The sequence below is a fragment of the Inhella proteolytica genome, assembly GCF_016093275.1.
Classification (GTDB): Bacteria; Pseudomonadota; Gammaproteobacteria; order Burkholderiales; family Burkholderiaceae_C; genus Inhella; species Inhella proteolytica.
Genome location: NZ_JAEDAK010000010.1, coordinates 1 through 57,671, shown reverse-complemented (window position 1 = coordinate 57,671; position 57,671 = coordinate 1). Strand labels below are relative to the sequence as shown.

General features: G+C 66.6%; 40 protein-coding genes (1 of these 40 running past the window's edge). 30 read left to right on the top strand and 10 right to left on the bottom strand.

From position 1 onward, the window contains the following. The 5 genes from I7X39_RS23700 to I7X39_RS14645 form a co-directional block, all read right to left on the bottom strand. Positions 1-8,416, bottom strand: the 5' portion of a protein-coding gene (locus I7X39_RS23700; protein ID WP_310739930.1) for a calcium-binding protein. Its footprint begins 1,904 nt before the window's first position; 8,416 of the gene's 10,320 nt are visible here — the first part of the coding sequence; its start codon is at positions 8,414-8,416; the stop codon falls past the left edge of the window. A 2-nt stretch (positions 8,417-8,418) separates the two neighbouring features. Further along, positions 8,419-9,384, bottom strand: coding sequence for a hypothetical protein (locus I7X39_RS14660; RefSeq protein ID WP_198111918.1), 966 nt, complete (start codon positions 9,382-9,384; stop codon positions 8,419-8,421). A gap of 220 nt (positions 9,385-9,604) precedes the next feature. Next, positions 9,605-10,891: a glycosyltransferase family 4 protein gene (locus I7X39_RS14655; protein WP_198111917.1), complete on the bottom strand. Its 1,287-nt coding sequence runs from the start codon at positions 10,889-10,891 to the stop codon at positions 9,605-9,607. Between the two features lie 2 nt (positions 10,892-10,893). Then, positions 10,894-12,303, bottom strand: a complete 1,410-nt coding sequence (locus tag I7X39_RS14650; protein WP_198111916.1) for an HlyD family type I secretion periplasmic adaptor subunit — start codon at positions 12,301-12,303, stop codon at positions 10,894-10,896. After that, on the bottom strand, positions 12,300-14,516 hold the full coding sequence (locus I7X39_RS14645) for a type I secretion system permease/ATPase (protein WP_198111915.1): 2,217 nt from the start codon (positions 14,514-14,516) through the stop codon (positions 12,300-12,302). Before I7X39_RS14645 ends, I7X39_RS14650 begins: the two co-directional genes overlap by 4 nt. A 906-nt stretch (positions 14,517-15,422) precedes the next feature. Between I7X39_RS14645 and I7X39_RS14640 the strand changes: the two genes are divergently transcribed. The 3 genes from I7X39_RS14640 to I7X39_RS14630 all read left to right on the top strand — a co-directional run bounded on the left by I7X39_RS14640 (position 15,423) and on the right by I7X39_RS14630 (position 20,832). Next, positions 15,423-17,480, top strand: a complete 2,058-nt coding sequence (locus I7X39_RS14640; RefSeq protein ID WP_198111914.1) for a hypothetical protein — start codon at positions 15,423-15,425, stop codon at positions 17,478-17,480. 80 nt (positions 17,481-17,560) lie between these two features. Further along, positions 17,561-20,056 carry a hypothetical protein gene (locus I7X39_RS14635; protein ID WP_198111913.1) on the top strand — a complete coding sequence of 832 codons (2,496 nt, stop codon included), beginning with the start codon at positions 17,561-17,563 and terminating at the stop codon, positions 20,054-20,056. Then, complete coding sequence (locus I7X39_RS14630; RefSeq protein WP_198111912.1) at positions 20,053-20,832, top strand: hypothetical protein; 780 nt, start codon at positions 20,053-20,055, stop codon at positions 20,830-20,832. The genes I7X39_RS14635 and I7X39_RS14630 overlap by 4 nt, the downstream gene beginning before the upstream one ends. Before the next feature lie 380 nt (positions 20,833-21,212). Here I7X39_RS14630 and truD read toward each other — a convergent pair whose 3' ends face one another. Together truD and I7X39_RS14620 are read right to left on the bottom strand one after the other, a co-directional pair. Continuing rightward, positions 21,213-22,226 carry a tRNA pseudouridine(13) synthase TruD gene (gene truD, locus I7X39_RS14625; protein WP_198111911.1) on the bottom strand — a complete coding sequence of 338 codons (1,014 nt, stop codon included), beginning with the start codon at positions 22,224-22,226 and terminating at the stop codon, positions 21,213-21,215. Between the two features lie 290 nt (positions 22,227-22,516). Then, positions 22,517-22,717: a hypothetical protein gene (locus I7X39_RS14620; RefSeq protein WP_198111910.1), complete on the bottom strand. Its 201-nt coding sequence runs from the start codon at positions 22,715-22,717 to the stop codon at positions 22,517-22,519. 224 nt (positions 22,718-22,941) lie between these two features. Between I7X39_RS14620 and soxC the strand changes: the two genes are divergently transcribed. From soxC to I7X39_RS14550, 14 genes are all read left to right on the top strand, one after another. Further along, entirely contained in the window at positions 22,942-24,330 is a 1,389-nt protein-coding gene (gene soxC / locus I7X39_RS14615; protein ID WP_310739929.1) for a sulfite dehydrogenase, read from the top strand. Further along, the gene (locus I7X39_RS14610; protein ID WP_198111909.1) at positions 24,311-25,369 is read left to right on the top strand and encodes a c-type cytochrome; all 1,059 of its coding nucleotides are present in this window, start codon (positions 24,311-24,313) and stop codon (positions 25,367-25,369) included. Before soxC ends, I7X39_RS14610 begins: the two co-directional genes overlap by 20 nt. Before the next feature lie 76 nt (positions 25,370-25,445). Then, positions 25,446-25,904 carry a thiosulfate oxidation carrier protein SoxY gene (soxY, locus tag I7X39_RS14605; RefSeq protein WP_198111908.1) on the top strand — a complete coding sequence of 153 codons (459 nt, stop codon included), beginning with the start codon at positions 25,446-25,448 and terminating at the stop codon, positions 25,902-25,904. Between the two features lie 60 nt (positions 25,905-25,964). Then, complete coding sequence (soxZ, locus tag I7X39_RS14600) at positions 25,965-26,276, top strand: thiosulfate oxidation carrier complex protein SoxZ (protein ID WP_198111907.1); 312 nt, start codon at positions 25,965-25,967, stop codon at positions 26,274-26,276. A 39-nt stretch (positions 26,277-26,315) separates the two neighbouring features. After that, positions 26,316-27,125: a sulfur oxidation c-type cytochrome SoxA gene (soxA, locus tag I7X39_RS14595; protein WP_198111906.1), complete on the top strand. Its 810-nt coding sequence runs from the start codon at positions 26,316-26,318 to the stop codon at positions 27,123-27,125. Positions 27,126-27,135: 10 nt separating this feature from the next. Then, positions 27,136-27,774: a sulfur oxidation c-type cytochrome SoxX gene (gene soxX, locus I7X39_RS14590; RefSeq protein WP_198111905.1), complete on the top strand. Its 639-nt coding sequence runs from the start codon at positions 27,136-27,138 to the stop codon at positions 27,772-27,774. Positions 27,775-27,834: 60 nt separating this feature from the next. Beyond that, on the top strand, positions 27,835-29,571 hold the full coding sequence (soxB, locus tag I7X39_RS14585; protein ID WP_198111904.1) for a thiosulfohydrolase SoxB: 1,737 nt from the start codon (positions 27,835-27,837) through the stop codon (positions 29,569-29,571). Then, positions 29,568-30,077, top strand: coding sequence for a GlcG/HbpS family heme-binding protein (locus tag I7X39_RS14580; protein ID WP_198111903.1), 510 nt, complete (start codon positions 29,568-29,570; stop codon positions 30,075-30,077). Before soxB ends, I7X39_RS14580 begins: the two co-directional genes overlap by 4 nt. Continuing rightward, positions 30,078-31,169 carry a YeeE/YedE family protein gene (locus tag I7X39_RS14575; protein WP_198111902.1) on the top strand — a complete coding sequence of 364 codons (1,092 nt, stop codon included), beginning with the start codon at positions 30,078-30,080 and terminating at the stop codon, positions 31,167-31,169. Then, positions 31,166-31,756, top strand: a complete 591-nt coding sequence (locus I7X39_RS14570) for a c-type cytochrome (protein ID WP_198111901.1) — start codon at positions 31,166-31,168, stop codon at positions 31,754-31,756. The genes I7X39_RS14575 and I7X39_RS14570 overlap by 4 nt, the downstream gene beginning before the upstream one ends. A 46-nt stretch (positions 31,757-31,802) precedes the next feature. After that, positions 31,803-32,123 carry a c-type cytochrome gene (locus I7X39_RS14565; protein WP_198111900.1) on the top strand — a complete coding sequence of 107 codons (321 nt, stop codon included), beginning with the start codon at positions 31,803-31,805 and terminating at the stop codon, positions 32,121-32,123. A gap of 82 nt (positions 32,124-32,205) precedes the next feature. Then, complete coding sequence (locus I7X39_RS14560; RefSeq protein WP_198111899.1) at positions 32,206-32,577, top strand: ArsR/SmtB family transcription factor; 372 nt, start codon at positions 32,206-32,208, stop codon at positions 32,575-32,577. Between the two features lie 125 nt (positions 32,578-32,702). Further along, positions 32,703-33,638 carry an MBL fold metallo-hydrolase gene (locus tag I7X39_RS14555; RefSeq protein ID WP_232351975.1) on the top strand — a complete coding sequence of 312 codons (936 nt, stop codon included), beginning with the start codon at positions 32,703-32,705 and terminating at the stop codon, positions 33,636-33,638. Positions 33,639-33,664: 26 nt separating this feature from the next. Then, positions 33,665-33,856 carry a YgaP family membrane protein gene (locus I7X39_RS14550; protein WP_232351974.1) on the top strand — a complete coding sequence of 64 codons (192 nt, stop codon included), beginning with the start codon at positions 33,665-33,667 and terminating at the stop codon, positions 33,854-33,856. A 348-nt stretch (positions 33,857-34,204) separates the two neighbouring features. Here the strand turns inward: I7X39_RS14550 and I7X39_RS14545 are convergent, their stop codons facing one another. Then, a complete protein-coding gene (locus I7X39_RS14545) occupies positions 34,205-34,924 on the bottom strand; it encodes a substrate-binding periplasmic protein (protein WP_198111897.1) in 720 nt (239 codons plus the stop codon). A 334-nt stretch (positions 34,925-35,258) separates the two neighbouring features. Between I7X39_RS14545 and I7X39_RS14540 the strand changes: the two genes are divergently transcribed. After that, positions 35,259-36,725, top strand: a complete 1,467-nt coding sequence (locus I7X39_RS14540; RefSeq protein WP_198111896.1) for a S8 family serine peptidase — start codon at positions 35,259-35,261, stop codon at positions 36,723-36,725. 165 nt (positions 36,726-36,890) lie between these two features. Here I7X39_RS14540 and I7X39_RS14535 read toward each other — a convergent pair whose 3' ends face one another. Beyond that, positions 36,891-38,474, bottom strand: a complete 1,584-nt coding sequence (locus I7X39_RS14535) for a sigma 54-interacting transcriptional regulator (RefSeq protein WP_198111895.1) — start codon at positions 38,472-38,474, stop codon at positions 36,891-36,893. 195 nt (positions 38,475-38,669) lie between these two features. Here I7X39_RS14535 and I7X39_RS14530 point away from each other — a divergent pair, with 195 nt between their 5' ends. From I7X39_RS14530 to I7X39_RS14500, 7 genes are all read left to right on the top strand, one after another. Then, positions 38,670-39,806, top strand: coding sequence for a branched-chain amino acid ABC transporter substrate-binding protein (locus I7X39_RS14530; protein ID WP_198111894.1), 1,137 nt, complete (start codon positions 38,670-38,672; stop codon positions 39,804-39,806). Between the two features lie 197 nt (positions 39,807-40,003). Next, complete coding sequence (locus I7X39_RS14525; RefSeq protein ID WP_198111893.1) at positions 40,004-42,634, top strand: TonB-dependent receptor plug domain-containing protein; 2,631 nt, start codon at positions 40,004-40,006, stop codon at positions 42,632-42,634. Between the two features lie 127 nt (positions 42,635-42,761). Then, complete coding sequence (locus I7X39_RS14520; RefSeq protein WP_198111892.1) at positions 42,762-45,686, top strand: ABC transporter substrate-binding protein; 2,925 nt, start codon at positions 42,762-42,764, stop codon at positions 45,684-45,686. 16 nt (positions 45,687-45,702) lie between these two features. Beyond that, positions 45,703-45,930: a hypothetical protein gene (locus I7X39_RS14515; RefSeq protein WP_198111891.1), complete on the top strand. Its 228-nt coding sequence runs from the start codon at positions 45,703-45,705 to the stop codon at positions 45,928-45,930. 212 nt (positions 45,931-46,142) lie between these two features. Next, a complete protein-coding gene (locus I7X39_RS14510) occupies positions 46,143-47,984 on the top strand; it encodes a DEAD/DEAH box helicase family protein (protein ID WP_198111890.1) in 1,842 nt (613 codons plus the stop codon). Between the two features lie 554 nt (positions 47,985-48,538). Then, a complete protein-coding gene (locus I7X39_RS14505) occupies positions 48,539-49,855 on the top strand; it encodes a trans-sulfuration enzyme family protein (protein ID WP_198111889.1) in 1,317 nt (438 codons plus the stop codon). Positions 49,856-49,871: 16 nt separating this feature from the next. After that, positions 49,872-50,405 (top strand): OsmC family protein, encoded by a 534-nt coding sequence (locus I7X39_RS14500; protein WP_198111888.1) that lies wholly within the window; start codon positions 49,872-49,874, stop codon positions 50,403-50,405. A gap of 411 nt (positions 50,406-50,816) precedes the next feature. Here the strand turns inward: I7X39_RS14500 and I7X39_RS14495 are convergent, their stop codons facing one another. Then, positions 50,817-51,278 carry an Lrp/AsnC family transcriptional regulator gene (locus I7X39_RS14495; RefSeq protein WP_198111887.1) on the bottom strand — a complete coding sequence of 154 codons (462 nt, stop codon included), beginning with the start codon at positions 51,276-51,278 and terminating at the stop codon, positions 50,817-50,819. A 140-nt stretch (positions 51,279-51,418) separates the two neighbouring features. Here I7X39_RS14495 and I7X39_RS14490 point away from each other — a divergent pair, with 140 nt between their 5' ends. The 5 genes from I7X39_RS14490 to I7X39_RS14470 all read left to right on the top strand — a co-directional run. After that, on the top strand, positions 51,419-52,633 hold the full coding sequence (locus I7X39_RS14490) for a methionine gamma-lyase (RefSeq protein ID WP_198111886.1): 1,215 nt from the start codon (positions 51,419-51,421) through the stop codon (positions 52,631-52,633). Between the two features lie 8 nt (positions 52,634-52,641). After that, positions 52,642-55,335: an alpha-ketoglutarate dehydrogenase gene (mdeB, locus tag I7X39_RS14485; protein WP_198111885.1), complete on the top strand. Its 2,694-nt coding sequence runs from the start codon at positions 52,642-52,644 to the stop codon at positions 55,333-55,335. Beyond that, positions 55,336-56,604: a dihydrolipoyllysine-residue acetyltransferase gene (gene aceF / locus I7X39_RS14480; protein ID WP_198111884.1), complete on the top strand. Its 1,269-nt coding sequence runs from the start codon at positions 55,336-55,338 to the stop codon at positions 56,602-56,604. After that, the gene (locus I7X39_RS14475) at positions 56,604-56,933 is read left to right on the top strand and encodes a DHCW motif cupin fold protein (RefSeq protein WP_198111883.1); all 330 of its coding nucleotides are present in this window, start codon (positions 56,604-56,606) and stop codon (positions 56,931-56,933) included. Before aceF ends, I7X39_RS14475 begins: the two co-directional genes overlap by 1 nt. Before the next feature lie 44 nt (positions 56,934-56,977). Then, on the top strand, positions 56,978-57,671 hold a 694-nt coding region (locus I7X39_RS14470; protein WP_198111882.1), incomplete at its 3' end, for a biotin/lipoyl-containing protein.

Genomic DNA, 57,671 nt, shown 5'->3' with positions numbered 1-57,671 from the left:
TGTACACATCGTTGCCGGCGCCACCACGCAGCGTGTCAACACCCTGGCCGCCGTCCAGGGTGTCATCACCCGCCGCGCCGTCCAGCAGGTTGTTGCCGGCGTTCCCGACCAACAGGTTGGCCACCGCATTGCCCATGCCCTTCAGATTCGCCGTGCCGGTCAGCAGCAGGTTCTCCAGGTTGGCCGGTAGCGTGTAGTCAAAGCCAACCTCCACGCTGTCCGTCCCGGCTCCGCTGGCTTCGACGATCTGGTCGCCTGCGTCATCCAGTACATAGGTGTCATTGCCAGCCCCACCCTTGAGCGTATCGGTGCCGCCACCGCCAACCAGGCGATTGGCGCCAGCATTGCCGGTCAGGACATTGGGGCCCGCATTGCCAATTCCGCTGATAGGCGCGGAGCCGCTCAGCACCAGGTCTTCCACGTGAGCTGGCAATGAATAGCTGGCAGAGGAGGTCACAAAGTCATAGCCCCCATCCGACAGTTCGACGATCACATCGTCTACGTTGTCCACCAGATACTCGTCGGCCCCTGCTCCGCCACTCATCGTGTCAGCGCCGGCTCCGCCATCCAGGCGGCTTCCACCTTCGAGCAAGTTGTTCAACGCATTGCCGATCAACTGACCGTCGAATGCGTTGGGCAGCACGCCGCGCTCGACGTTGGCTGGCAGCGTCAAGTCGATGGTGCTGACCACCGTGTCGAATCCGCCGCTGGGAGCCTCCACCACCAGATCAAGCGTGTCGTCCACATGGAACTGGTCGTCACCCGCACCGCCGGTCAGCGTATCGGCGCCGCTACCACCGTCCAGTACATCACTTCCCGCTTGGCCGTCGAGCTGGTCATTGCCACCCAAGCCGTTGATGGTGTCATTGCCGGAGGTGCCAACCCAAACATCGGCAGCATTTGTGAGGCCGGGCATCATTTGACTGCCATCGCCGCCAGGGACCCAGCGAGTGCCATCTGCAAAAGCGATCTGGTTGACCAGCGGCTGATTGACGTTGAAGCCCTTCAGCCGAACGCTGCCTTGGCCGTCCTTGAGCTCAAGTACCAGGTCGGACCCGTCAATCCGCGCGAGCACATCTGCCGGCGTAATGCCGGGCTTGAAGTGCAGCTCGTTCTGTACGCCGTCCAGATAGGTGTTCTCAACCTCGTCGTCGCCGTCACCGCGTCCAAACAGGATTCGATTGTTTCCACGACCCATGTTGATGACGTCGTTTCCGATGCCACCGTCAAGGACGTCATTGCCATCAGACCCACTCAAGTAGTCGGCACCAACGCCGCCCTGCAGCGTGTCATCCTCCGAACCGCCCAGCAGCGTGTCATCGCCCGCGTCGCCCATCAGCAGGTCCGCGCCGTAGTCCCCCGACAGCCTGTCCGCACCATCGCCACCCGCTAGGGTGTCTCCGTATGCAGTGCCCACAAGGTTGTCCGCTTCAGGGCTCGAACTCAAGTAGCGCGCCGTGAGCTGAGCGCCCGTCCAGATCGTGCCGTCAGCGAAACGAGCGAATGGCGCCTCTGGGTTCGCAAAGGGGCCCATGTTTGGCCCCCCCCAGTTTAGAAAGAGCTGGTTGAGGCGCAACTCATCAACACCTCCCGGAAGCACAAGGGACAGGTATCCGCCCTGATTGCGGACCTGCACGTCAGCGGGCGCAACCCCGGGCTTGAACTCAATCACCCCTTGCCAGGCGCCAAGGGCGTAGAACCCAGACACATCGTCTCGCCCATCGCCACGACCGAATCGGAGTGCATCGCCACCTTCGCTGAGATTCAGCACATCGATTCCTGCGCCTCCGTCCAAGGTATCGCGCCCTGCGCCGCCGTTGAGCGCGTCGTTACCGCTCCCGCCTAGCAACTCATCGTCGCCTGAGCCCCCTGCCAAGTTGTCATCGCCGCCTGCACCATGAATCCAGTCATTCCCACCGGCCCCGTCGAGGGTGTCGCTGTTGGATGTGCCAAACCAGGTTTCCGCCGACTCTGTACCCGTCATCGCCGCGCCTCCCCAAGGGGTGGTGATGCTGATGACCAAGTCGCCGATCCGCGCTGAGTCCCAACTGCTTCCGTCGGCAAACTCGAATCGCTGAATTGGATTGCCACTGGAGTACAGGGTAGGAAAGTGCCCTTGGACCCGCAACTGATCGCCGCCGCTACCCACCATCAGAACAAGGTCCCCGGTCTCCTCCGTTCGGCGACCCCGTAGGTCTGCAGGGTTGATCCCCGCGCCGAAGCGGATGGTGCTTCGACCGGACAAGTCAGAGATCACGTCGCTGCCATCTCCGAGACTGAATAGATAGAGGTCGTCGCCCGCGCCGCCCTCCATGCTGTCGTTGCCCGTGCCCCCTCTGAAAGTGTCGTTTCCTGCGCCCCCCTTCAAGGTGTCATTGCCAGCTTGGCCTTCAAGCTGCTCCGCCGCTTTGGTTCCTTGCACCCAGTCGTCGCCGGCTGAACCCAGAAGCATCTGGCGCAGCAGGTCGTCCAGGTTCCAACTCGTGCCATTGGAGAAGCGCACTTGCCGAAGTCCAGCGTAGGGATTCACATCCCCGGCGGGCTCAAAGAAGGCGTTCAGGGTGATCGACGCAGCACTCCCGGCAATGCTCAAGCGCAGGTTCTGCGCTGCCGCGTAATCAGAACCAGCGCGGTGGACTCGAACATCGGAGGGCAGCACATCAGCGGCAAACTCGATGGCGGTCGTCACGTTTGCATCGCCGTGCACCGTGTCGTGGCCATCGCCCCGCCCGAAGCGGATGACGTGCGCATCACCCTGCACATACAGCACATCGTCGCCTGCCCCGCCGTACAGCGTGTCAGAGCCCGAATAGGCGGCGATCAGTGTGTCGTTACCGGCCTGACCTTCCAGCAGATCACTACCAGTCAGTCCTGAGAGGAGGTCATTGCCATCCCCTCCAAACAGACTGTCGTTGCCTGATCCGCCATCCAGTTCGTCGTTGCCCAAGCCCCCTAGCAAGGAATCCGCACCGTCCATGCCTCGAATAGTGTCATTGCCACCCAACCCGTCTATCGTGTCGGCGGCTGCGGTGCCGATCAGTTCGTCCGCAGCTTCCGATTCGCCCATGCCGGGAAGCGCGCGCGCGAGCAACTCGGCGGCGGTCCAGACCGTACCGTCCTCGAAGTGCAGAGCCTCAACGCCGGTGCCCGCAAAGTGGCCAGTCACCCGCAGTCGATCCGGCCGGCTAGGTACGCTGATCAGCAGGTCATTGCCCATGCGATTGAGCTGCACCTCCTGCGGGCGAAGTCCATCTTGCATCAAGATGACATCGTCCTCGCCCACCACGTTGGCGGCCTCTTGAATGACGTCCTTGCCGTCACCGAGACCCCAGGAATAGGCGTCCGCGCCCAGCCCCCCCAACATCGTGTCGTCGCCCGCTCCGCCATCGAAGCGATCGACCAAGTTCGTACCCGACAAGTAGTTGGCGGCCTGTGTGCCCACGAGGTCGAAGCCCCGCGCCACCAACTGGGCATGCGTAAGCACTGCCCCGTTGCTGAATACGAATTCGCTCACGCCGCCATGCTTCTGTGCGGCACTTGCGGTGAAGTTGTTGAGGGTGACTCGGCCAGCCTGCAATGGGTTGAAGATGTCAATATCCAGCGAGCTGCCACTCGGGCTCAACACCAAGTCTGTGGGCAGGATGCCCTCTCCGAATACCAGGCGGCTCTTCGGTGCGTCATCCGCATAGTTCCGCCAGTTCGCGACGATGATGTCGTCCCCGTCACCCAGACCGTAGTGGTATGTCGCCCCGCTGTAGTTGCTTTGCATCACGTCGCTTCCGCGCCCACCGCTGAGCACGGCATCGGCACCTCCTGCGAACAAGGTGTCATTGCCGTAGCCGCCCAGCCAAACTTCTTGCGAACTCGTTGTCGAGAGGGGCGCGCTGCTGCTGGCAACTAGAGGCGCGCCTGCTTCGCTTGCAAGCGCAACGGACTGAGAGAGAACTGCTTGAGGCGCGGCACTTACCTCAAAGTGCACAGGTTGTGGTGCCGTTCGGCCGACCAACTCGGCCAGGCTCAGCGTCTCACCACCAGCGTGAATGCTTGCAATGTGGCTCAGGCTGGGGCCAGAAATGAGCAAGCGCTCGCTGCCCGCCATATTCAGCAGCAAACTGCCGTCAGGCAGTTGCTGCGATTGCATGCCGGCTGCCTCTGCGGCCAACACCAGACGGTTTGTGCCCTCGGTGTCTTCAACAAAATCGGCCTGATTTTGCGCATCAACCAAGCTGTCTCCGGTACCGAACAGGTAGGTGTCATTCCCGGCACCACCTTGCAGCACGTCTGCGCCCGCTCCACCCCACAAGGTGTCGCTTCCTGCGCCGCCCGTCAAGACATCGGTCGCGCCGCCGCCGTCAATGACATCTTCGCCCGCTTCGCCCTCCAAATAGTCAGAGTCCGCGCCGCCCTTGATGGTGTCATTACCACCGCCTGCTCGAACCGAGTCCGACCCTGCACCGCCCTCGATCCAGTCGGCCCCATCGCTCAGGTCGGATCCCTCACCGGTACGGAAGTCTCCAAAGAATGCGTCATCGCCGTCGCCGCCCAACAGGGTGTCCGATCCCCCCATACCCACCAGAGTGTCGGAGCCCAGACCGCCATCCAATGAATCATTGCCGTGCAGTGACAGGACCAATTCCTCAACTGGAGAGTCGCCGATCAGCACATCATTGCCTGCGCCGCCTAAGAGGGTGTCCTCGAGGCCACGGCCTTGGAGATAGTCGTCTCCTGCCCCGCCATCCAGGTAGTCGCGGCCCTGCAGTTCAGCGCGCGCGTCCTCGCCGTCACCCCAGAGGCTGTCCTGCCCATCACCGCCATACAAGGTATCGCTATCGGCATCACCCACCAAACGGTCATTGCCAGCTCCGCCGTCAAGTAGGTCTTCGCCGCGCAGCAGAAGCGGATCCAGGTTGGCGAATACCCCCTCGGTGTCCAAGGGGTCGGAGTCTTCCGCGTTCTTGAAGTCTCCCCGCAGATCATCGTCACCGTCGCCGCCAATCAGTGTGTCGCTGCCACCATGTCCGCGCAGCGTGTCATTGCCATTGCCGCCGTCCAGCAGGTCGTCGCCGTGCAACGCGTAGTTGGATCCATGGGCATCCAGCCAAAGATCGCCCCAAATGTTGTCATTGCCCTCGCCCCCCAGGATCAAGTCGTCATCCCACTGGCCGTTGATGCCGTCACCGCCGTCACCACCTAGCACGGTGTCTTGACCGCCTCCGCTCCAGATCAGGTCGCCACCGGCGCCACCATCGATGAAATTACCGAGTCCAAGGGCGTTCAGAACCGGATCCGAATTGGCCTCGTTGGTGGCCTCGTCCGCCAAAGCAACATTCCGGAAGCCAACCCAACCACTTTGGGGGCCTGGATAGTCAGCGGTTACGTAGCGAATCCAGCCGAATCCTTGGTACTGCAGCACGTAGCCATTCGGTACTTGGGGAGTCGTGTTGTCACTCGGTGTCGACAGCACCACTGATCTGGAGCCGTCGATGACATCGTCTCCGTCGGCGCCAATCAGCGTATCAGCCCCCTTGCCACCAAAAATCAGGTCGCTGCCTTCCCCCCCATTGATGTAGTCACCTCCTCCGTGGCCAGCCAACGCGTCATTGCCGCCCCCCCCGACGATGGAGTCAGCTGTACCGCTGAAACCATTGAGCACGTCGGCTGCGCCTGGCTGCGGGTTACCCAACTGGTAGCCCGCGCCGTCACCCGGCACGTAGGCGCTGTCCAGGCCACGGGTTTCGTCGAGCAAGTAGTTGCCCAAGGCTCCCACCAACTTGGCGCGGTCGCCCTCAAAGACGCGATCGATCGCCACCGGGGAACTGGAGGTCTCGAATACCAAACCTAGGTTTCTGTCCTCTCTCCACCCCTGCACCACGATGCTGCCGCGCACACCTGCCTCACTCTTGAAACTGATGTAGACATTGCGCAGGCCATCGGCCCCTCGTGAGCCCAGGGTGTACTGCACCTTTCTATCGGCGCTCAAGAAACTGTCTGCACCGACCTCAGTGCGTCTGCCGCCGGTGAGTTGGCCGAGTCCCCCGACAGTAAGGGTGCCGAGGCCATCGCTATCGATGACAACGTCGTTGCCGATATCGGTCCCTGCAAAAACATAAGCGTCGTTCCCGACACCGCCGATCAGGCGGTCACTCCCCGAACCTCCGTCCAGTCTGTCGTCCCCGGAACCACCCAACAGGGTGTCCTTGCCGTTCCCTTCACCACCCAACAACGTGTCGTTTCCGGCGCCGCCCTCCAGCCAATCTGCACCCGCCGCTCCGTCAAGTCCGTCGGCACCGGCCCCACCGAAGAGCGAGTCGGACAATCCCTGGCCGGTCAGCGAGCGGCCCAGTGCGTCCGCAAACACCACATGGCGCATCTCACCGTGCTGATCAGCCAAGCCCTCATCGAAGGTCCGGCCGCTTGCGTAGTCGTGGAAGTGAATGGCGCCACCCGCGGAAGGGGCTGCAGCATTCGGTTGGTTGTCGCGCTGGTTGTCCTGGTTTCGCTGGACGACAGCGGAGAGCATCTGGCCGCGCGCTTTGCTCCAGGTGCTTGTGAAGTTGAAAAGTTCAGCCGGTGTGGAGGCGGCGCGTTGATAGTCCTCCTCCCAAGCGGCGCGGAGCGAGCCCCAACTCGTACTCAGAAGCCCGTCCAGTGCGGTAGCCCCGTTGTCCGAGGGACTGAAGACAACCGGGCTCAGTGCATAGAGACTGACCATGGCGCTGAAGTCGATGCTGGCCTTCATGTCCTGGCCACTCAACTTGACAGTCACCAGGCCCGCCAACCCGGAGACCATCTGTTCCAGGCCCCGGATGTTGTTCTCGAAAGATTGGCGCAGATCCATCCGGTGCCAGGTGTTGCCGTCCAGAGTGGAGGCCGTCGGCGTGGCCAGTGACGCTGGCCCCTGAAAGACCAGTCGCGTGGCGTCGAGCAATCGTTCCAAGCTATCGCCTTCAGCCGTGCCTTGTTCACCGGCTACCCCGTTGGCCTTGCTGTTGGATCCTGCTTCGAGGAAGGAATTCAGATTGCTCTGCGAGGTGGCAGGAGCGAGCTTGGTGAACAGGGACTGGAGACGCAGCGAATCCGCCATCAGCACGATGCTGTGCGTGTCGCCAAAGTCGTTGAGGTCGTACTGCGTCACCAGCAACCGGACCTCCCCCTCGCGCCACGACACCTTGAGCACATCCCCGACCACCGTGCCGCGCCACAGCGGCTGGTCCTCGATGAACACCGGCGTGGCGCTGCCGTAGTGCCGCTGCGAGTTCGCCACGGCGGAGGGGAAAGGCGCCCCGTACACGTCATGAAAATTCGCCAGGCCCGTGGCGCCTTCGCGGCGGGTGTTGAGCAGCACATCGATGCCCCCAATCGCCCCCTTGAGGCCGGCAAACTCCGTCTTGTCCATGGCGGTCAGCACCGCCAGCTGGTAGTCCAGTTGGATGCCGGCCACATTGGCGCTGCCATTGATGTTGGCGGGCACCAGCCCCTTGCTGTCGGCCAGGGTCGCCACTCGCACCGTCTCGCGCAGCACCGAACTCATGCGCTCCAGCGCAAGGTCCAGGCGCTCCAGTTCGCGGATGTCCTGCCCATAGGGCTGACCCAGGCTGGAAGTGCTCAGCTTCAGCTGGTTGAGCTGGGTCGCCAAGGCGGCGCGGTCGGCTTGGATGGCAGCGTCGGTGTAGCTCTGACCGGCGCGGTACTTCTGGGTCAGTTCGGCGTAGCGGGCCTGCGCGGGCGCCGTCGTGAAACTCGAGGCGTTTTGACCGGGCTCGCGCTGGGTACCGAATACCTGAATGACCTGGCCCAGGTTGTAGCCATCCTTCACCTTGCCCACGCCGGCGCCGTTGAAGGTGTAGACCTGCCCGATCTGCGGCTTGTTCAGCTCGTAGAAGGCGGTGGCCAGATGGCCGCCCAGGCTGTAGCCGGTCACGTCCACCTTGCTGGCACCAATCTGCGGCTGCACGCTGGCCCACCAGGCCTGCATGTCCGCGATCTGCCCGTAGGCCCATCCGCCTTTGGAAATCTCCAGCTGGTTGGTGGCCAGGTTGTCGCGCGCGGCGTCTTCGATGAATTCGGTGGAGCGGAAGGAGACGACGTACTTGCTGCTGGTCAAGCGCTTGCTGGGATCGCTGCCGATGTACTCGAACAGGGTGGCGCTGAAGCCTGTGGCCGTGTTGGGCTGGTGGGAGACGACCTTCCAATCGTTGGCGAATTCTTGGGCTTGCTGGTCCGTCATGCGGGATGAGTGGAGATTGCCTTCGGTGAGCCAAGATTCGTTCCCGATCAACGACCGGGGGACGGCGCCAGCTCCTGGCGCGGCAGCGGTAGCTTCAGGATCAATGCCAAGAAATGCCTCTGCTGCAATCTGCAGCAGCGTATAGGTCTGCAGAACTTGAGGCGAAGTCGGGTCGGTGTTGGTCGTCATGGTCAGTCCCCCTGCTTTGGAATGAGTACTTGGTCAACGAAATAGCGGCTGTCGTGATGGAGGAATTGGTTGGCGTCACTTGGACAAACGGTGCTAGCTCTAGCGTTCGCATGCTGCCAAGGCCAGCGTCCGGTAGTGCTAGCGCCAAAGCCCGGGTCCCACACGAACCGGGTGAGTTGTGCGATCACTTCGCCGGTGTGCTTGTCGATTACTTTCAGCTTTGTCCCAGCAACCCAGAACTCGCGGTCTGAGGCATCGGCAAGATCCTCGAAGTCCAGCGCATACCGGGGCGCAGACTGATGCGAACGCTCACAGAGCATGAAGCGGTCGAAAGACCTTGGATCCGGATCGAGGCTCGCCCTGCACCGCATACGTCCCTGCGAAATTGCGTCCTGGTACTCAACGAACTGATAGCCGCGAGTGGGCGGCAGTTCGAGATAGCTCAAGGACTTTTTTGGATGTGCAAAGCCACCTCGTCGTTCAGGTGCGTTAACAAGTCGAAACTCGCTTGCAAGGAACTGCCACACGTACCGATCACCGGACACCTCACCAGCCATCGCAGCGCCCGGGTACATCGGATCAAAGTACTCCTTCCCGCCCCAAGGAACCGGCTGCCGGATCTTGGTCAGCTCAATGCCCTCCACATCCTTGACCGTGCGGTGAATCACCACCCCGGCGGTCTTGCAGCGCTCCTCGAACAAGGCCTTGGCCTTGGCGTACTTCTGCTGAAAGGCCAACTGCTCGGCATCGGGCGTGGCGGCGCAGGCCCCCAGCAGCAGCAGGCTCCCGAGTGCGGCAGCACAGCGGGTTGCAGCCGCGCGCGAGCGCAACCCTGCAGCGGCCGCAGTCCCGGCGTTCGACCGGGTCCAGCCGCGCTGGGTGCCCGTTGGGCTGCCCGCTCGAAGCCCTGCGCAGCTGGCCTGTTGAGGTGCAGCCAGCAAGCATTGCGGAGTCTTTGCAGAATTCATCTCACGTCCCATTCGGTTTTCTTGAGGATCCATTGGCTGCTGGGTGCCGCCACAGTCGTGTGGCACCACCAGGCAGCGTTCACGGGTCTGAGGGGTGGCTCACGGAGGGCTCACCGCCCCAGCGGTTCTCGCCAGGTCTGAGCCGGGCCAGGGCGCCATGGACTCAGCCTGCATGCGCGGCTCTTGTCATGGCGCGGGTATGAAGGAGCAGCCACCGGGTTCATGACGAACGGCTGCTCGGTTGGGCGAACAGCTCCTCGACGGCCCAGCGTCCGCGCGCGCGTGGCCAGCGCTCATGGACCTGTTGGGTTGCAGCACGCTTCAACAACTGCAGTTGGGCAGTCGGCCTGGCCAAAGCCTCGCCAGCGCGTTTCGCCAGGGCCGTGCAATCCAAGGGTCTGACTGTCAATCCGTTCTCTTCATTGCGCAGTGCCTCCCGCACCGGTGAGGTGTCGCTCCCAAGTACCAGGCACCCCGTCGCCATCGATTCCAACATTGACCAGCTCAATACGAAGGGGTAGCTCAGGTAGGTATGCAAACTCGATACCCGAAGTACCTGCTTGTAGTGCTCGTAAGGCAGCTTGCCCAAGAAGTGCGTTCGCGCTGGATCCAATTGGCCGCCTACCTCAGCCAGCATCTTTTCCTTCCAGTTCTTCGCCTCCTTGGGCCGTGAGCCATAGCTCACGTCGTTCCCGCCGACGATCAAGGTGTGCAGGTTCTTGTGCTCCCGCTGGATCGCCGGCAGCGCCCTCATGAAGGTATGGAAGCCCCGGTAGGGCTCCAGATTGCGCGCCACATAGGTCAGCACCGGCTGCTTGCTGGCGTTCGCCCGGAGCACGACCCCGCTGGGCGTCTTGAACTGCGCCTCGGGGTCCGGCCCCAGGTTCTCGGTATCAATGCCCTCATGCGCCACGGTGATCTTGCCGCGGTACTCGGCCGGGTGCTGGGCCTTCTGCCACTGCGTGGGGCTGATGCCGGCGTCGCAGTTGTGCAGGTTCAGCAGATGCAGCGCGTTCCAGGAACGGATGCGCGCGTAGTCGTCGAAGCTGGCCGGGAACTCGGGGTCGAAGCCGATGTCGGCGTAAGGCCAGTCGGCGCGGTCGATGTGGCTGAGGTCGCGGTTGGGCGGCGCGTTGTAGAACCACTCGCAGTAGTGCACCAGCCGCGTGTCAGGGAAGACGTCCTTGGCGTACAGGGTCTCGCCCCAGCCCGGGTGGGCCAGGATGGCATCAGGCCGCCAGCCCTTCTTCTTGAGGTTCAGCAGGATGCGCGCCACCGCCTGGCCGTGCAGCACGGCGTCTTCCATGCGGCGCAGATAGTGGTGCTGGTCCTTGCGGATGGGGCGGTGCGGCTTGTAGCGCAGCAGCTTGAGTTCTGGGCAGGCCGGCAGGCCGGGCGCGGTGTCGCGGCCGATGGCGATGACTTCCCAGCCCGGGCGTTTGGCCCATTCGGCCGCCATGTGCTTGAACTGGCCGGGGAAGTTCTGGTGGATCAGCAGGAGCCGCATGCTCAGCGCTCTTTCCCGGCTTCGTCCATGTGCTGCTGCACGGGGCTGAGCAGGTAGTCAATGACCCGCCGCTTGCCAGTCTTCACCTCGGCACTCAGGTTCATGCCCGGGCTCAGGGCAATGCGCTGACCCTCGATGCGCAGGCTGTCCCGATTCAGCTTCAGTGTGGCCATGAAGAGCGCGCCGCGCTTCTCGTCTTGCACCGCATCGGCGCTGATGCGCGTGACGGTGGCCGGCACGGTGCCGTAGCGGGTGAAGGGGAAGGTCTCGAGCTTGATCTCGGCCTGCTGGCCCACGCGCACGAAGCCGATGTCCTTGTTCTCCAGCGCCACCTCGGCGGTCACTTCGGAGTCGTGGGGCACGATGACCAGCAGGGGCTGGGCCGGGGTGACCACCCCGCCGGCCGTGTGCACGGCCAGTTGCTGCACGGTGCCCGCCACCGGGGCCTTCAGCTGGGTCAGGGTCTGGCGCTGGCCGGCCTTGGTGCTTTCTTCGCTGAGCTGGGCGCGCTTGAGGCTTGCATTGGCCTGGCGTTCGTGCAGGGTCTTGAGCAGTTCGGCCCGATAGGCGCTGGTGTTGCGCTGGGCTTCGAGCAGGCCGGCCTGGGTTTCGGCTTCACGGGCCTGGGCGGTGGCCAGGTCGCGCTCCAGCTCGATGCGCTCACGCGTGCGGTCTTGCGTGGCATGGCCGCCGATGAAGCCCTGGCCGGCCAGGGCCTGGTAGTCGCGTTCGCGTGCCTGGGCCAGGGGCAAGGTGCTGCGCAGCTTGGCCACCACCTGTTCGGCGGTGGCCAGCTCGGCTTGCTTGCGCTGGCTTTCAGCGGCCAGCTTGGCCTGCTTGGCCTGGATGTCGGCCCATTCGGATTGCAGCTGGGCCCGGTCGGCTGGGCTCAGGCCAGCCGTCTTGAGGGCTTGGCCATTGAGTGCCGCCAGCAGGGCCTGGGCGCGCAGGGCTTCGGCTTCGGCCGCCTGCAGTTCCTGGGCGATGCGGTTGGCATCGGCCCCCTGCATCGTGGCGTCCAGCTCCACCAGCAGCTGGCCGGCCTGCACGCGGTCGCCGTCCTTCACATGAATGGCCTTGACCACGCTGGTTTCCAGCGGCTGCAGGGTCTTGGTGCGTTCGCTCACCACCACCCGGCCCTGGGCCACGGCCACGATGTCCAGCTGGCCGAAGACGGCCCAGAGCAGGGCCAGGGTGAAGAGGGCGCAGATGGCGAGCATGAAGCGCCGCGGCGCCGGGTGCGGCGGGGTTTCCTGCAGGGCCAGGGCGGCGGGCAGGAAGGCCTGTTCGTCGGCCAGGCGCTTCGGGCCCACGAGTTCGTCGCGCTGGGCCCAGGCGGCAGATAGAACCGCGGCGTAACGGGCCAGCAGTTCGCGCACCGGGTGGCGCTGGACTTCGGTATTCGCGCTCATGCCGCGCTCCCTTCATCCAGGCCTTGGCTTTGCACGCGCCAGAGGTGTGCATACACCCCGCCGGGCTTCTTCAGCAGTTCCTCATGCGAGCCCATCTCGACGATGCGGCCCTTGTCCATCGCAATGATGCGGTGGGCCTGGCGCACGGCACTCAGACGGTGGGCAATGATGAAGACGGTGCGGCCCTGGCAGATGCTGCGCATATTGCGCTGCACGATGGCTTCACTCTCGTAGTCCAGCGCGCTGGTGGCCTCGTCAAAGATCAGCACGCGCGGGTTGGCGAACAGGGCGCGGGCAATGGCGATGCGCTGGCGCTGGCCGCCGGAGAGCGAACTGCCTTGCTCGCCCACCACGGTGTCGTAGCCCTCGGCCAGCTCGCCGATGAACTCGTGCGCGCCGGCCAGCTTGGCGGCCAGGATGACGGCTTCCAGGGGCGCGGCCGGGTCGGCGATGGCGATGTTCTCGCGCACGCTGCGGTTGAACAGCATGTTCTCCTGCAGCACCACGCCGATCTGGCGGCGCAGTTGGGCGGCGTCGATCAATGCGATGTCCTGGCCATCGACGCGCAGGTGCCCGGCTTCGGGTACATAGAGGCGCTGGATCAGCTTGGTCAGCGTGCTCTTGCCCGAGCCCGAGCGGCCGACGATGCCGATGATTTCGCCGGGCTGCACGTCCAGGCTGACGCCCTGCAGCACGGGGGCGGTGTCGGGGCGGTAGCGGAACTCCACGTCTTCCAGCGTGACGCGGCCCTGCACGCGCGGCAGCGGGCTCGCACTCTTGGCCGGCAGCTCGGTGCGGGTGTTGAGGATGTCGCCCAGGCGCGCCATCGAAATGCCGGTCTGCTGGAAGTCCGTCCACATCTGCGCCATGCGCATGATGGGTTGCGCCACGCGGCCGGCGAACATATTGAAGGCGACGAACTGGCCGACCGAGAGCTGGCCTTCCATCACCAGGTGGGCGCCGAACCACAGGGTGGCGGCGTTGACGACCTTGCCGATCAGGTTGATGCCCTCGTGGCCGTATGAGGCCAGGGTGTGGGTCTTGAAGCCGGCCGAGACATAGGCGGCGAGCTGTTCGTCCCAGCGCCGGGCCATTTGCGGCTCCAGGGCGCTGGCCTTGACGGTCTGGATACCGGTGACGGTCTCCACCAGCAGGGCCTGGTTCTCGGCGCCGCGGGCGAATTTTTCATCGAGGCGGGCGCGCAGGATGGGGACCAGGCTCAGGCTCAGGAGCGCGTAGAGCGGCAGCGCAGCCAGCACGATCAGGGTCAGCGTGACGCTGTAGCTGAACATCACGGCGATGAAGACGACCGAGAACACCAGGTCCAGCACGAGGGTGAGTGCATTGCCGGTGAGGAACTGGCGGATGTTCTCCAGCTCGCGCACGCGGGCCACCGAGTCGCCCACGCGGCGGGCTTGGAAGTAGGCCAGGGGCAGGGCCAGCAGATGGCGGAAGAGCTTGGCGCCGAGCTCGACGTCGATGCGGCTGGTGGTGTGGCTGAAGGTGTAGGTGCGCAGGATCGAGAGAGCGGACTCGAACAGCAGCACCACGACCAAGCCAATGACGAGCACGTCCAGGGTGGACAGGCCGCGGTGCACCAGCACCTTGTCCATCACGACCTGGAAGAACAGCGGGCTGATGAGAGCGAAGAGCTGCAGGAAGAAGGAGACCAGCAGCACTTCACCCAGCAGGCGCCGGTGCTTGACCAGGGCGGGGATGAACCAGCTGAAGTCGAACTTGCGCAGCTCGCCGGCCAGGGTGGCGCGGCTGGTGACCAGGATGAGCTCGCCGCTCCCGGAGTTTTCCCATTGGCCGGCGAAGACTTCGAGCGGCTCGATGGTCGGGCGGGCGGCTTCTGCGCCGGGGTCCAAGAAGAGCACGCGCTGGCCATCGCACTGGGCCAGCACGACCCAGCGTCCGTCGTTCAGGCGGGCCAGCGCGGGCAGAGGGACGAGGTTCAGGCGCTCGGTCGTGCTCTTGCTGCGCTTGGCCTTCAGGCCCAGGTGCTGGGCGGCGCGCAGCAGGTCTTGCTCGCGGACTTCAGTGGAAGGCGTCAGGCCCAGGGCATGGGCCAAGGCTTCCGGCTCGGCGGCCACCTGGTGCAGGCGGGCCAGGGTGCACAGGGCTTGGATGGCGGCGTGAGGCGCGTGCGCCGCGCGCGTGGATTCGTCCGGCGCGCGCGCAGGCGTGCCCGGAGCCGTGAGGCTGTGCATGAAGGGGAAACCAGGTGTGACGGGGTGAAGCGAAAAGATGCGGCGCCGCGTCTGGTGCACGGTTCACCGGGCCTTGATAAAGGCCTCAGGGCAGCGGGGACGAATTGTTTCTGGTGTGTTTCTGCGCCTCAAGCCCAGAAAGCGGGATTTGTGTAAGAGGGTGTTTCGAAACCCGCGAGTGAGGGGCCGCGAAGCGCGGAGCATGCGAATCATTGCGGCCGATCAACGATGGTTTGTTTTCGCTGTCAGTCATCAAGCCGCAGCACCGCGATGCCTCGCCTTCAAGCCCGCCAGCCCGTGCAGGAACTTGCACATCAGACTCTCGATCAAGCGCGCCGTTGCTCTGACAACTATGCGCGGTCACCCACTGAATGTCGCGATCGGAGAACCATCCGGCTGGCATCAAATCTCGAAGCTCGGCCAACTTGCCTCAAACCCCCAGGTGCCGGCTCAATTCGCTGGCACGAACTGCGACCTGAGCTACTCCGTGGTGGTTACGCACGCTGACGCTCTCGGAGATCAGCTTTGGCGACGCGTGGAGCGGTTCGAGTGTTGGACTCATTTGGACAAGGGCCAGTCACACCACGACAACTCCCCGGACTGTGATCCAAACAGCATGAGGCCACCCCCCCCAGTACATCAGCCTTAAAGCCACCTAGGGGCAGTTGCCGCCGAGCATGAGCACCTCCACCTCAAAGAGACTCACGGTGCGAGCGATGGAGACCCCTATCGATTGACCCAAAGGCTGATAGACATAGAAGGCGCGAGCTCGACGACGGCTCGCGGTATCACAGTCTTGGCCACGGAATCTGATCGGCAAAGTGTGTTGCCTTCAGCAGTCTTGCATGTGCATTCAAGGCTTGTCAGGTTGGAGCATTTCTGGATCGCCACTTCGATCCCCGGCAAATGCCCGTCACGCTCCACACAGTCGGCCTGAAACACACACCGCTCGCGGGCCTCCCTGCCCACCTTCAGCTCACTGGTTTCCAGCTTGTTGAACCCCTGGGGGCGCGCCCCTGGAATGCTGACTTCCACAGTGCATTCTTCAACCTCGCGGTGTGCCTTGAAGCCCTGGCCGAGCGAGTCCCGCCAAAGGGCAGGAAGCTCCTAATTGGAGAGGCCAGCAAGGCGCGCACGATCACAGAGCATCTACCTGCCCAGGCTCCATGTGAAGGCATTGCTCTGGCCGACCAGCCCAGTCTCTGGCCCATCGTGGCCAGCTTGAAGGTCGACGCTGCTGGCTCCGGCCTACTCGCCCTGATAGGTGCGGCCTACCTCCAAGTCGCCCAGGGAGGCGCAGCACTTGGTGAGCCCTTCCTGCAAGCGCTGCTTCAAGCAAGCGCAGAGAGTCAAAGGGGTTGTCCTGACACGCTGCAGGCAGCAGTCGGCGTGGCTTACCTAGCCTCTGGGCGCCTACTGCAAAGGGTCCACGATGAGCTGAGCCAAGGGAAGTACAGCCATAGATCCGCAAAGTCCACCATGGCAGAGGCCAAGGTGGAGAAGCGCTGGTGCGGGCAGTATCGAATTGACGTGGCCGGCAGCCTGGCGGGCATCTCAGGGCCGCGTGCGCTAACCCTTGATGACGTCAAACTGATGGCCGAGCGGATTTACCAAAAGGCCACTGATGGCCATGCAGGGAGCGTCACCACTGCCCTCGCGCATTGGGTTGGCATCGATGCCTGCGATTTGGTCCAGATCCCAATCTTTGCTCAGGGGCCTGGGCTCATTCGTCTAGACCGCTCGGGCGGCCAGCTCCTGATTGACCTGTCTGGCGTGCTCGTTGAGCTGGCCAAAACCGCACATGAGGCTGCACAACCTACTAGCGATGTGCTGAGGCTCCCACTGCTGAAGTGGATGGCGGAACAACTCAGGTACCTGCGCGCAGCCAATCCTGCAGCACTGTGCCTGAGTGACCTGCCTGGCCTCAGGCTGCCACGTGAAGGGCTACAAAAGTTGCATACCGACCTCGGGCTCGCGGATCGCTTTACTGCACCCAAGTTCGTGAAGGCCCGAGCCTTGCCATTGCTGAGTGAAGGTACCGACCCCCTGGTTACTGCACTGGCATGCTTGGACTTCAGCCGCGCACCCAAGGTGGCGTTTGCCTATCCCTGCATCTCCGCGGTTGAGGTACTCCAGGCGCAGGCACGGCGCGCTGAGCTACTGTCCTGGGGACCTCTGGCGCCATCATCGGTATCCAGTCAGGGCTACCTTTCAAAGGTCTCAGCTCCCCTATCAAGCATCGCTCGACAAGTCGAGGTGCTGCGACAGGAGGTAGAGGCGTCGCGTCCGGGGCCCAACTCAGGCCTCGACAAGCTGATCTCACATCACCAGGCGATGGTGACCTACTGCGCCTACTGCTTCGGCTTGGCCCTGTGCCTGCGAGCCCAGAAGACCACACTTCTACCCGCACAACTGCTTGATAAGTCGTTCTTGCGTGGCTGGACCGACAAAGCCACAAGCGACTCTCGGTCGACGCGAAGGGTGCTGCCGGTCGGCGCAACTTTGACCATGCAGCTGCACCTTCTTCGCGAGCATTACCAGTCGCTCCGAGGCCGCTTGGTGCGCCTGCAAGGCAAGGCGGATTTGGGAGACGCCCTAGGAAAGCTAGACCGCGTTCTGGCAGGCGACCCAGAAAGCGAGCTGTTGGTCGGGTTCAAGGGCCACAAGCTCGAGGCGTACACACCGCTGACTCTGGTCGAGCGATTGGGCGGGGATTGGGTAGGCAACAGGGACGCTCTGCGTCACGCAGTGCCGGAGCTGCTGATGAACGAGGGCGCTTCACTGGTCGAGCGCGAGGCGTTCATGCGCCACGCCATGGGAGAGCATGAAGTCCTATGTGGCGGCTCCTCATGGTCTGTAGAGGCTTGGCGCAATCACGCTGGGCGCCTCCAAGACATCCTGCTGCGCCATGTTGGCGTGCAGGCGATCGGGGGGTTGATCTGTAGCCTGGGGCGCACACTGTGAGCGCGCGCAAGTCCAGCGCGGGGTCTGCAAAGGGGGCCGGGGGATCCGCGGCAAAGAAGGCGGCTGTGACCAGCTCACGGATGAACGAGGACTACCAGTACTTTTCATCCGTCATCAATCGCTTGCTGCTTCAAGGCCCGAGGCAAGACCTTGCACCCGCCCAAGCGGCTCTGTGTGGCTTCCTGGAAGGCATCTGCCTGTTGGATGAGGCTCTCAGTTTTGCTGCTGCGCTGCCCGCCGCGGTGAGCACGGACGAAGACGTCTACGTGATCTTTGAGGGCCAGGGCAAGCGACCTCGATGCATCCAACTGGGGCCTGTTTCCCGACACATTCATGCCTGCCTGAATGGCCGCCAACTGAGCCTTGACGATGCGCGGTGCGTACTGCGTGAGTGGCTTGTGGAGCACGACATGCATGACGCCCGTCCAAGCGGAGATTCACGATCTCCGCTTGATCGGCTGCCGGACGCCGCAACAGCATTTTGGGAGCGGCACCTTCCCACAATGCTCTTGAACGACGCAATCTGCAGCCTGTCGATCACCCCGATCCGGCCACAGGCTCTGGCACGACTCGCCAGCGGCCAACCGCTACTTCAGGCGGACGGCCTGCCCACGGGTTTGGGGCTGGGCTTGGCTTGCTCGCTCTTGACGCAAGCCGAGCTCAGCTCAGGAGCCAGTCGTGTCGCCCGTCAGATCGAGACCATCATGAATCCGAGAGACGGGTCGATGGCCAAGGCCCGCGCCCAGCAGTTGAATCAGCTACAGGGGCTTCTGGACGACGCTCTCGATGACCCAATCGGCTCGCTCCTCCTTGTTCTCGCTGAGGGCATGTGCACAAGGGGAACCCTGAAGGAACCCAACCCGTCCCACTCAATCACTTCAAGGTACACGCGAGAAATCGCTCGCATGGCCCGCGCGGCGCCCGAGGTGGTTGCACAGGTCTTTCATCTTGAGCCCAAAGCTCGTAGTGCGGCATACGAGGAACTGCTCCAACATTGCGGCGACCTGAGTGACGCTCGGGCGGCCATCTCGACGCTCGACATGCACCTCTGCAATGCAACGGGGGGCGAGCCAGCTACTCGGTTGCGCGGTGAAGCGGTTCCGCACACACCTTCGGCATCCAAGATGCTCTGGCCACACGAGTGGGCAAGTCTCATTGAGCTCTGCCCACGACTCGGGGCCACCCCCGCAAGTCAGTTGGTGATCAAAGCACTGGTCTGCGCTGCAGATGAGCGGCCGTTTCGCCCGGGGGATGTGATCAGCGCTCGGATGGAAGACCTGGAAATCTATGAAGACCGCGTCGTGCTGAATCTGCGTCGCCGAGCGAATGAGAAAGATGCAAAAACCGACGCCGCTCTAGGTCCGACCGAGTTCATCGCCTCTTCGGCCGTCGCGGCCTGGAAGGCCTTGTTTAAGTTCCGAGAAGTACGCGGCGCGACTCCCTCTCAGCCACTGTGGGATCGAGACAAATTTGAGGCCAAGCGGACTTTTACCCGCGCCTGCCGCGCAATTGATCGCGCAATCAAGTCAATTACGGGCGACGGGTATGAGTCCTTCTACTCCCTGCGCCACTCTTGGTTCAGTCATCAGACCGTCCAGGCTCTCTCCCTCGATCCCGCAGCGGCCAATCGTGCCTTGAAGCGGATTTCTGCGAAGGGAAAGCACAGCAACTTGAGCACAACCATCAGGCACTACTTTCATTTGCCGATGGGACCGAACCACCGGGCAACTTGGCAAGCATTGCAGGGTTTCATCACCACAGAGGCTGTCGTCACTTGGTCCAACTTGTCTCACGCATGCGTCTACCAGCGTGTTCATCGGGGGCGGCTGGACGAGAAGGACGGTCTAGCCGGACTCTTTATGCAGAGCGCACCGCGGGCCTCCACTGTCAGGAAGCTCACTGATTGCCATCGGTGCACCCCTGACATCGCTGCGCCCCAGCCCGATCGGCTGAGCCTGCAGGACGTGGTGGCATGTTTGCTTTCGATTCAGTCGCTCGACGATGCCGCGCCAGAGAGTGGGCATGCGGCCATTCCGAATCGTCTGCTGAGCAAATTTGAGAGCCGCGTGGCCGAGTTGCGGGCCAAGTACTCAGATCAATGGAGCGGTCCGCTGCGAGAAGCCCCGGTTCAGCAGCCAAAGCTTGATTCGATCGTCAAAACGCTAGGCCGACCAATGGCGGCCTCGATCCGGAGCGGTGCCGCGACGCTTTGGCGAGACACAGCCCAAGGCGGATTCCTGAACTGCACAGCACCCGCACACCTGCAGGGATGGCTTCGCTTTTTTGCGAACTGCGAGGTTCCCGCCAGCAGGTTGCTGCTAAGGATCGACCCGTCTCAGCGCGATCGAGTTGAATTTCTGATCGCGACCTTTGAATCTGTCTATTGCTGCCGCCCGACGATTGACCTCGTGCCAGCCGGAAAAGGTCGGCCACCTGTCTACCTGCTGCTTTCGAGCCAGGCACCGCGCCATGACAGGTGCATCCCCTCAGCAGCGCTGAACATGGTCGGCTTTCACACAGTGCTGTTGGCCACTTGCATCTTCTGTGACCTTTCGGCGCCAGAGGAGGTTGCATGAATGCGGCCCTGCTGTTCAAGGTGCTGGCAGGGCTTGCCGGTGAAGAACTGCCCATCGACGAGATGGTTGCCGATGCGAACCGAATTCGCGCGTCGGTCACGGAGCTACTGGCTGCTGTGCATTACCGGGGACCAGTCAGCGTGCGGCTCGTTGCGGAGCAGGCAGAGCGCATCTTTTGCATCTACGTCGACGCGCGGTTCCTCGGCCAGATCGACTTCTTCCCATGCCGTCCACGGGCCTCATCGGAAACCGAGCTGGCGGCCCAGGTCATCGAAGTGACGATGATCAACATCGGTCGCCTGCGCGCGGAGTTCGGCGCCATCACGGCCATGCAGCTCGACGAAATCCTGAAACAGACACGCACTGCGAGCTCAGCGGTGATTCGAGCGCTCTGCAATCAGCTTGGCAATGGGATCCGCGTGAGAACCACCGACGGAGACTTCGAACTAAGGATGCAGACAGAGAGGGGACGCACGATTGAAATCAACCCTCGACCGCATCACGGCGTCATCACTGCTGTCGGACCGCGCGAGATGACGCTGCTCCCATTTAGGAAGCGATCCATGAAAAGGACGTGCCTGCATCCGATGCGCGTCTTGGTGCCGAGTTCGCTGGCTGGGGTCTTTGACGCCAAGACCGTGCTTGAGACATACGTGATGCAAGAGGCGCACGTCACACTTCAGTTGCAGGAGGAGGTCGTAGTGAGGATGCGCAAGCATCGGACACTGGTCCTCGCGGCCTGGCCTCCAGCATTGCCTGTCTCGTTGGCCAGGTGAGGCCTCCGGCAGTTTGGGAACACCCATCTGACAAACAGGACTCGTGAGGCATGCCTTGCGTGGCAAACTCGGTCCGAGGTCATTTAGCGCAATCTCCTATGAGACTGGCCTGCTTACGACGTGTGGAGCTCAATTGAGATTGCTGGAGATCCAGCATTTTTTTCAGCTTCGTAATGCGGGGGTTCGACTCCTCTCACCGGCACCACAAAACTCCAGTTGCAACAAGGGCTTGGCTTCGGTCAGGCCCTTTTTGTTTCTGGGCCGTGGGCTACGCGCAGCCCTGCAGTGGCCCATCGGCAGCCTATTGCTCACTCATTTGCCGCCCGCGCCTCAGCACGCGGCATCTTTGCAAGTGTCCCCAGAAGCGCCGTGGCGGGCGGTCAATCGAGCGCCGCAGGCTCGCTCTCCGTGTGCCGGTCCGGCTCTGTGGTGCGAAGGAGTTCGTTCAGCACGGAAGTGGCGTAGTTCCCGGCGGGTAGGGAAAAAGTGAGCACCAGCTGGTCGGGCTGCAGCCACTCCCAGGCCAGGTCCACCGGGCTGGCCACCAGGGCGCGGCGCTCCTGGTCCAGACCGGCATGCTCCAGCCCGTTGCACAAGATGGCATGCCGTTCGGCCACGCCGTTTTCCAGGGCCTGGGCTTCATCGGTGGAGCTCACGCGGCCGCGACCCCAGAGGGGTCCGGTGGGGCGGCCGGCCTCGTCCATCACGTCGCCGGGCAGGGTCTTGCCCCAGAGCCCCTGCTGGATGCGCAGCGCCAGCACCTCGTTGAAGACGAAGGAACGCACCGCCGAGAGGTAGATGCCCTTTTTCTTCGGGTTGCGCACGCGGATTTCGCGCGCCAGCATGGCCCGGCCTTGCTCGACGTTGCCTCCCTCGAAGCCGAAGCGCTGGGCGCCGAAGTAATTGGGCACGCCCTGCGACGCCACCGCCTTCAGGTTGGTCTCGATGCCGCCACGGTCGCCGCTGACCTCGCGCAGCACGATGCGGAAGCGGTTGCCCTGCAGATCGCCGGGGCGCAGCTTCTTCACGTGGCGGCTTTGGCTCAGCACCTTGAATTCCGGGTGCTGAAGCAGCGTCAGGTCGCGCGTCTCGCCCTTTGGCAGGTAGAGGCTGAACCACTGCCGGGTGATGGCGTAGCGGTCCTTGAGGCCGGCATAGCCCACGTCCCACTCGTTCACGCCGGCGGCTTCAGCCAGCTGTTGGGCCACGAAGGCGGTGTTGGCACCGTTCTTCTCGACCTCCACCCAGATGTGTTCGCCCGCGCCGGAAGGCAGCTGCAGCGGCAGTTCGGTCACGAGGAAGTCCTCGTTGAGGAGCTTCAGGGTGGCGCTGGCGCCGCTGGCGGGGTAGGCAGTGGGCCACTGCGGCAAGCTTGTGTAGTGAGCGTCGGTCATGAGCGGTCGGACGGCGCCAGCTGTCGGTCGTCGGGGTTGCCCAGCCGACCAGGTGCCATCCAGAAGGGATGGCGGGCACTGTAGCGAGCAACCGATGAAACGGCGCCCATGCCGCCGGAGCGGGGCCTCAGGGACCGAACGAGGTCCTGGGTCCGCGGCGCCACCGGGCGGCCGACCGACTTGGCCTCACGCCGGCGCGGGCGCTCAGAGCCAGGCCCAGAGCCGGCGCAACCATTGGGGCCGGAGGTCGCGGCTGGGGCGGTAGTGTTGACGCAGCAGTTCTTGGGTGCTCATGGGGCTTCCTGGGGAACGGTGGGACGCAGCAGGGGTTCGATGCGCTGCCCGTTGACATGGGGCTGGCCATGGATGACCTCGATGCGCATGGCACCGAAGCGGCTGTGCCAGACCATCGACAAGCCCTCCGCCGGCGCCAGCCCGGCTTGCGGGGACGGTTCCGGCGGCAGGGTTTGAGGGCTTGATGGGCTGTTCATAACTTCAGTACTGTGTATGCATACAGTATGTCGAAGGCCGGTCGGTTCGGCAAGGGCTCGGCCCCCCCCAGGACAAGCGAGCCCGCGTGACAAGTGCCCCGCTGAGCGCGGGTTTTCCCTTGACTGACAGGCGCCGTCTGTACCCGTATATTTGTATGCACTGATATACAGATTCAAGCAGTCCCAGCCCAAAGCGCGGTCGGGTCTGCACAGCAGGAGCACCCGTGAGCCCCGAACGAAGCCCCCAGGGCCGGCTGATCAAAGCCCCCGAGAACTTCATCGACGCCGATGGCGTGCGCCAGGTCTTTGCCGAGGCCAAGGAGGGCCGGCGCGACTTCCTGCGCAAGGCCTTCGTGGCCGCCGGCGCGGCCGGCGCCAGTGCAGCAGCCCCGCGCGCCCTGGCCACCGCCAACCCGGTGGACCCGCAGGGCGGCGACCCCAACATCCTGGAGCTGCCGGAGCACAGCCGGGGCCTGGGCCAGCCGGTGGCCACGGACGGCTACGGCAAGCCCTCGAAGTACGAAGCCAATGTGCAGCGCCGCCAGAGCCCGGGGCTGACGCAGACCACGCAGGCCTCGGTGTCCTTCGCGCCACTGCAATCGCTGTTCGGCATCGTCACGCCCTCGGGGCTGCACTTCGAGCGCCACCACCAGGGCTGGTGGGACATCGACCCCTCCAAGCACCGGCTGATGATCAATGGCTCGGACGAGCGCCTGCTCAAGAAGCCGATGGTCTTCACGCTGGACGAGCTGATGCGCCTGCCCTCAGTGAGCCGCTTCCACTTCATCGAATGCGGCGCCAACACCGGCATGGAATGGGGCAATGTGGCGGTGCCCACCTGCCAGTACTCGCACGGCATGCTCAGCTGCAGCGAGTTCACCGGCGTGCCGCTGAAGCTGCTGTTCGACATGGCCGGCGTGGACTACAAAAAGGCCCGCTACGTGCTGGGCGAGGGCGCCGACGGCTCCAGCATGACGCGCACGCTGCCGATGGAGCTGGTCGAATCCGGCGAGGTGCTGGTGGCCTACGGCCAGAACGGCGAAATGCTGCGCCCCGAGAACGGCTACCCGCTGCGCCTGGTGGTGCCGGGCGTGCAGGGCGTGAGCTGGGTGAAGTACCTGCGCCGCATCGAGGTGGGCGACCAGCCCTACGGCGCCAAGGACGAGGTGCTGCACTACATCGACCTGATGCCCGACGGCCGCCACCGCCAGTACACCAGCATCCAGGAATGCAAATCGGTGGTGACCACGCCCTCGGGCGGCCAGGTGCTGCTGGACAAAGGCTTCTACAACATCACCGGCCTGGCCTGGAGCGGGCGCGGCAAGATCAAACGGGTGGATGTGTCGGTGGACGGTGGCCGCAACTGGCGCAGCGCGCGCCTGGAAACCCCGGTGCTCAGCAAGTGCCTGACGCGCTTCAACCTCGACTGGGTGTGGGACGGCAAGCCCGCGCTGATCCAGAGCCGTGCCATGGACGAGACCGGCTATGTGCAGCCCAGCTACCGCCAGCTGCGCGCCGTGCGCGGCACGCGCTCGATCTATCACAACAACGCCATCCAGACCTGGCTGGTGCAGGAGAGCGGGGAGGTCAAGAATGTCCAGCTCGCTGGCTAAGCTCTTCATCGCGCTGGCCGTCGGCAGCGCCGCCGCCCAGCCCTACCCCAATGTCGGCCGCCCGGCCACGGCCAAGGAAATCAAGGCCTGGGACATCGACGTGCGGCCCGACTTCAAGGGCCTGCCGCCCGGCTCCGGCTCGGTGGCCAAGGGCACCGAGGTGTGGGAGGCCAAGTGCGCGTCCTGCCACGGCGTGTTCGGCGAAAGCAACGAGGTCTTCGCCCCCCTGGTGGGCGGCACCACCAAAGAAGACATCGCCAGCGGCCGCGTGGCACGCCTGACCGACCCCAGCTTCCCCGGCCGCACCACGCTGATGAAGCTCTCCACGCTCTCCACGCTGTGGGACTACATCCACCGCGCCATGCCGTGGACGCAACCGAAGTCGCTGACGCCGGACGAGGTCTACTCGGTCACCGCCTACCTGCTCAATCTGGGCGGCGTGGTGCCGGACGACTTCGTGCTCAGCCAGCAGAACATGGCCGAAGTGCAAAAGCGCCTGCCCAACCGCAACGGCATGCGCACCGACCACGGCCTGTGGCCCGGCAAGAGCCCGGGCAATGGCGGCAAGCCCGACGTGCAGGCCACGGCCTGCATGAAGGATTGCGGCCCCGAACCGCAGCTGGCCAGCTTCCTGCCCGAGCACGCCCGCAATGCCCACGGCAACCTGGCCGAGCAGAACCGCGCAGTGGGCGCCCAGCACGGCGCGGACACCACGCGCCCCGCCGGCGCCCCGCCCAGTTTGCCGGCGCCGGCCAAGCCGGCCGCTGCCGCGCCTTCCCCCAACGCCGCCGCCCTGGCCAAGGCCACGCAGCACAGCTGCACCGCATGCCACGGGGTGGACAAGCCCATCGTCGGCCCGGCCTTCAATGCCATCGCCAAGAAGCACGCCAGCCGCGGCGATCTGGAGGCCTATCTGCAGCAAAAGATCCGCAGCGGCGGCCAGGGCGTCTGGGGCGCGGTGCCGATGCCGCCGCAGACCCTGCCCGACGCCGACGCCGCCCTGCTGGCCGCCTGGATTGCCGCGGGCGCCAAGCGCTGAACCCACAGCCCGAGATAACCCCGGCTTGTGATGATCTGAATCAATTCATTAGCATGCGCTGAACAAGGAGAACCCCATGCACACCCGACGCAAGCTGCTGGCCGACTCGGCCAAGGTCATGGCCCTGCTGGCCGGCGCCGGCCTGCTGCCCCAGGCCGCCCAGGCGGCCTGGACGCAGGCCGCCTTTGAGGCCAAGACCGTGGCCGACGCCATCAAGGCCCTGGGCGGCGGCGCCCCGGCGGAGAGCAAGGACGTCACCATCACCGGGCCGGACATCGCCGAGAACGGTGCCGTGGTGCCGGTGGGCGTGGCCACGGCGCTGCCTGGCGTCAAACGCCTGGCGGTGCTGGTGGAGAAGAACCCCAGCACCCTGGCCGCCGTGTTTGAGGTGAGCGACGCGGTGGAGGCCAGCTTCAACACCCGCGTGAAGATGGGCCAGTCCTCCAACGTGCTGGCCGTGGCCCTGATGGCGGATGGCAAGGTGCTGTTTGCGCAGAAGGAGATCAAGGTGACGCTGGGGGGCTGCGGGGGCTAAGCCCCGCTGGCCGCACCACCCACCCGATCCAGTCCAACGCCCAATTTCAAGGAGCACTCCATGCCCGATCCGATGCGCATCCGCGCCCAAGTCGCCGGCGACAAAGCCACCGTCCGCGTCCTGATGGCCCATGAAATGGAAACCGGCCAGCGCAAGGACGCCGCCGGCAAGCCCATCCCCGCCTGGTTCATCCAGGAGGTGAGCGCCACCCACAACGGCAAGCCCGTGCTGAGCGCGCAGTGGGGGCCCTCGGTGTCCAAGAACCCCTTCCTGCAATTCGTCGTCAAGGGCGCCAAGGCGGGCGACAAGATCGCCATCAGCTGGAAGGACAACCGCGGCGAGACCCGCAGCGACGAAGCCGTGGTGTCCTGAGCAACGCGCTTTCACCCCCACCCTGCAGGAGACCCCCCGATGCAGCACAAGCCCTTTGCGGTGCTCGCCGCCAGTGCGATCGCCCTGATCGCGGTGAGCGCCCCCGCGCAAGAGAAATCCGCCGCGGACGGCATTGCCGAGTACCGCAAGATGCTCGAAGACGGCAACCCGGCCGAGCTCTTCGAGGCCAAGGGGGAGGACCTGTGGAAACGCAAGCGCGGGCCCAAGAACGCCACGCTGGAAGCCTGCGACCTGGGCAAGGGCCCGGGGGTGGTGAAGGGCGCGTTTGTGGAGCTGCCGCGCTGGTTTGCGGACACGAACAAGGTGCAGGACCTGGAGTCACGCCTGCTCACCTGCATGGAGCGCCTGCAGGGCATCGACCCCAAGACCGTGAGCGAGGAGCGCTTCGGCCGTGGCGAGCAGGCCAATATGGAGGCCCTGGTGGCCTGGATCTCGGCTTCCTCGCGCGGCATGAAGATGAACCTGCCGGCCAGCCACCCCGAAGAGAAGCGCTTCTATGAGCTGGGCAAGCGGGCGTTCTTCTACCGGGGCGGCACGCACGATTTCTCCTGCGCGTCCTGCCACGGTGAAGACGGCAAGCGCATCCGCCTGCAGGACCTGCCCAACCTCACCAAGAACCCGGGCGACGGCGTGGGCTTTGCGGCCTGGCCGGCCTACCGCGTCAGCAGCGGCGAGCTCTGGAGCATGCAGCGCCGCCTGAACGACTGCTTCCGCCAGCAGCGCTTCCCCTACCCCGGCTATGCCTCCGAGGTGACCATCGCCCTGGCCAGCTTCATGGGCATGAACGCCAAGGGCGCCGAATCCATCGCCCCCGGCATCAAGCGCTAAGGAGCCGCCGATGAAGACCTCGATCCTCTTCGCCAGCGCCGGCGCCGTGCTGCTGGCCGCCTGTGCCAGCCTGCCCTCCCCCGCCGAGTTGGACAGCCAGGCCCAGGCCATGATGAAGGCCTCCTTCCGTGACCAGGGCATCGCCAAGGTCGACCGCCTGAACCAGGACCTCGGCCAATCGGCCTGCTCCAGCGACAAACCGCCCACCGATGCCGTGAGCAAGCAGGTCGAGAAGGAGGCGATAGCCACCATCCAGCCCCCGAGCGACGGCCGTTACCTGGGCGACTGGAAGCGTGGCGAAGCGCTGGCCCAGAACGGCCGCGGCATGACCTGGACGGACACCAGCATCGAGACCAAGGTGAACGGCGGCAATTGCTACAACTGCCACCAGATCGACAAGAAGGAGATCTCCTTCGGCACCATCGGCCCCAGCCTGTGGAACTACGGCAAGCTGCGCGGCGTGCTGAACCCGGACGACCCGGCGGCCAAGCCCATCGTCGAGTACACCTGGGGCAAGCTGTGGAACAGCAAGGCCTACTCGGCCTGCTCGAACATGCCGCGCTTCGGCCACGCCAAGCTGCTGGACGAAGGCCAGCTCAAAGACCTGATGGCGCTGCTGCTGGACCCGAAGTCGCCCGTCAACCAGTGAGCGAGCAAGCCCGGGCGACCGGGCTTTTTTTGCCCTTCAAATATCAGTGAAGACTGAACCATGAACCTCTCCAAGCGCGAGTTCCTGCAGGTGCTGGGCAGCGCCAGCGCCGCGGGCATGGCCCTGGGCCCCTGGGCGGAGGCCGAGGCCGCCAGCGCAGGCCAGGCCCTGTACGAGTTGCCCCGCTTCGGCAATGTGTCGCTGCTGCACATGACGGACTGCCACGCGCAGCTGCTGCCCATCCGCTTCCGCGAGCCCAGCGTCAACCTGGGCGTGGGCGCCATGCAGGGCCAGCTGCCGCACCTGGTGGGCGAAACCCTGCTCAAGCGCGTGGGCGTGCGCCCCGGCACCCCGCTGGCCCATGCCTACACGGCGCTGGACTTCGAGAAGGCTTCACGCCGCTACGGCAAGGTGGGCGGCTTCGCGCACCTGGCCACCCTGGTGAAGCGCCTGCGCGCCAGCCGGCCCGGCGCCCTGCTGCTGGACGGCGGCGACACCTGGCAGGGCAGCGCCACCAGCTTGTGGACGAACGCCCAGGACATGGTGGACGCCTGCAAGCTGCTGGGCGTGGACGTGATGACCGGCCACTGGGAGTTCACCTATGGCATGGAGCGCGTCAAGGAAATCGTCGAGAAGGACTTCGCCGGCAAGGTGGACTTCGTCGCGCAGAACGTCAAGACGAACGACTTCGGCGACCCGGTCTTCAAGCCCTATGTGATCCGCGAGATCAACGGCGTGCCGGTGGCCATCGTGGGCCAGGCCTTCCCTTACACGCCGATTGCCAACCCGCGCTACCTGGTGGCCGACTGGGAGTTCGGCATCCAGGACGAAAACCTGCAGCGCCAGGTGGACGAGGCCCGCGGCAAGGGCGCCCAGCTGGTGGTGGTGCTCAGCCACAACGGCATGGACGTGGACCTGAAGATGGCCAGCCGCGTGCGCGGCATCGACGCCATCCTGGGCGGCCACACGCACGACGGCGTGCCCATGGCCGTTCCGGTCAAGAACCCCGGCGGCACCACGCTGGTGACCAATGCCGGCAGCAACGGCAAGTTCCTCGGCGTGCTGGATCTCGAGGTGAAGGACGGCAAGCTGGCCGACTTCCGCTACCGCCTGCTCCCCGTGTTCAGCAATCTGCTGCCGGCCGATGCCGAGATGCAGGCGCTGATCGACAAGATCCGCGCGCCCTACGCCGACCGGCTGGCCCAGCCGCTGGCCACGACCGAAGGCCTGCTCTACCGCCGCGGCAACTTCAACGGCAGCTGGGACCAGCTGCTGTGCGACGCGCTGATGGACACCCAGGGCGCCGAGATCGCCTTCAGCCCCGGCTTCCGCTGGGGCACCAGCCTGCTGCCGGGCGAGGTGATCACGCGCGAGCTGATGATGGACCAGCTCGCCATCACCTACCCCTACGCCACGCTGACCGAGATGACGGGCGAGTTCATCAAGACCGTGCTGGAAGACGTGGCCGACAACCTCTTCAACCCCGACCCCTACTACCAGCAGGGCGGCGACATGGTGCGCGTGGGTGGCCTGAGCTACGCCATCGACCCCATGGCCCGCGCCGGCCAGCGCATCCACGACATGCGCCTGGGGGGCAAGCCCCTGGATGCCGCCAAGCGCTACAAGGTGGCCGGCTGGGCACCGGTGGCCGAGGAAGCGCGCAGTCAGCCCGGCGTCAAACCGGTTTGGGAGCATGTGGAGGCTTGGCTGCGCGCCCAGGGCGGCAAGGTCAAGCCGCGCCGACTCAACACCCCGCGCCTCATCGGCATGGCGGGCAACCCGGGAGTGATGCCATGAATCCAGCCCCTGTGCGTCTCCGTGGTCTGACCCTCGGCCTCCTTCTGTGCGCCGGCACCCTGCAGGCTCAGCCTGCGGCGCACCATGACGTGCGCCTGATGACCCCCGAAACCGCACTCAAGGCCGCCCAGGCCGCGCTGGCCCAATGCCGCAAGAACGGCCACCAGGTCGCGGTGGCCGTGGTGGACCGCGCCGGCCTGCTGCAGGTGCTGCTGCGCGACCGCTTTGCCGGCGCCCACACCCCCGAGGTGGCGAGCGACAAGGCCTGGACGGCGGCGAGCTTCCGCATATCCACCACCGACCTGGCCCGCGAGACCCAGGCGGGCCAGCCCATGAGCGGCATCCGCCAGCGCGCGCGGGTGATGGCCGTGGGCGGCGGCCTTCCGATTGAAGCCGGCGGCGCGGTGCTCGGTGCCATCGGCGTCTCCGGCGCGCCGGGCGGCGAGGCCGACGACGCCTGCGCCAAGGCCGGTGTGGCGGCGGTGCTGGGCGATCTGGAGCTCTGAGTGCTGCAGGCCCTGCTGGAGCGCGTGGGCGAGCCCGCCGCGCTGGCCGGCGGGGGGCTGCTGCTGGGCGCCTTGTTCGGCTTCTTCGCGCAACGCAGCCGCTTCTGCCTGCGCTCGGCGGTCATCGAGTTCGCGCGCGGCCAGCAAGGCGGCAAGCTCACGGTGTGGCTGTTCGCCTTCGGATCGGCCGTGGTGGCCACGCAGGCCCTGGTGCTGCTGGGCGCATTCGACGCCAGCGAGGCGCGCCAGCTCGCAGCGCGCGGCAGCATCTCCGGGGCGCTGATCGGCGGCCTGCTGTTCGGCACCGGCATGATCCTGGCGCGCGGCTGCTCCAGCCGCCTGCTGGTGCTCGCCGCGCAAGGCAATCTGCGCTCGGTCATCTCCGGGCTGGTGTTCGCCGTCACCGCCCAGGCCAGCTGGACGGGTGCACTGGCGCCGCTGCGAGAGGCGCTGACGGCCTGGGTGACGGTGGAAGGCGGCCCCACGCGCGACCTGCTGGCGCGCTGGCAACTGGGCCATGGTGTTGCCCTCGCCTTTGGCGTGCTGTGGCTGGCCGCCGCCGTGCTGTGGGCACGGAGGCAGCGCGTGCCGGCCTGGGGCTGGGGCGGCGCCATCGCCGTGGGCCTGACGATCGCCGCGGCCTGGGCTTTCACCTGGCAGTTCGGCCGCATCGCCTTCGACCCCACACCCGTGCAGGCCATGAGCTTCACCGGCCCCTCGGCCGAGCTGCTGACGCGCGTGCTGTTCGCCGGCGGCAAGCCGCTGAACTTCGACATGGGCCTGATCGTCGGCGTGGTGCTGGGCGCCTTCGTCGCCGCGGCCGCCTTCAGGGAGCTCAAGCTCGAAGGCTTCCAGGGTGGCGCCAGCATGCGCCGCTACCTGGCCGGCGCGGTGCTGATGGGTTTTGGCGGCATGCTGGCGGGCGGCTGCGCGGTGGGTGCCGGGCTTTCCGGTGCCGCGGTGTTTTCGCTCACCGCCTGGCTCACCCTGGTCGGCATCTGGCTGGCCGCCGCCCTGACCGACCGCCTGCTCGACCAGCACGCCCAACCCAGCCCCGACCAGGCCATGCCCGGCCAGCCCCAGACCCCATGAGAGCGCTACTGTTCCTCCTGCTGATCGCCGCGCTGCCGCGCGCCCAATCCGCTGATCTCGCTGCCGCCGAGGCCATCGTGCAAGGCCGCTGCTTCATCTGCCACGGCGCGAATGGCGAAAGCTCCAGCCCGGTGTTCCCCCGTCTGGCCGGTCAGAACGCCGCCTACGTGGCGCGCCAGCTGGCCGACTACCGCAGCGGCAAGCGCAAGAGCAGCACCATGCAGCCGATGGTGGAGGAACTGAGCCCCGCCGACATGCAGGCCCTGGGCGAGTGGTTTTCTCGCCAGCCGCCGCAGGAGCACCCGGTGCAGGACCCCGAACTGGCCGCCGTGGGCCGATTCGTCTACCTGCGCGGCAACCCCTTCAGCGGTGTGCCGGCCTGCGCCAGCTGCCACGGCCCACAGGCCCTGGGCAGCGAGACCCTGCCGCGACTGGCCGGCCAGCATGCGCAATACGTCGAGAACCAGATCAAGCTCTTCAACCGCCGCGAACGCACCAACGACAACGCGGTGATGCATGGCATCGCCAGCAAGCTCAGCGAGCTCGAAACCAAGGCCGTCGCGGCCTACCTGAGCGGCTTGAAGTGACTCCTTTCCCCAACCCGCAGCCCGGCTGCGCCTTTGCCTGCCCACCATGAAGTTCCTGCCCGCCCTCCCCTTCCTCAGCGCCCTGGCCCTGCTGGCCGCCAGCCCTGCCGCCCACGCCAACTTGCAGCTGGCGCAAAAGAACAACTGCATGGCCTGCCACGGAGTCGACAAGAAGGTCGTGGGCCCGGCCTACCAGGACGTGGCCAAGAAGTACACCGGCCAGAAGGATGCGCAGGCCCAGCTGGTGGCCAGCATCCAGAAGGGCGGCAGCGGCCGCTGGGGCCCGGTGCCCATGCCGCCGCAGCCCACGCTGAGCGAGGCCGATGCCAAGGCCTTGGCCGGCTGGATCCTGGCCGGCGCCAAGTAGAGCCGCACCCCCAGACCCGAATGGGGCGGTCATGTCAGTGCATCCATTAGCATGAATACAGCAATAGAGAGCCCGTCCTGACATGTCCGCCCTGAACGAAAGCGACCTGGTTTTTGAGTCCGCCGCCGAGCTCTTCAAGCTGCTGGCCACGCCGGTGCGCCTGAAGATCATCAGCGCGGTCTGCAACGGCGAACGCAATGTCAGCGAGCTGCTGGAGCAGATCGACACCACGCAGCCGAACATGTCGCAGCACCTCTCGGCGCTCTACCGCGCCGGGGTGCTGGCCAAGCGGCGCGAAGGCACGCTCGTCTACTACCGGCTGGAAAGCCAGAAGGTGGCGCAGCTGTGCCGCGCCGTCTGCACCCAGGTGGCCTCCGAAGTTGAGGAAGCCGATTCCACCGAAGCGGCCGACCGGCTGCTGGTGGCACCGCGCCGGCTGCGGGCTGGCCGCTGAGCCGCCCCTGAAGGGTCGCGGCAAAGGCCTGCGCGTCCGCACACGGCTTGCGCCAGATCAAGGGCACAGGCCCCCGATGGGAGTCGAATACGCATAAATATTCGCCCATGCTGATGCAAAGAATCATGCGCTCACTGCACGCACTCTGGCTCGCGCTGCTGCTCCTCGGCAGTCCAGGCACCCAGGCCCAGGTGCTGCAGGCGCGCGAGGTCGCGCCCGCGGTCTGGTTCGTGCAGGGCGAGACGGCGCTGGGCTCCAGCGCCAACCGCAACTTCATCTCCAACGCTGGTTTCGTCGTCACGCCGGCGGGCGTGCTCGTCATCGACGGTCTGGGCTCGCCCGCGCTGGCCGAAGAGCTGCTGGCCGCCATCCGCCGCGTCACGCCGCTGCCCATTCACAGCGTGGTCGTCACCCACTACCACGCCGACCACATCTACGGCCTGCAGGCCCTGAAGGCGGCGGGCGCACGCATCCTGGCCCACCCGGCGGCGCGCGAGTACCTGCACTCCGACACCGCCCGTCAGCGCCTGACCGTCAGCCGCGAGGAGCTGGCACCCTGGGTCGACGAGCAGACCCGGCTGGTGCCGGCCGACGAATGGTTGACCGGCCCCGAGACCGAGCTGAACCTGGGCGGCGAGCGCCTGCTGATCCGCCACGTGGGCCCGGCCCACACGCCCGAGGACCTGGTGGTCTTCCACCCGCGCAGCGGCAGCCTGTTCGCGGGCGACCTGGTGTTCCGCGGCCGCATCCCCTTCATCGGCCAGGCCGACAGCCGCAGCTGGATCGCCGCGCTGGACGGCCTGCTGAGCCTGCAGCCGGCGCGCCTGCTGCCCGGCCATGGCCCCGTGGCCGACGCGCCCCAGACCGACCTGCAGCTGACGCGCGACTACCTGCTCCATCTGCGCCAGACCATGGGCGCGGCGGCCCGCAATCTCGAACCCTTCGACGAGGCCTATGCCCGCACCGACTGGTCGCGCTTCGAGGCCCTGCCCATGTTCCGTTACGCCAACCGCATGAACGCCTACAACACCTATCTGTTGATGGAGCGCGAGGCCCCCTGAGTCCTGCAACCCCAAGGAGAAACACCATGATCAAACCCAATGAAGGCGGCCTGGACCGCGGCCTGCGTGTCGTCGCTGGCCTGGCGCTGATCGGCTTGGCCGTGACCGGCGTGCTCGGCCCCTGGGCCTACATCGGCATCGTGCCTCTGGCCACCGGCGCACTGGGCTGGTGCCCGCTGTACACGGTGCTGGGCATCAACAGCTGCCCGCGCAAGTAGGGCCTGTTAACCCGACGCGGAGCCCCGCGAATGGAGCTGGCCGGCCGCTAGGCTAGGCGCAGTGCGACGCCCAGACTCGCGTCTGGGCGAGTGCTGCAACGACGCATGGCGGCCGGCCAGCCCCATTCCCTTCGGGTTGCCACCAGAAAAAGGCGCCCACTTCGTTACGAAGCCTCGCCGGGGCTGTGTGTGGACAGTTTGGGCCCTGAGGGCCCGAACTGCCTCACACAGAGCTGGGCCTCTGGCCCAGCGCGGCCTGCAAGGCCTGCCCCGGCTTCTTTTCGCGCCTCGTTGGCGCCTTTTCTGGATGGCAACGCGGTGGCTTCGCGTCGGGTTAACAGGCCCTAGCTATTTCGGCCAGCTGGCGTAGCGCTCGTCGATCTTGGCGGCGCTGCCGTCGCGGTTGATCACGCTCAGCATCACGTTCAGGCGGTCGACCAGTTCGTCTTCCACCTGCAGATTGCAGGCCAGGTAGAGCTCGGAGCGGTGGAAGTTCAGCACCGGCACGATCTGCTGGGCCCAGCCGCCCTGTTCGATCAGCACCGCGCCGTCGTAGCGGCCCGAGACCCAGAGGTCGATGCGGCCCAGCATCAGCTTCTTGGGGTTGAGTGAATCGGCCACCACGGTCTCGACCCGGAAGCCGCGCGCGCGCAGGAACTGCTCGCGCACATCGCCGTTGTAGGCGCCGATCAGATGTGGCCGCGCGTCCTCCAGGCTGGCCAGCTTGATCGGCACATCGGCACGGCCGAACAGCAGCCATTCGTTGAAGGCGATCGGCCCGACCCATTTGAAGAGCTGCTCGCGCTCGGGCGTGCGGGTGGTCGAGAACACGCAGGTGTTGGCGTTGCGCAGCGCGTCCTCGTAGGCGCGCCGCCAGGGCAGCAGCTCGATCTTGTAGCTCTGCTTGGCATGCTGCATCAGCAGCTTCACCTTGTCCGCCCCGACGCCGACGACCTGGCCGTTGACCAGCATGTTGTAGGGCGCCGCATCCTCGGTGTTCAGCACCAGGGGGGCGGCCGTGGCCAGGGGCAGGCAACTGGCCAGCAGCAAGGCACGCAACAGCTTCATGGGCGGCCTCCTCGACGGGGGTGATTCGCCACCCTAACCCCGGGCGCGCGGCACCGCAAGCACTCCCCAGGGCAAACCCCCGTGTGGCGTTCCGGACGCCAAGGCGCCGGCGTGCGCATCCCCGGACGGATTCGCGCGCCGGTCCGTACGCCCGCCCCCCAAGCGCCCCTGTTTGGGCGCCAAAGCGCGGGCAAACCCGGTCTGGCACGCCCTCTGCGTAGCCCGCCGCAGTAGGCAAACAGCGGGCCTACAGAGCCAGGTCGGGCCGCGCCCGCCAGCCGTCCCAGCAGTACGGGTCCAGATCGGGCTTCACATCCCAACCGGAGACGACGAGATGAAGACAACCCTGGTCATGTGGTGGGCGCAGCGGAGCCTGAAGCCCGCGCAAGCACGCCCCACCGGCACCCCGTTCTGCGCCCTGGTGCTGGTGGCCGGCTGCGCCGTCGGCTGGCTGCCGGCCAGCTGGGCACAGACCGAGCCCGCCTCCACCCACCTCGTTGCCCTGCGGGGCGGCGCCCAGATCAAGGGCCTGCTGGCGCGCGAACAGGCGCTGGAGCAGGCGCGCGGCCAACACATGAGCGCCGGCCGGCGCGCCCAGCTGGTGCAGCTGCAGGCCCAGGCCAACAAGCTGCGCGCGCTGCAGCTGGCGCGCCGCCTGGGCATCGAACCGACCCAGGTCTATGGCGGCGCCTTCGTCGGCTTTGCCGCGCCGCTGACGGCCGCCCAGATCGACCACCTGCGCCGCACGCCCGAGGTGGAGTCCCTGTCGGCCGACTTCCCGTTGCAGGCCCAGGGCAAGCCGGGTGGCGGGGGTGGCGGCGGCAGCGGCCAGACCACGCCCTGGGGCATCAGCCGCATCAACGCCGCCGGCGCCGCCAACGGCGGCGCCGGCGTGCACGTCTTCGTCGTCGATTCCGGCATCGACAAGGACCACCCCGACCTGGCCGCCAACATCGCCGACGGCTACGCGGTGCAGGCCTGCGTGTCCGCCGGCCGCTTCAGCTGTTCGGCCGACTGGGACGACGACCAGGGCCATGGCAGCCATGTGGCCGGCACCATCGCGGCGCTGAACAACGGCATCGGCGTGGTGGGCGTGGCGCCGCAGGCCACCCTGCATGCGGTGAAGGTGCTGGACAGCCGCAACAACACCACCGCCGCCAAGGTGGCCGCCGGCCTGGACTATGTGGCCCAGCGCACCCTGGCGCTGGGCACGGCCACGGTGGCCAATGTGTCGATCGGCGGCGGCGGCAGCAAGGTGGGCTACTGCGACGCCAGCGGCTACCACGGCAGCGACAACTACGCCCGCGCCTTCTGCGAGGCCGCCAATGCCGGCGTGGTCATCGTGGTCTCGGCCGGCAACTTCGGCGTCAATGCGCGCGGCTTCCTGCCCAGCACCTACGACGACGCCGTGCTCGCCATCAGCGCCGCCTGGGGCGGCCCGGAATCGACCGGCGGCGACTGGTGGTGGGACAGCAGCAACTGGGGCAATGAAACGGCAGCCTGGAACCCGCGCGCCTCCGCCCCCGTGGCCCTGGGCGCGCCCGGCTACGGCATCTACTCCACCACCCGGCTGGAGAACGACGGCGGCTACACCAGCATGACCGGCACCTCGATGGCCGCGCCCCATGCGGCCGGCGCGGCGGCGCTGTTCCTGAAGAAGTTCCCGCAGGGCAATTCCTATGGTGCCTTCCTGGATATCCGCCAGCGCCTGCTGAACGCTTCCACGTCGACGGCGGGCTTCACGAACAGCTCCGGCTACCCGCATGCCGAAAACTACCTGGACGTGACGCCGGTGCGCTGAGGCGACGCTGAATAAGTCCGCGTGGTGGCGCGCGCCCTGGCTTGGGATGGGGGCAAGGCGCAAAGCACAGCCATAGCCGTGGCTATGGCGAGCATTTGCAACGCCGCAGCCCGCCCAAGCCAGGGATGCGCGACGCGCGAGGGACTTGTTCAGCGTTGCCCTGCGTCAGCCACCGATGCCGTAGCGCCGCAGCTTGCCCGCCACCACGCTGTGCGAAATGCCCAGCCGGGCGGCGAGCTTGCGGCTGCTGGGGTAGCGCGGGAACAGGCGGGTCAGCAGCTCCTGCTCGAAGGCGGCCACGGCCTCGGCCCAGCTGGCGGGTTCGGCCTCGTCGGCCGGCACGGCCGCACGCGCCAGGCCAGGGGCGGCGGCCGGGGCGAGCTGGGCAGCCTGGGCGGTCTGCGCATCCAGGTCCAGATCCGCGACCTCAAGTTCAGCCTTGTCGCAGACCGTGACGGCGCGGAACAGCAGGTTCTGCAGCTGACGGATGTTGCCCGGCCATGGCGCGCGGCGCAGCGCCACGCGCGCGGCCGGGCTGAGCCGCGGCGGCAGGCGGCCGATCTGGCGCGCCGAGCGCTCGACGAAATGCTCGGCCAGCAGCAGCACGTCGTCGCCGCGTTCGCGCAGCGGCGCCACCTGCAGGTTCAGCACGTTCAGGCGGTAGTACAGGTCCTCGCGGAACTCGCCGCGCGCCACCATCTGATCGAGCCGCCGGTGCGTGGCCGAGACCACCCGCACATCGACCTTCTGCTCCTTCTCGCCGCCCACGCGGCGGAAGCTGCCGTCGTTCAGGAAGCGCAGCAGCTTGGCCTGCAGGTAGAGCGACATCTCGCCGATCTCATCGAGGAACACCGTGCCGCCATGCGCCATCTCCAAGAGGCCCGGCTTGCCGCCACGCTGCGCGCCCGAGAAGGCGCCGGGCGCGTAGCCGAACAACTCGCTCTCGGCCAGGCTCTCGGGCAGGGCCGCAGCGTTCAGCGCCAGAAAGGGCGCCTGGGCGCGCGGGCTCAGCTCATGGCAGGCGCGCGCGATCAGCTCCTTGCCGGTGCCGGTCTCGCCCAGGATCAGCAGCGGCGCGTCCACCGCCGCCATGCGCTCGGCGCGCGCGCGCATCTCGCGCATCGGCAGGGATTCGCCCAGCAAGGCCTTGAGCCCGCCGGCCGGCTCCAGGCGCTGCAGATGCGCGGCCTGCTCGCCCAGCCAGGCGGCGTCGCGCAGGGTCACCACCGCGCCGCTGAGCGCGCCACGGTCCGGCTCCAGCAGCGGGCTGGCATAGAGCAGCCAGGCCTTGCCGGCGAACTGCACCTCCAGGCTGCTCAAGTCGCCGCCGGCGGCGCGCAGGTCCTCCCAGAGCGTGGGCACGCGCAGCAGGGCGGACAGCGGCAGGCCGATCCACTCCGGGTTGCGCTGGCGCGCGGCGCGCTGCGCGGCCTTGCTGACCATGACGATCTGGCCCTCGCGGTCCAGCACGAAGACCGGCTGGGCCAGCGAGGCCAGCAGGATGTCGAGCTGCTGGCGGCGCGCCTCGCCCGGCATCAGCTGCAGCGGCTCGACGCGCTTGACCCCGGGCACGGCCAGCAGCTCGGCCTCGATGCTGGCGCGCGCCGCCGGTTTCAGGTCCGGCACGTTCAGGTAGATGTTGTGCAGCCCCATCTCCATCGTGGCCAGGTCCAGATCGCGCTGCGCGATCAGGGCCAGCACCTCATGGGTGATGCCGAGGCGGTCTTCGGTGATCAGGCGCAGCTGCATGGTTCGTACGGAAAAGGAGACAGTGGGCCGATCGTATGGATTGGCGAACGAATCCGCGTCCGGACTTACCACGTCTGCGCCTTCGCACGGTGGCAAGTGCTTGATGCCAATGGCCGGCGGCCTGCTGGCACGGCTTGTGCGCTGGAGCCGGCAGGGCGACAACCGCCTGCCCCTTTCCCACTCCGGAGACCCCGCATGAAGTTCCGTTTCTCTGTTCTCTGCAGCGCCGGCCTGAGCCTGGCGGCCAGCGTCTCGGCCCAGGACCTGGTGGTCCGCATCGGCCACGTCGCCCCCACCAGCGGCGGCATCGCCCATCTGGGCAAGGACAACGAGCTGGGCGCCCGCCTGGCGATCGAGGAGCTCAACGCCAAGGGCGTGCAGATCGGCGGCAGGAAGGCGCGCTTCGAGCTGCTGGCCGAAGACGATGCCGCCGACCCCAAGCAGGGCACCGCTGCGGCCCAGAAGCTGGTGGACGCCAAGGTCAACGGCGTCATCGGCCACATGAACTCGGGCACCACCATCCCGGCCTCGCGCATCTACTCGGACGCCGGCATTCCGCAGATCAGCCCCTCGGCCACCAACCCCAAGTACACCCGCCAGGGCTTCAAGACCGCCTTCCGCGTGGTGGCCGACGACGTGCAGCTGGGCGGCACCCTGGGCCGCTACGCCGTCAAGACGATGCAGGCCCAGACCATCGCCATCATTGACGACCGCACCGCCTACGGCCAAGGCGTGGCCGACGAGTTCGAGAAGGGTGCCAAGGCGGCCGGCGCCAAGATCGTCGGACGCGAGTTCACCAACGACAAGGCGACCGACTTCAGCGCCATCCTGACCGGCCTGAAGGCCAAGAACCCCGACCTGATCTTCTTCGGCGGCATGGACGCGGTGGCCGGCCCGATGCTGCGCCAGATGAAGCAGCTCGGCATGACGGCAAAACTGGTGGGCGGCGACGGCATCTGCAGCGGCGAGCTGCCCAAGCTGGCCGCCGGCAGCCTGGCCGATGGCCAGGTGGTCTGCGCCGAAGCCGGCGGCGTCGAGGGCGGGCAGAAGGCCGGGCTGGACGCCTTCAAGCAGAAGTTCCGCGCCAAATACAACCAGGACGTGCAGGTCTACTCGCCCTATGTGTACGACGCCGTGAACCTGATGGCGGCGGCGATGGTCAAGGCCGGCAGCGCCGAACCGGCGAAGTACCTGCCCGAGCTGGCGAGGACGGACTACCCCGGCGTGACCGGTCGCATCGGCTTCGACGCCAAGGGTGACATCAGGAACGGCGCGCTGACCCTGTTCACCTACAAGGGCGGCGCGCGCGAGCAGATCAGCGTGGTGCGCTGAAAGCCCAGGGTTAACGCCCGTTTCCCGATTCGTACGATTTCCTGAACGTAAGTATTTCGATACGAATCTGTCGTGCACTGCGCACGACATTCAAGCCGGCCCCGCCAAGTGCTTGATTCCTCGTCGGTCGGCGGACTGGCACGGCCCCTGCAAAGGCCTGCCCGTCCGCCCTTTTTCATCCCCGCGAGGAGACCCGCATGTTGTTCGCCACCGCGCCCCGGCGCGCCCTGATTGCACCGTTTGCCCCCACCCTGCTGGTCGCCCTGCTGGCCAGCGCCATGCCGGCACTGGCTGCCGACGAACCGGCCAAGCTCGACAAGGTCGAGGTCACCGGCTCCAACATCAAACGCCTGGCCACCGAGGGCGCCTCGCCGGTGCAGGTGCTGACGCGCGAGCAGATTGAACAGAGCGGCGTGACGACCGCGGCCGAGCTGCTGGACACCATCGTCGCCAACAACAACGCCGGCGGCTCCTACCGCACCAACAACACCAACAACTCGGTGGTGGGCGGCTCGGGCGTGTCGCTGCGCGGCCTGGGTCCGAACTCGACCCTGGTGCTGCTGAACGGCCGCCGCATCGCCTTCTACGGCTTCAGCGACCAGTCGGTGTTCGTCGACCTGGGGTCTATCCCGCTGTCGGCGGTGGAGCGGGTCGAGATCGTCAAGGACGGTGCTTCGGCCATCTATGGCTCGGACGCGCTGGCCGGCGTCGTCAACTTCATCCTGCGCAAGAACTACCGCGGCGGTGATGTGCGCCTCTCGGGCGGCCGCTCGCTCAGCTACCACGACGGCGACTGGCATTCGATGACCCTGTCGGCCGGCGGCGGCGAGGGCAAGCTCAGCATGATGGGCCTGGTGGAGGTCTACGGCTCGCAGGCCGTGCAGGTCAGCGACCGCCGCGGCGGCAAGCAGGGCGAGCGCACCGCCGCCGCGCTGGCGGCCGGCTACACCGGCGCCGCGCTGACCAGCGGCACCGGCATCGGTGGCAACTTCCCCGCCACCTCCAGCTCGGGCGGCAACTGGTACTCCAACAACCCGGCCCATGGCGGCAAGGTGGAGTACTACGCCGCCGGTGCCTGCAACGCTCCCAACACCCTCTACACCGGCACGTTCAACGGCTACCCGGCCACCGGCATGTGCTTGGACACCGAGACCGATCGCTTCAACACCCTGAACCCCAAGACCCGCAAGCTCAGCGTGTTCGGCCGCGTCGGCTATGAGATCAGCCCCACGCTGACGGCCTTCGGCGAGCTCTCGGCCGCCAGCATCGAGCAGCAGTACGAATACTGGCCGACCTTCAAGAACGACTACTACGACGGCGACACCACGCCGCACTTCCCCTTCGCACAGGCGCCGGCCGGCTGGGGCTACTACGCCCGCCTGTACGACGAGCTGGGTTCCAAGATCCGCGACGTGCGCTCCGACTCCACCCGCCTGGTGGCCGGCCTGAAGGGCGAGGCGCGCGGCTGGGACTGGGAGCTGGGCCTGACCCGCTCCGAAAGCCACACCGAGTTCCTCGGCAGCAACTACATCCGCAGCGACTTCTGGTACGCCGGCGTGGCCGATGGCTCGATCAACCCCTTCCAGCGCCTGAGCGACGCCAACATCCAGAAGCTGCGCACCAGCCACACGCGCGACGGCCGCAGCAGCTTCACGCTGCTGGACGCCAGCGCCTCGGCGCCGATCGCCGAACTGCCCGCCGGTCCGGTCTACCTGGCGCTGGGGGTGAACCTGCGCCACGAGTCCATGTCCGATGGCATCGACGCGCTGTCCAACGCCGGCAAGGTCGAGAACACCGCCGTGCGCCTGCCGATCTCGGCCAGCCGCAACGCCCGTGCCGCCTATGCCGAGCTCTCGGTGCCCCTGCACAAGACCATTGAGACCCAGCTGGCGCTGCGCTATGACGACTTCGACGCCGCCGGCTCCAGCGTCAACCCCAAGCTGGCCATCAAGTGGACGCCGGTGGCCCAGTTCGCGCTGCGCGGCTCCTACACCACGGGCTTCCGCGCACCCTCGCTGGCCGAGCAGCATGGCGGCATCCGCTCCTACGTGAACTGCAACCCGGCCACGGCGGCGATCTGTCCGGCCTACAGCCAAGTCTGGGGCAACCAGGTCACCGTGAGCTTCATGGACAGCCTGGACCTCAAGCCCGAGGAGTCCAAGTCGAGCAACTTCGGCCTGCTGTGGGAACCGCTCAAGAACCACACCCTGGCCGTGGATGCATGGCGCATTGAGCGCACCAACCAGGTCTATGCGCCCAACATCACCAACCCGGCCGATGCCGGCTACTTCACCCTCATCAGCCCGGCCAGTAATGCCGCCGCAGCAGCCTACCGGGCGCGCTACGTGAACCTGGGCAAGACCGATGTGCAGGGGCTGGACATCGGCCTGAGCAGCCGCTGGTCGCTGGGTGAGGCCGGCACGCTGAAGGCTTCGCTCACCTCGTCCAACATGAGCCGGTACGAGGTCGAGTTCCGCGGCGTCAGCACCGAGTACGCCGGCAAGTACGGCTACCCGAAGTGGCGACACCGCGCGGACCTGAGCTGGTCGCTGCCGAACTGGACCGTGGCCCTGGCCGGCAACCACCGCGGCGCCTTCGAGCAGGCGGTGGCCGGCCCGAATGGCAAGGTGATCATGGTGAAGTCCTTCAGCACCTACGACGCCTACCTGGCCTACCGCGGCCTGGCCAAGGGCCTGAGCCTGGCGCTGGGCATTGGCAACCTGGCCGGCAAGGTCGCGCCGTTCGACCGCCTGGGCCGTCTGGGCACGCTGTACGAGGACAACAGCGACCGTCGCACCGGGTACATGACGCTCGAATACAAGTTCTGAGGACGGCGCCCAGGCCCTGAGCGGCTGCACCAGAAGCCGCTCCGCCCCCCGGCGCGCCGGGGAGCGCGCCGCCCTCGCTACCATGGCCCCAATCCCTTGACTCGACCGGATGCAAAGGAGGGGCGGCTTGAACGATTCCGTGCGCTTGGGCCTGATGGCGCCCCTGACCGGGCTGGTGGAGATCTACGGGCCCGAGATCGTCTGGGCCGCCCGCATCGCCTGCGCGGAAGTCAACGAGCGCGGCGGCGTGCTCGGCCGGCCGCTGGAGCTGGTGGTCGAGGACGACGGCAGCCTGCCCCCCACGGCCGTGCCGGCGGCGCTGCGCCTGATCGAGCAGCACCGCTGCGTCGCGCTGATCGGCAATCTGCTGTCCAACTCGCGCATCGCCGTGGCCGGCCAGGTGGCCGAACCCCGGCGCGTGCCGCTGCTGAACTTCTCGTTCTACGAGGGCAGCATCTCGGGGCGCCACTTCTTCCACTTCGCCGCCCTGCCGAACCAGCAGATCGATCAGATGATCCCCTGCATGGTGCGGCGCTACGGGCACAAGATGTTCTTCGCCGGCAACAACTACGAGTGGCCGCGCGGCTCGATCGACGCCGCCAAGCGCGCGCTGCAGCGCCTGGACGGCGACGTGGTGGGCGAGGAGTACCTCGACATCGGCGCCACCCCGGAGGCCATCGACCGCCTGCTGGCGCAGCTGGCGCGCTCGGGCGCCGACGTGTTCGTGCCCTACTTCGCCGGCAACGACCAGATCCGCCTGCTGACGCGCTTCGCCGCCCTGGGCCTGAAGCAGCACATGGCCGTGGTGATGGGCCATTTCGACGAGGTGATGGCCGGCCAGCTGCCGCCCGACACCCGCGCCGGCCTCTACTCCAGCAACACCTACTTCATGAGCCTGGACAGCGAAGCCAGCCGCCACTACCTGCAGCGCCTGGCGCGCCAGCCGGGCGTGCATGGCATCTGGCCGCAGGGCAATGGCGTGCTGACCAACTTCGGCGAAGGCGCCTATCTGTGCGTGCATGCCTTCGCCAATGCCGTGGCGGCGGCCGGCAGCTGCGCCAGCGAAGACCTGGTGGCGGCGCTGGAGCGGGTGGCGGTGCAGGGCCCGCAGGGCCGGGTGGTGATGGACCCCGCCACCCACCACGCCAGCGTCAACACCTACCTGGCGCGCTGCCGGGCCGACGGCAGCTTCGAGATCATCGAGCGCTTCGGCTGCATCGCGCCGGTCATTCCGGAGCGCTACCGCGAGCCGCCGCAGGACGGATTTGCGCAGCCGGTGGCCGGCCCGCAGGCCCTGGCCGCGCGCCTGGTGGCCGAGCTCGGCACGGCGCCGCCTGGAGCCGAAGCGCCCCGGCAGATCCTGGAGCTGGCCGACACCCCCGTGCTGGCCACCGACCGCGAAGGCTGCATCCGCGTGGCCAACCGCAGCGCCTGCCAGCTGTTCGGCTATGCGGAGCAGGAGCTGGTCGGCCTGTCGGTGCACCTGCTGCTGCCGCCGCATTTCCGGCTGCGCCATGCCGAGCTGCTGCGCCGCTTCGTCGAGGGCGAGGACAGCGAGCGCCGCATGACGGGCCGCGGCGAACTCACCGGCTACCGCAAGGACGGCTCCTTCATCCCGCTCGAAGCCACGATCGCCAAGTTCCACGACGGCAAGGACTGGCTGCTGGTGGTGACCCTGCGTGACGTCAGCGAACGCAAGCGGCTGGAAGAGGAAGTGGCGCGGCGTGCCACGCACGACCCGCTGACCGGCCTGCCCAACCGCGCGCTGATCCGCGAACGCCTGGGCAACGCCCTGCTGCGCGCGCAGCGCAGCGGCCAGAGCCTGGCCCTGCTCTTCATCGACCTCGACGGCTTCAAGGCCATCAACGACACCCAGGGCCATGCGGTGGGCGACGCCCTGCTCAAGGCCGTGGGCGCACGCCTGATCGAGCAGGTGCGGCCGGGCGACACCGTGGCCCACCTGGCGGGCGACGAGTTCGTGATCCTGTGCGAGCAGATCGAACACCCGGCCACCGTGGCCACGCTGGCCGAGCAGATCAACACCACGCTGCGCCACCCCTTCGAGCTGGAGGCCGCTACGGTCTACCTCAGCGCCAGCATCGGCGTGGCGGTGGGTGGCGGCGGCACCGGCTCGGCCGACGAGTTGCTGCGCGCCGCCGACACCGCGATGTACGCCGTCAAGCAGCGCGGCCGCGACGGCTGGCAGTTCTTCAGCGACCAGCTGCAGGCCCAGGCGCGCGAGCGCCTGGCCATCACCCACGGCCTGCGCGGCGCCATCGCCGGCCAGGAACTCTCCGCCCGCTTCCAGCCCATCGTGGTGGCGTCCAGCGGCCAGGTGGTGGGGGCCGAGCTGCTGCTGCGCTGGCACCCCAAGCAGGGCGAGATCTCGCCGGCCATCTTCATTCCGGTGGCCGAGGCCAGCGGCTTCATCGCGCAGATCGGCGCCTGGGTGCTGCGCGAGGGCTTCCGCGCCCAGGCCGCATGGCAGCGCCGCTGGGGCGCGCAGGCACCCTATGTGTCCATCAACCTCTCCACCCGGCAGCTGGGCGTGCCCACGCTGGTGGAGGACATCGCCGCCATGCTGCGCGACACCGGCGCCGAGCCCGCGCGCATCCTGCTCGAGATCACCGAGACCGCGCTGATGACGGACGTCGAAGCGCACCTGCGCGTGCTGCGCCGCATCGCCGACCTGGGCCTGCGCCTGGCGGTGGACGACTTCGGCACCGGCTACTCCTCACTGGCGCAGCTGACGCGCCTGCCGGTGGAGGTGCTGAAGATCGACAAGGCCTTCGTGGACGGCATCGAAGCCGGCCGCGAGGCCTGCACCGTCATGCGCGCCATCATCGGCCTGGGCCGCGGCCTGGGCCTGAAGCTGGTGGCCGAGGGGGTCGAGCAGCGCGAGCAGCAACAGCAGCTGGTGGCGCTGGATTGCGACTTCATCCAGGGGTACTACTTTCATCGGCCGCTGGCGGAGGCTGGCTTTGTTGAGCTGATCGATCGGCAGGTGGGGGCTGAGCGCGGGGCCCTGAGCCTGCGACCAGGGGAGCGCTGAGGCGGGAGACGGCAGCATGGCCATCAGGCCTTTGAAATTCCGCGCAAGAACAGAGCCGCGCGCCAGGCGGCGCGATGTCAATGACTTGAGGACGGCTGCCGTTGGTGGCAATACGATCAGCGGCGCCGCTTGCTGCATTGCGGTCGAACTTGCGAGTCAGCGCATGGGCTGCTTCACCGAGCTCGAGAACTCGCAGCCGATGGAGGGCGAGTTGCCCATGCAGTTCCCGAAGTTCCGGAACTGAATGGGTGGGGGACGTAAGCCCCCGCCAAGGATAAATCGAGCGCTTGGCCAGGGACTTCAAGGGCCCACCAAGGAGTGCGCGATTCCGCGGCGATTCCTGAAGGCAATACGCCTGCGGCACGTCCAAACCTTTCAGGAGATGGGGACGGAGCGCATGGCTAGGATCGCACCATGCCAAAAAAGTGCACAGTGAGGCCGTGGGCCAAGGGCCCCTTGGAACTGCTCCAGCATGCTGAGGAGCATCGACTCGGAAAGCGCGACTTTGATCGACGGGTGGCCTTGATCGGTTTTGACAACGCCATCGAGTCTTCGGTCATCACTTTTTTGTCACTACATCCTGACCAGCGCGGGGGCAAGACCTACGCAAAAGCGCAGGTGGACCTATGGCTAGCCAACTTCAACTCCAAGGTCGCCTTCCTCAAGGAATTCGCAGCATTGACGAAGCAGGCGATGCCCGTCGATCAAGCTGAGTTCATCTACTACCACCGCCTGCGGAACGAGCTCTATCACAACGGGAATGGCTTCACGCCGGCGGAAGAGCACGTCTTTGGCGCGCGGCAGGCGGCAGTTTGGACCTTCTCCCTGTTGTTCGAGTCCAATGCCGAAGAACTTCTTGTCCCTGGGGGCACCGCCGAATCGACCGCAGGCGAGGACGCCCCGCTTTCCCCGTCGACTGAGTTCCTTCAGTCATTCGTGGAGGCAAAGAAGGTGCTGGACGAACTTCTGGCGCTCCTCAACAAGAATGCCAATGGGCAGTCTGGCATCGACGAGCGCCTGCAACTCCTGCAAGAAAGCCTGCCGGTTCCAGCGCCACTCGTTCAGGCCGCGTTCAAAGCCGAGCGTGCGAAAGAGGCCGTGGTGGACGGCCGAGAAGGCGTCGCTGATGCCTTGGCCCTTCACGCCCTGAAGGATGGTCTCGATTCAGTCGCGTTCTACCTCCAAGGGCGCCTTCGTGAGTACCAACAGCAGATCGTCGCTCGCGCAATAGAGGCGACCGTTGTCGCAGTTCGCGGGGATCGCAGAGCAGGCGTTGTTGCGCAGGTCGCTGGGACAGGCCTAACGATGACGCTGTTGGCCTACATCGCTCAGACTCGTGAGCTGCCGCAACTCGCGCACCTTCCATTGGTCGTCCTTGTCGACCGAATTGACCTCGTGCACGGCCTAATGATGCGAATTCGAGACTTGCCAGGCCGGTCCATTAGTCCAGTGGTGCCAGCCTCGGGCGCTGAACTGGCGAGTTCGTTCGACCAATTGCAGCCTGGGCAAGTCTTGATCGCAACTTGGCAAATGCTGCGCTCGATCCAAGCAGCCAAGGCAGCCGAGACAGTCGAAGACGCCTGCTTGCTAGTTGGCTTCAACCTCTACCAAGTCGGAGCCCAAGACTTTGACCTGCGACAACTGTTCCCCCTAGGAACGTTTGCCTTGTTCACGTCTGCGCCGTTTCGGCCAAACGAGAGGCGCTTCGAGCAATTCGGGGAACTGACTGCAAGCTACGAGATGGCGACCGCGGTTGCAGAAGGGCATTTGCTCCCAGTGCAGCATGAACTACGAGCCCTTGAGACTTCAGCAAGTGCCGCTGACTTGGCGGCAACTATCGGAGCAACTGGGGGCGAATTGACGGCATCGCAGGTCCACAAGATCTCTTCAGACTTGTTCGCAGAGCTGGTTGGCGGATCTGTACCAAACCCTGCTCGCGGCGCGGTCGTAGTGGCTAAATCGCGCGAGATGGTTGAGGCATTTGCCAATTGCCTCAGTGGCCTCCCCCACGGGGCTGACACAAAGGGCCAAAAACCAAGACTTCGCGTGGTGCGGAATCTAGGAGCGCAAACGGATTGGATGGGCCTGGATGGCCCAGAACACGCGCCTATGGTGTTCGTATCGACCCCTAGCGCACTGGTTGGGCTCGACCTAGGACCATCTGTCGTTTGCTATGTCACCTGCAAAGTTGCGCGTGACTTGAAGACTCGTTTAGCTTCAGTTATCGCGCGCCCACGCGGCGACCAGAGTACGCCGCGAATCGTGGACTACGCGGGCAACGATTGGGGGGACGCATGAAAGCCGCCCGCCGCCCAAGCTGCAACATTGCCATCGCCACCGATGACACTAGCCAAGTGTGGTTGGACAAATACTCAAGTCCAAGAAGACGCCAACTCCTGACTGGATCAAGCACTGACCGGGTGGCAGGACTATCTTTGAGCTTGCAGCGGGGAACCCACACGCAGCTGGGCTAGCTCAACTGGCGTCGGCCGAGAGGACGGACGGTCAGCCCAGGACGGGCAACGTCAGCTACGCCCCTGAGACCGGCCATGCGATCGGCGCTATGCCGCGCCGCTCGATGACCGCAACGTCGTTGACAGCGTGATCTCGCTGTTCAACGCCTAGTTGCAGCAATCGCTGCGTTACAGCCCCTGGCCACCACAACCAACTGCGCTCACAAGGCGCCGTATGAATATTGATCCACGTACTCTTCTTCGTACGAGCCCGGCGCCAAATCCATACAAGGCGCTCAGTCCCCCTCGCTAACCCCTTGATTCCAGGCCAATCCGGCCCCTTCACGCGCTGGCACGCCGCATGCACTGGCAGGAGTGACCCCACCACTCCGGATGCCCATGCAAGCCCTACACGAATCGGTCGGCGCCGTGCGCGGCGACCCTGCCAGCGCCTCGCCGCTGGACAACGCCCCGCACTGGACCGACGAGCTGGCGCGCGAGCGCCTGCCTGGCCCCTTCATGGCCCACCCGGACCTGCGCGGCCTGGCGCCGGCCACGCTGGCCGTGCACGCCGGCACGCGCGACGACCCGGTGACGGGTGCCGTCGGCACGCCGATCTACCAGACCAGCACCTTCCTGCTGGAGGGCGAGCAGTACCAGTCGATTGAGGAGGGCTACGCCCGCGACCGCTTCATCTACACCCGCTACGGCAACCCCAGCCAGTGGGCGGTGGAGCAGAAGCTGGCCGCGCTGGAAGGCGCCGAATCGGCGCTGGTGTTCAGCTCCGGCATGGCGGCGATTGCCGCGGTGCTGCTGAGCCTGCTGGACCGCGGCGGCCATGTGGTGGCCTCGAACGAGCTGTACGGCGGCACCTATGCCTTCTTCCAGGGCGAGCTGCCTACCCTGGGCATGAGCTGCAGCTACGCCAACCCGCGCGACCTGGCCGCCATCGAGGCCGCCATCCGCCCCAACACCCAGGTGCTGTTCTTCGAAGCGCTGACGAACCCACTGCTCAAGGTGGTGGACATCCCGGCCCTGGTGGCCCTGGCGCAGAAGCACGGCCTGCGTCTGGTGATCGACGCCACCTTTGTTTCGCCGATCGCGCAGCAGGGCCTGGCGATGGGCGTGGACGTGGTGGTGCACTCGGCCTCGAAGTACCTGAACGGCCATTCGGACCTGATTGCCGGCGTGGCCTGCGGTTCGCGCAAGCTGATGGACGCGACCTGGCCGCGCCGCCTGGCCTATGGCGGCAGCCTGGACCCGCATGCCTGCTTCATGCTGGAGCGCGGGCTCAAGACCCTGGCCCTCCGCATGCGCGCGCATGCCGAGGGTTCGACCGCGGTGGCGCGCTTTCTTGAAGCCCACCCGAAGGTACGGCGGGTCTATCACGTCGGCCTGGAATCGCACCCCGACCACGAACTGGCGCAGCGCATCCTGCAGAACCCCACCGGCATGGTCTGTTTCGAGATCGACGGCACGGACGCGCAGGCGGTGCAGTTGCTCGACCAGCTCCAGCTCGGCAAGAAGGCCACCAGCCTGGGCGGCGTCGAGACCCTGGCCAGCCTGCCCTTCAACACCTCGCACGCGGCCTTCACCGCGGCACAGCGCGAGCGCATGGGCATCCAGCCCGGTTGCGTGCGCCTGTCGGTCGGCATCGAAGACCCCGCCGACCTGATCGCCGACCTGGACCAGGCCCTGCACGCCGTTTTCAACTGATCAAGGAACCCACACCATGCGCAATGGCATTCCCCTCGCCGCCGTTTCCGAACTGACCGACGAGATCCGCAAGGACCCGCAGCAAGGCCTGGTGCACTGCGGCGTCGGCGTGGACTGGCAGAACGGCACGCGCGCGCTGATCACCGCGCTGCCGCTGCAGTTCGGCCGCCACAAGATCAGCCGCGGCCACAGCTGGATCGTGGACGAACCGCGCCAGCTCGGCGGCGGCAACCACGGCCCCTCGCCGCAGGAACTGCTGCTGGGCGGCGTGGGCGCCTGCGTGATGGTGGGCTTCACCGTCGGCGCCTCGGTGCTGGGCGTGCAGCTGGAGAGCCTGCGCGTTGAAGTGCGCGCCGAGATGGACCTGTCCGGCTTCCTGGGCCTGACGGACCAGGTGCCGCTGCGCCGCATCGACGTGCGCATCGAGGTCAAGGGCGACGGCACGCCCGAGCAGTTCGAACGCCTGCGCCGCGAGGCGGTGGCGCACAGCCCGAATGCGATGTCGGTGGCGAAGGGGGTTCCGCTCAACGCCGAACTCCAGATCCTCTAAGGAACACCCAACCTGGTAGCAGTTCTCGGTGCCCCTTCATCAGGGGTCTGGGGCGCTGTGCGCAGAGAAGTCAAGGAGGAGGCGGCGTCCGTCAGGACGACGCCGGGGGACATGAACGGAGCACAGTGCCCCAGGCCCCTGATGCGCTCGGTGGCGGAGGTCAATGCGTTTACTGCGCCGGTAGAGCGACGCGAGGCCATGGGGTGGGCAGCTCCGCTCATGCCGGTGGCCGCTAGACGGCCCCCGGCCCTCGACGCGGGGTCGGACAGCACGCAGGTGCTGTCCTCGCTCCGCGCTCGGTCCTCCGCCGCCCGCACCCTTCGGGTGCGAGCGGCTCCCCCTTTACTTCGCTGCGCCACCCACCCCACGCCCTCGCTTCCAGCGCTGGCGCACTTCGTCGAAGTTCGTCGGTCAGGGAATCGGCAGTCGCCTCTCGGTCTTCAAGGCCTTCAGCGAAAAGCTCGAGTACAGCTCCTTCACGCCCGGCAGGGTCTGCAGGGTGTTGCGGGCGAAGTCGCCGAAGGCGTTGAGGTCGGGGGCCACCACTTCGAGCAGGAAGTCGTAGCGGCCGGAGATGTTGTGGCAGGCAATCACCTCGGGAATTTCGGTCACGCGCGCCTCGAAGGCGCGGGCGGATTCCTGGCTGTGGCTGCCCACCATCACCGACACGAAGGCGGTGACGCCATAGCCCAGGCGTTCGGCGCTGAGCCGGGCCTGGTAGCCCTGGATCAGCCCCGCCTCTTCGAGCCGCTTGACGCGCCGCCAGCAGGGCGAGGGCGAGAGGGCGACGCGTTCGGCCAGCTCGGCCACGGTGAGGCGGGCGTCCTGCTGCAGGGCCTGCAGCAGCTGGCGGTCGATGCGATCCAGGTCCATGGCAAAACATTCCAACAAAGCAGTCTGCACATTCTGAATCGTCCACGCACTCGGCCAAAGCGGGGTCGAAACGCGAACACATTCTGCGGTTGACGCAACAGAATTTTTCGCACTCCAACCCCTTCGCGACGAGGTTTTCCATGCCCGGTTTTGCCACCACCGCCATCCACCACGGCTACGACGCCCAGAGCGCCCAGGGCGCGCTGGTGCCGCCGATCTACCTGAGCTCGACGTTTACCTTCACGTCGGTCGAGCAGGGCGCGGCGCGCTTTGCCGGCTCGGAAGCCGGGCACTTCTATACGCGCATCTCCAACCCCACGCTGGACCTGCTGGAGCAGCGCCTGGCCGCGCTGGAAGGCGGCGCCGGGGCGATTGCCTTCGGCTCCGGCATGGGGGCCATCACGGCCACGCTCTGGACCCTGCTGCGCCCGGGCGACGAGATCCTGGTGGACCGCACCGTGTACGGCTGCACCTACGCCTTCCTGCACCATGGCATCGGCGAATTCGGCGTGCGCGTGACCCATGTGGACATGACGGACCTGCACGCGCTGGCCACGGCCATGCTCAGCGGCCCGAAGCTCGTCTACCTGGAGACGCCGGCCAACCCGAACATGCGCCTGGTGGACATCGCCGCCGTGGCGCGCCTGGCGCGGCCCCACGGTGCGCTGCTGGTGGTGGACAACACCTACTGCACGCCTTACCTGCAGCGCCCGCTGCAGCTCGGCGCCGATGTGGTGGTGCATTCGGCCACCAAATACCTGAGCGGCCATGGCGATGTGACTGCCGGCCTGGCCGTGGCGGCGGACGCCGACGTCGCCCAGCGCATCCGCCTGCAGGGCCTGAAGGACATGACCGGCGCGGTGATGTCGCCGCAGGACGCCTTCCTGCTGCTGCGCGGACTCAAGACCCTGCATTTGCGCATGGAGCGCCACGCCAGCAACGCCCTGGCGCTGGCGCGTGCGCTGGCGGCCCACCCCGCAGTGAAGCAGGTCTTCTTCCCCGGCCTGGAGAGCGACCCCTTCCACGCGCTGGCCCAGCGCCAGATGAAGAACTTCGGCGGCATGCTGGCCTTCGAGCTGCACGGCGGCGAGGCGGCTGGCCGCGCTTTCATGAACGCGCTGCGCCTGATCGCCCGCGCCGTCAGCCTGGGCGACGCCGAGAGCCTGGCCCAGCACCCGGCCAGCATGACCCACTCCACCTACACGCCCGAGGAACGCGCGGCGGCCGGCATCTCCGACGGCCTGGTGCGCCTTTCCGCCGGCCTGGAAGAGCCCGAGGACCTGCTGGCCGATGTGCTGCAGGCCCTGGCCGCCGTGCACCCGCGCTTGCCCCAACCCGAACCCCAACCTGCTTGAACCGAGCCATGAACGCCCGCAGCACCGACCCCGCCATGCAGCCCACCTTGCCCATCGATGCCGACCCCGCCGAGACGCGTGAATGGCTGGAGGCGCTGCGCGCCGCCATCCAGACCGCCGGCCCCGAGCGCGGACTGTTCCTGCTGCAGCAGCTGGACGACAAGGCGCAGGAGCTGGGCCTGTTCCCGCACACCCAGCCCTTCTCGGCCTACCGCAACAGCATCCCGCTGGCGCAGCAGGGGGCCTACACGGGTGATCTGGCGATCGAGGAGCGCCTGACCGCCTGGATCCGCTGGAACGCGCTGGCCATGGTGGTGCGGGCCAACCAGGCCTACGGCGAGCTGGGCGGGCACATCGCCAGCTATGCCTCGGCGGCCGAGATCTTCGAGCTCGGCTTCAACCACTTCTTCAAGGGCGACGGGCCGGGCCGCCAGGCCGACCTGGTGTTCTTCCAGCCGCACTCCGCCCCGGGGGTGTACGCCCGCGCCTTCCTGGAAGGCCGCCTGAGCGAGGAGCAGCTGGCGCATTACCGCCAGGAGGTGGACGGCGGCGGCCTGTGCTCCTACCCGCACCCCTGGCTGATGCCGGAGTTCTGGCAGTTCCCCACCGGCTCGATGGGCCTGGGGCCGATCACCGCCGTCTACCACGCGCGCTTCATGCGCTACCTGCAGCACCGCGGCCTGCTGCAGACGGCCGGGCGGCGCGTCTGGGGCGTGTTCGGCGACGGCGAGATGGACGAGCCCGAATCCATCGCCGGCCTGACCCTGGCGGCGCGCGAGAAGCTCGACCACCTGACCTTCATCGTCAACTGCAATCTGCAGCGCCTGGACGGCCCGGTGCGCGGCAATGGCCAGGTGATCCAGGAGCTGGAAGCCCTGTTCACCGGCGCCGGCTGGAACGTCATCAAGGTGCTGTGGGGTTCGGACTGGGACGCGCTCTTTGCCCGCGACACCGAGCATGTGCTGCTGCGCGCGCTGGCCAACACCGTGGACGGTCAGTACCAGACCCTGGGTGCCAAGGACGGCGCCTACAACATCGAGCATTTCTTCCGGCAGAACCCGGCGGTGCAGCAGCTCGTCGCTCACATGAGCGAGGCCGAGATCGACGCCCTCAAGCGCGGCGGCCACGATTTCCGCAAGCTGCACGCGGCCTTTGCCGCCGCGGTGGCGCACCCGGGCCGGCCCACCGTCATCCTGGCCAAGACCAAGAAGGGCTACGGCATGGGCGGCGCGGGCGAATCGCGCATGACGGCGCACCAGGCCAAGAAGCTCGATCTGGACGCGCTGCTGGCCTTCCGCAACCGCTTCAAGCTGCCGATCAGCGACGAGGACGTGGCCGCGCTGCGCTTCGTCAAGCCCGCCGAGGACAGCGCCGAGATGCGCTACCTGCGCGAGCACCGCGCCCTGCTGGGCGGGCCGCTGCCAGCGCGCCAGGGCGGCGCCACGCCGGTGACGGTTCCGGCGCTGCAAAGCTGGGGCGGCTTTGCGCTGCAGGCGGAAGGCAAGGAGATGTCCACCACCATGGCGGTGGTGCGCATGCTGGGCGGCTGGCTGAAGGACCCGGCACTCGGCCCGCGCATCGTGCCCATCGTGGCCGACGAGGCGCGCACCTTCGGCATGGCCAATCTGTTCCGCCAGATCGGCATCTACGCCCCCGAGGGCCAGCGCTACGAACCGGAGGACGCCGGCTCGATGCTGAGCTACCGCGAGGCCGTGGACGGCCAGCTGCTGGAGGAAGGCATCACCGAGGCCGGCGCGCTCTCGTCCTGGATCGCCGCGGCGACCAGCTACTCGGTGCATGGCCAAGCCATGCTGCCGGTCTACATCTACTACTCGATGTTCGGCTTCCAGCGTGTGGGCGACCTGATCTGGGCCGCCGCCGACCAGCGCGCCCGCGGCCTGCTGCTCGGCGCCACCGCCGGCCGCACCACCCTGGGCGGCGAGGGCCTGCAGCACCAGGACGGCAGCAGCCTGGTGATGGCGGCGATGGTGCCCAATTGCCGCGCCTGGGACCCGGCCTTTGCCGGCGAGCTGGCCGTCATCCTGGACCACGCCAACCGCCGCATGATGGAAGAGCAGCGCGACGAGTTCCATTACGTCACCGTGATGAACGAGAACTACGCGCAGCCCAGCCTGCCCGAAGGCGCCCATGCGGACCTGCTGCGCGGCATGTACCGCTTCCAGCAAAACCCGCTGGCCAAGAGCCCGGAGGAGCTGCCCGACATCCGATTGCTCGGCTCCGGCACCATCCTGCGCGAGGTGATTGCGGCGGCCGAACTGCTGGCGAGCGACTGGCAGGTCGGCGCCGATGTGTTCAGCGTCACCAGCTTCAGCGAGCTGGCGCGTGAGGCGCGCGAGGCGCAACGTGCCCACCGGCTGGGCCAGGGTGATGGCGGCTCGCATGTCAAGCGCCTGCTGGCCGGCCGCGCCCCGGTGCTGGCCGCCACCGACTACGTGCGTGCCTGGCCGCAGCTGATCGCCGAGTACGTGGACGCGCCCTTCAGCAGCCTGGGCACCGACGGCTTCGGCCGCAGCGACACGCGCCAGAAGCTGCGCCAGTTCTTCGAGATCGACCGCCACCAGATCGTGCTGGCCGCGCTGCAGAGCCTGGTGGCGCAAGGCGCCATCCATGCCGACTGCCTGGCGCAGGCACGCCAGCGCTATGGCGTGCGCATTGCCCCGAACTCTCCCTGGAGCTGCTGAATGAACGCGCGTTTGATGCAGGTGCGGGTGCCGGACATCGGCGACTTCAAGGATGTCGCGGTGATCGAGATGCTGGTCAAGGAAGGCGACACGATCCGCGCCGAGCAGTCGCTGGTCACGGTGGAGAGCGACAAGGCCTCGATGGAGATCCCGAGCAGCCAGGGCGGCGTCGTCAAGGCGGTCAAGGTCAAGCTGGGCGACAAGCTCAACATCGGCGACCTGATCCTGGAGCTGGAGACTGCGGGTGCCGCGGTGCCGGTGGCTTCCGCGGCCCCGGTCCCGGCCCCGGTGGCCGCGGCTGCCCCCAGCCTGCCCAGCGCCGCAGCAGCGCCCCGGCCCACCGCCGCCCCCAGCGCCTTGCCGCCCCATGCCTCGCCCAGCGTGCGCAAGTTCGCCCGCGAACTCGGCGTGCCGCTGGAGCAAGTTCGGGGCAGCGGCACCAAGGGCCGCATCACCGAGCGCGATGTGCAGGATTTCGTCAAGCGCCTGGTGGCCGGCGCCGCCAGCGCGCCGGCGGCCGCCACGGGCTCGAGCTTGCCCGGGCTACTGCCGTGGCCGCAGATCGACTTCGCCAAGTTCGGCGCGGTCGATCGCAATCCGCTCGCGCGCATCAAGAAGATCAGCGGCGCCAATCTGCACCGCAACTGGGTCCTCATCCCCCATGTGACGAACCACGAGGAGGCCGACATCACCGAGCTGGAATCCTTCCGCGTGGCGATGAACCAGGAGCACGCGAAAGCGGGCACCAAATTCACGCTGCTGGCCTTCCTGATCAGGGCCTGCGTGAGCGGCTTGCAGAAGTTCCCCGAGTTCAACGCCAGCCTGGATGGCGACGAGCTGGTGCTGAAGCGCTACTTCCACATCGGCTTCGCCGCCGACACGCCCAATGGCCTGGTGGTGCCCGTCATCAAGGACGCCGACCAGAAGAGCATCGCCCAGATCGCCAAGGAGATGGGCGAGCTGGCGGCCAAGGCACGCGAGGGCAAGCTGAGCCCGGCCGAGATGAGCGGTGGCTGCTTCAGCATCAGCAGCCTGGGCGGCATCGGCGGCACCGGCTTCACGCCCATCATCAACGCGCCCGAGGTGGCGATCCTGGGCGTGTGCAAGAGCGTGATGAAGCCGGTGTGGAACGGCAAGGAATTCGAGCCGCGCCTGATGCTGCCCCTGTCCTTGAGCTGGGACCATCGCGTCATCGATGGCGCCGCCGCCGGCCGCTTCAACGCCTACCTGGCCGCCGTGCTGGCCGACTTCCGCCGCGTGCTGCTCTGATGGACCTGCGCGGCTTCCCTACCGCCCTGACCAACTGGGCCACGGTGCCGGTCGACCATTACCCGGGCGTGCGCGGCATGGCGCGCTGGCAGACCCAGCGTTGCGGCGCGCTGCGCGTGCGCATCGTGCAGTACTCGCCCGATTACCTGGCCGACCACTGGTGCCAGAAGGGCCATGTGATCCTCTGCCTGGACGGCGAGCTGGAGCTGGAACTGCGCGATGGCCAGCGCCTGACCCTGGCGCGCTGCCAGAGCCTGCAGCTGGCCGACCACGGCAGCCCGCACCGCGTGCGCAGCCTGGTCGGCTCGCGCGTGTTCATCGTCGACTGACGCGCCCGCATCGGCTTCTGAATGTCATTCCAACGAGGACTTCCATGCCCGTGATCGAACTACGCGTCCCCGACATCGGCGACTTCAAGGACGTTGCCATCATCGAGATCCTGGTCAAGCCCGGCGACGCCGTCGCCCTCGACCAGAGTCTGATCACGGTCGAGAGCGACAAGGCCTCGATGGAGATCCCGGCCACGGCGGCCGGGGTGCTGAAGGAACTCAAGGTCAGGCTCGGCGACAAGATCAATCAGGGCGACTTGATTGCGCTGGCTGAAGGGGTGGCAGCTGCCGCACCGGTCGCGGCACCAGTCACGGCCCCAGTGGCTGCGCCTGTCTCCGCACCCATCGCCGCCCCGATCACCACCGCCGTCCACACCGGTGCCGCCGATCTGGAGTGCGAGGTCCTCGTGCTCGGCGGCGGCCCGGGCGGCTACTCGGCCGCCTTCCGCGCGGCCGACCTCGGCCTCAAGGTCGTGCTGGTCGAGCGCTACGCCACGCTCGGTGGCGTCTGCCTGAACGTCGGCTGCATCCCCTCCAAGGCGCTGCTGCACGTGGCCGCGGTGATGGACGAGGTCAGCCACATGGCCGACCTGGGCGTCGAGTTCGGCGCGCCCAAGCTCCACATCGACAAGCTGCGCGGCCACAAGGAAAAGGTCATCGGCAAGCTCACCGGCGGCCTGGCCCAGATGGCCAAGATGCGCAAGGTCACCGTGGTGCGCGGCTACGGCAGCTTCCTCG

Excerpts from the sequence above, each read along its gene's own strand:
- I7X39_RS14660 (WP_198111918.1), bottom strand. The coding sequence starts at position 9,384 with ATGAATTCTGCAAAGACTCCGCAATGCTTGCTGGCTGCACCTCAACAG.
- I7X39_RS14655 (WP_198111917.1), bottom strand. The coding sequence starts at position 10,891 with ATGCGGCTCCTGCTGATCCACCAGAACTTCCCCGGCCAGTTCAAGCAC.
- I7X39_RS14650 (WP_198111916.1), bottom strand. The coding sequence starts at position 12,303 with ATGAGCGCGAATACCGAAGTCCAGCGCCACCCGGTGCGCGAACTGCTG.
- I7X39_RS14645 (WP_198111915.1), bottom strand. The coding sequence starts at position 14,516 with ATGCACAGCCTCACGGCTCCGGGCACGCCTGCGCGCGCGCCGGACGAA.
- I7X39_RS14640 (WP_198111914.1), top strand. The coding sequence starts at position 15,423 with ATGCCCGTCACGCTCCACACAGTCGGCCTGAAACACACACCGCTCGCG.
- I7X39_RS14635 (WP_198111913.1), top strand. The coding sequence starts at position 17,561 with ATGAACGAGGACTACCAGTACTTTTCATCCGTCATCAATCGCTTGCTG.
- I7X39_RS14630 (WP_198111912.1), top strand. The coding sequence starts at position 20,053 with ATGAATGCGGCCCTGCTGTTCAAGGTGCTGGCAGGGCTTGCCGGTGAA.
- truD (WP_198111911.1), bottom strand. The coding sequence starts at position 22,226 with ATGACCGACGCTCACTACACAAGCTTGCCGCAGTGGCCCACTGCCTAC.
- I7X39_RS14620 (WP_198111910.1), bottom strand. The coding sequence starts at position 22,717 with ATGAACAGCCCATCAAGCCCTCAAACCCTGCCGCCGGAACCGTCCCCG.
- I7X39_RS14610 (WP_198111909.1), top strand. The coding sequence starts at position 24,311 with ATGTCCAGCTCGCTGGCTAAGCTCTTCATCGCGCTGGCCGTCGGCAGC.
- soxY (WP_198111908.1), top strand. The coding sequence starts at position 25,446 with ATGCACACCCGACGCAAGCTGCTGGCCGACTCGGCCAAGGTCATGGCC.
- soxZ (WP_198111907.1), top strand. The coding sequence starts at position 25,965 with ATGCCCGATCCGATGCGCATCCGCGCCCAAGTCGCCGGCGACAAAGCC.
- soxA (WP_198111906.1), top strand. The coding sequence starts at position 26,316 with ATGCAGCACAAGCCCTTTGCGGTGCTCGCCGCCAGTGCGATCGCCCTG.
- soxX (WP_198111905.1), top strand. The coding sequence starts at position 27,136 with ATGAAGACCTCGATCCTCTTCGCCAGCGCCGGCGCCGTGCTGCTGGCC.
- soxB (WP_198111904.1), top strand. The coding sequence starts at position 27,835 with ATGAACCTCTCCAAGCGCGAGTTCCTGCAGGTGCTGGGCAGCGCCAGC.
- I7X39_RS14580 (WP_198111903.1), top strand. The coding sequence starts at position 29,568 with ATGAATCCAGCCCCTGTGCGTCTCCGTGGTCTGACCCTCGGCCTCCTT.
- I7X39_RS14570 (WP_198111901.1), top strand. The coding sequence starts at position 31,166 with ATGAGAGCGCTACTGTTCCTCCTGCTGATCGCCGCGCTGCCGCGCGCC.
- I7X39_RS14565 (WP_198111900.1), top strand. The coding sequence starts at position 31,803 with ATGAAGTTCCTGCCCGCCCTCCCCTTCCTCAGCGCCCTGGCCCTGCTG.
- I7X39_RS14560 (WP_198111899.1), top strand. The coding sequence starts at position 32,206 with ATGTCCGCCCTGAACGAAAGCGACCTGGTTTTTGAGTCCGCCGCCGAG.
- I7X39_RS14555 (WP_232351975.1), top strand. The coding sequence starts at position 32,703 with ATGCGCTCACTGCACGCACTCTGGCTCGCGCTGCTGCTCCTCGGCAGT.
- I7X39_RS14550 (WP_232351974.1), top strand. The coding sequence starts at position 33,665 with ATGATCAAACCCAATGAAGGCGGCCTGGACCGCGGCCTGCGTGTCGTC.
- I7X39_RS14545 (WP_198111897.1), bottom strand. The coding sequence starts at position 34,924 with ATGAAGCTGTTGCGTGCCTTGCTGCTGGCCAGTTGCCTGCCCCTGGCC.
- I7X39_RS14540 (WP_198111896.1), top strand. The coding sequence starts at position 35,259 with ATGAAGACAACCCTGGTCATGTGGTGGGCGCAGCGGAGCCTGAAGCCC.
- I7X39_RS14535 (WP_198111895.1), bottom strand. The coding sequence starts at position 38,474 with ATGCAGCTGCGCCTGATCACCGAAGACCGCCTCGGCATCACCCATGAG.
- I7X39_RS14530 (WP_198111894.1), top strand. The coding sequence starts at position 38,670 with ATGAAGTTCCGTTTCTCTGTTCTCTGCAGCGCCGGCCTGAGCCTGGCG.
- I7X39_RS14525 (WP_198111893.1), top strand. The coding sequence starts at position 40,004 with ATGTTGTTCGCCACCGCGCCCCGGCGCGCCCTGATTGCACCGTTTGCC.
- I7X39_RS14515 (WP_198111891.1), top strand. The coding sequence starts at position 45,703 with ATGGCCATCAGGCCTTTGAAATTCCGCGCAAGAACAGAGCCGCGCGCC.
- I7X39_RS14505 (WP_198111889.1), top strand. The coding sequence starts at position 48,539 with ATGCAAGCCCTACACGAATCGGTCGGCGCCGTGCGCGGCGACCCTGCC.
- I7X39_RS14500 (WP_198111888.1), top strand. The coding sequence starts at position 49,872 with ATGCGCAATGGCATTCCCCTCGCCGCCGTTTCCGAACTGACCGACGAG.
- I7X39_RS14495 (WP_198111887.1), bottom strand. The coding sequence starts at position 51,278 with ATGGACCTGGATCGCATCGACCGCCAGCTGCTGCAGGCCCTGCAGCAG.
- I7X39_RS14490 (WP_198111886.1), top strand. The coding sequence starts at position 51,419 with ATGCCCGGTTTTGCCACCACCGCCATCCACCACGGCTACGACGCCCAG.
- mdeB (WP_198111885.1), top strand. The coding sequence starts at position 52,642 with ATGAACGCCCGCAGCACCGACCCCGCCATGCAGCCCACCTTGCCCATC.
- aceF (WP_198111884.1), top strand. The coding sequence starts at position 55,336 with ATGAACGCGCGTTTGATGCAGGTGCGGGTGCCGGACATCGGCGACTTC.
- I7X39_RS14475 (WP_198111883.1), top strand. The coding sequence starts at position 56,604 with ATGGACCTGCGCGGCTTCCCTACCGCCCTGACCAACTGGGCCACGGTG.